The sequence below is a fragment of the Dactylosporangium sp. NPDC050688 genome, assembly GCF_040654515.1.
In the GTDB taxonomy this organism is placed as follows: Bacteria; Actinomycetota; Actinomycetes; order Mycobacteriales; family Micromonosporaceae; genus Dactylosporangium.
In genome coordinates this window covers 204,587-261,430 of record NZ_JBFAIC010000005.1, presented here as the reverse complement: position 1 = coordinate 261,430, position 56,844 = coordinate 204,587, and the positions used below count along the sequence as shown (strand labels likewise).

At 74.3% G+C, this 56,844-nt stretch carries 49 protein-coding genes and 2 tRNA genes (1 of these 51 running past the window's edge); 21 read left to right on the top strand and 30 right to left on the bottom strand.

Translation table 11 applies throughout. From position 1 onward, the window contains the following. Positions 1-214: 214 nt before the first annotated feature. Together AB0H83_RS08090 and AB0H83_RS08085 are read right to left on the bottom strand one after the other, a co-directional pair. Positions 215-940, bottom strand: coding sequence for a (Fe-S)-binding protein (locus tag AB0H83_RS08090; protein WP_360088746.1), 726 nt, complete (start codon positions 938-940; stop codon positions 215-217). Positions 941-943: 3 nt separating this feature from the next. After that, positions 944-1,963, bottom strand: a complete 1,020-nt coding sequence (locus AB0H83_RS08085; RefSeq protein ID WP_360088743.1) for a LacI family DNA-binding transcriptional regulator — start codon at positions 1,961-1,963, stop codon at positions 944-946. A gap of 143 nt (positions 1,964-2,106) precedes the next feature. Here AB0H83_RS08085 and AB0H83_RS08080 point away from each other — a divergent pair, with 143 nt between their 5' ends. The 8 genes from AB0H83_RS08080 to AB0H83_RS08045 are packed head-to-tail and all read left to right on the top strand — an operon-like array spanning position 2,107 to position 11,706. Then, positions 2,107-3,597, top strand: a complete 1,491-nt coding sequence (locus AB0H83_RS08080; RefSeq protein WP_360088740.1) for a sugar ABC transporter ATP-binding protein — start codon at positions 2,107-2,109, stop codon at positions 3,595-3,597. Further along, a complete protein-coding gene (locus tag AB0H83_RS08075) occupies positions 3,594-4,622 on the top strand; it encodes an ABC transporter permease (protein ID WP_360088735.1) in 1,029 nt (342 codons plus the stop codon). The genes AB0H83_RS08080 and AB0H83_RS08075 overlap by 4 nt, the downstream gene beginning before the upstream one ends. After that, positions 4,622-5,641 carry an ABC transporter permease gene (locus AB0H83_RS08070; protein ID WP_360088732.1) on the top strand — a complete coding sequence of 340 codons (1,020 nt, stop codon included), beginning with the start codon at positions 4,622-4,624 and terminating at the stop codon, positions 5,639-5,641. Before AB0H83_RS08075 ends, AB0H83_RS08070 begins: the two co-directional genes overlap by 1 nt. A 55-nt stretch (positions 5,642-5,696) precedes the next feature. Continuing rightward, positions 5,697-6,743, top strand: a complete 1,047-nt coding sequence (gene rhaS, locus AB0H83_RS08065; protein WP_360088729.1) for a rhamnose ABC transporter substrate-binding protein — start codon at positions 5,697-5,699, stop codon at positions 6,741-6,743. 10 nt (positions 6,744-6,753) lie between these two features. Further along, the gene (locus AB0H83_RS08060) at positions 6,754-7,077 is read left to right on the top strand and encodes an L-rhamnose mutarotase (protein ID WP_360088726.1); all 324 of its coding nucleotides are present in this window, start codon (positions 6,754-6,756) and stop codon (positions 7,075-7,077) included. Beyond that, a complete protein-coding gene (rhaI, locus tag AB0H83_RS08055) occupies positions 7,074-8,264 on the top strand; it encodes an L-rhamnose isomerase (protein ID WP_360088723.1) in 1,191 nt (396 codons plus the stop codon). The genes AB0H83_RS08060 and rhaI overlap by 4 nt, the downstream gene beginning before the upstream one ends. Next, on the top strand, positions 8,264-10,285 hold the full coding sequence (locus tag AB0H83_RS08050; protein ID WP_360088720.1) for a bifunctional aldolase/short-chain dehydrogenase: 2,022 nt from the start codon (positions 8,264-8,266) through the stop codon (positions 10,283-10,285). The genes rhaI and AB0H83_RS08050 overlap by 1 nt, the downstream gene beginning before the upstream one ends. Then, positions 10,282-11,706, top strand: coding sequence for a rhamnulokinase family protein (locus AB0H83_RS08045; RefSeq protein WP_360088717.1), 1,425 nt, complete (start codon positions 10,282-10,284; stop codon positions 11,704-11,706). Before AB0H83_RS08050 ends, AB0H83_RS08045 begins: the two co-directional genes overlap by 4 nt. Before the next feature lie 56 nt (positions 11,707-11,762). Here the strand turns inward: AB0H83_RS08045 and AB0H83_RS08040 are convergent, their stop codons facing one another. The 5 genes from AB0H83_RS08040 to AB0H83_RS08020 form a co-directional block, all read right to left on the bottom strand. Continuing rightward, positions 11,763-12,329 carry an HD domain-containing protein gene (locus tag AB0H83_RS08040; protein WP_360088714.1) on the bottom strand — a complete coding sequence of 189 codons (567 nt, stop codon included), beginning with the start codon at positions 12,327-12,329 and terminating at the stop codon, positions 11,763-11,765. 100 nt (positions 12,330-12,429) lie between these two features. Further along, on the bottom strand, positions 12,430-13,077 hold the full coding sequence (locus AB0H83_RS08035; protein ID WP_360088711.1) for a 4'-phosphopantetheinyl transferase superfamily protein: 648 nt from the start codon (positions 13,075-13,077) through the stop codon (positions 12,430-12,432). An 866-nt stretch (positions 13,078-13,943) separates the two neighbouring features. Beyond that, positions 13,944-14,993, bottom strand: coding sequence for a hypothetical protein (locus AB0H83_RS08030; protein ID WP_360088708.1), 1,050 nt, complete (start codon positions 14,991-14,993; stop codon positions 13,944-13,946). 73 nt (positions 14,994-15,066) lie between these two features. Continuing rightward, positions 15,067-16,482, bottom strand: coding sequence for an FAD-dependent oxidoreductase (locus tag AB0H83_RS08025; RefSeq protein ID WP_360088705.1), 1,416 nt, complete (start codon positions 16,480-16,482; stop codon positions 15,067-15,069). Beyond that, entirely contained in the window at positions 16,479-17,591 is a 1,113-nt protein-coding gene (locus AB0H83_RS08020) for a polysaccharide pyruvyl transferase family protein (RefSeq protein WP_360088702.1), read from the bottom strand. The genes AB0H83_RS08025 and AB0H83_RS08020 overlap by 4 nt, the downstream gene beginning before the upstream one ends. 84 nt (positions 17,592-17,675) lie before the next feature. Here AB0H83_RS08020 and AB0H83_RS08015 point away from each other — a divergent pair, with 84 nt between their 5' ends. From AB0H83_RS08015 to AB0H83_RS07995, 5 genes are all read left to right on the top strand, one after another. Continuing rightward, positions 17,676-18,692 (top strand): potassium channel family protein, encoded by a 1,017-nt coding sequence (locus AB0H83_RS08015; RefSeq protein WP_360088699.1) that lies wholly within the window; start codon positions 17,676-17,678, stop codon positions 18,690-18,692. Positions 18,693-18,767: 75 nt separating this feature from the next. Continuing rightward, positions 18,768-19,340 (top strand): hypothetical protein, encoded by a 573-nt coding sequence (locus AB0H83_RS08010; RefSeq protein WP_360088696.1) that lies wholly within the window; start codon positions 18,768-18,770, stop codon positions 19,338-19,340. A gap of 502 nt (positions 19,341-19,842) precedes the next feature. After that, positions 19,843-20,346, top strand: coding sequence for a sigma-70 family RNA polymerase sigma factor (locus AB0H83_RS08005; protein WP_360088783.1), 504 nt, complete (start codon positions 19,843-19,845; stop codon positions 20,344-20,346). A 125-nt stretch (positions 20,347-20,471) separates the two neighbouring features. Next, positions 20,472-21,632, top strand: a complete 1,161-nt coding sequence (locus AB0H83_RS08000; RefSeq protein ID WP_360088693.1) for a hypothetical protein — start codon at positions 20,472-20,474, stop codon at positions 21,630-21,632. Between the two features lie 89 nt (positions 21,633-21,721). Then, on the top strand, positions 21,722-24,628 hold the full coding sequence (locus AB0H83_RS07995; protein ID WP_360088690.1) for an RICIN domain-containing protein: 2,907 nt from the start codon (positions 21,722-21,724) through the stop codon (positions 24,626-24,628). A 1-nt stretch (position 24,629) separates the two neighbouring features. Here the strand turns inward: AB0H83_RS07995 and AB0H83_RS07990 are convergent, their stop codons facing one another. After that, complete coding sequence (locus AB0H83_RS07990) at positions 24,630-25,598, bottom strand: pirin family protein (RefSeq protein WP_360088780.1); 969 nt, start codon at positions 25,596-25,598, stop codon at positions 24,630-24,632. Between the two features lie 71 nt (positions 25,599-25,669). Here AB0H83_RS07990 and AB0H83_RS07985 point away from each other — a divergent pair, with 71 nt between their 5' ends. Then, positions 25,670-26,236, top strand: a complete 567-nt coding sequence (locus tag AB0H83_RS07985; RefSeq protein WP_360088687.1) for a hypothetical protein — start codon at positions 25,670-25,672, stop codon at positions 26,234-26,236. Positions 26,237-26,282: 46 nt separating this feature from the next. Here AB0H83_RS07985 and AB0H83_RS07980 read toward each other — a convergent pair whose 3' ends face one another. Beyond that, a complete protein-coding gene (locus AB0H83_RS07980) occupies positions 26,283-27,302 on the bottom strand; it encodes an ROK family protein (protein WP_360088684.1) in 1,020 nt (339 codons plus the stop codon). Positions 27,303-27,392: 90 nt separating this feature from the next. Here AB0H83_RS07980 and AB0H83_RS07975 point away from each other — a divergent pair, with 90 nt between their 5' ends. From AB0H83_RS07975 to AB0H83_RS07965, 3 genes are all read left to right on the top strand, one after another. Further along, a complete protein-coding gene (locus AB0H83_RS07975; protein WP_360088681.1) occupies positions 27,393-28,877 on the top strand; it encodes a hypothetical protein in 1,485 nt (494 codons plus the stop codon). 342 nt (positions 28,878-29,219) lie between these two features. Further along, positions 29,220-29,462, top strand: coding sequence for a DegT/DnrJ/EryC1/StrS family aminotransferase (locus AB0H83_RS07970; protein ID WP_360088678.1), 243 nt, complete (start codon positions 29,220-29,222; stop codon positions 29,460-29,462). A gap of 4 nt (positions 29,463-29,466) precedes the next feature. Then, complete coding sequence (locus AB0H83_RS07965) at positions 29,467-31,113, top strand: WxcM-like domain-containing protein (protein ID WP_360088675.1); 1,647 nt, start codon at positions 29,467-29,469, stop codon at positions 31,111-31,113. On the opposite strand, the gene AB0H83_RS07960 is transcribed toward AB0H83_RS07965, so the two are convergent. Both AB0H83_RS07960 and AB0H83_RS07955 read right to left on the bottom strand, forming a co-directional pair. Further along, complete coding sequence (locus AB0H83_RS07960; RefSeq protein WP_360088672.1) at positions 31,081-31,722, bottom strand: response regulator transcription factor; 642 nt, start codon at positions 31,720-31,722, stop codon at positions 31,081-31,083. The genes AB0H83_RS07965 and AB0H83_RS07960 overlap by 33 nt on opposite strands. Next, entirely contained in the window at positions 31,686-33,509 is a 1,824-nt protein-coding gene (locus AB0H83_RS07955; protein ID WP_360088669.1) for a histidine kinase, read from the bottom strand. The genes AB0H83_RS07960 and AB0H83_RS07955 overlap by 37 nt, the downstream gene beginning before the upstream one ends. Before the next feature lie 153 nt (positions 33,510-33,662). On the opposite strand from AB0H83_RS07955, the gene alr reads away from it, so the two are divergent. After that, positions 33,663-34,850, top strand: a complete 1,188-nt coding sequence (alr, locus tag AB0H83_RS07950; protein ID WP_360088666.1) for an alanine racemase — start codon at positions 33,663-33,665, stop codon at positions 34,848-34,850. Further along, positions 34,843-35,913 (top strand): D-alanine--D-alanine ligase family protein, encoded by a 1,071-nt coding sequence (locus AB0H83_RS07945; RefSeq protein WP_360088663.1) that lies wholly within the window; start codon positions 34,843-34,845, stop codon positions 35,911-35,913. Before alr ends, AB0H83_RS07945 begins: the two co-directional genes overlap by 8 nt. Positions 35,914-35,993: 80 nt before the next feature. On the opposite strand, the gene AB0H83_RS07940 is transcribed toward AB0H83_RS07945, so the two are convergent. The 3 genes from AB0H83_RS07940 to AB0H83_RS07930 all read right to left on the bottom strand — a co-directional run bounded on the left by AB0H83_RS07940 (position 35,994) and on the right by AB0H83_RS07930 (position 38,880). Further along, positions 35,994-36,824, bottom strand: coding sequence for a phosphoribosylaminoimidazolesuccinocarboxamide synthase (locus tag AB0H83_RS07940; protein WP_360088660.1), 831 nt, complete (start codon positions 36,822-36,824; stop codon positions 35,994-35,996). Between the two features lie 473 nt (positions 36,825-37,297). Next, complete coding sequence (locus AB0H83_RS07935) at positions 37,298-38,212, bottom strand: PAC2 family protein (protein WP_360088657.1); 915 nt, start codon at positions 38,210-38,212, stop codon at positions 37,298-37,300. A 53-nt stretch (positions 38,213-38,265) separates the two neighbouring features. After that, entirely contained in the window at positions 38,266-38,880 is a 615-nt protein-coding gene (locus AB0H83_RS07930; protein WP_360088654.1) for a TetR/AcrR family transcriptional regulator, read from the bottom strand. Positions 38,881-38,964: 84 nt separating this feature from the next. Between AB0H83_RS07930 and AB0H83_RS07925 the strand changes: the two genes are divergently transcribed. Next, a complete protein-coding gene (locus tag AB0H83_RS07925) occupies positions 38,965-39,891 on the top strand; it encodes an SDR family oxidoreductase (protein WP_360088650.1) in 927 nt (308 codons plus the stop codon). 269 nt (positions 39,892-40,160) lie between these two features. Here the strand turns inward: AB0H83_RS07925 and AB0H83_RS07920 are convergent, their stop codons facing one another. From AB0H83_RS07920 to AB0H83_RS07845, 16 genes are all read right to left on the bottom strand, one after another. After that, positions 40,161-40,820 (bottom strand): response regulator transcription factor, encoded by a 660-nt coding sequence (locus tag AB0H83_RS07920; RefSeq protein ID WP_360088647.1) that lies wholly within the window; start codon positions 40,818-40,820, stop codon positions 40,161-40,163. Next, positions 40,808-42,607 carry a histidine kinase gene (locus AB0H83_RS07915; RefSeq protein WP_360088644.1) on the bottom strand — a complete coding sequence of 600 codons (1,800 nt, stop codon included), beginning with the start codon at positions 42,605-42,607 and terminating at the stop codon, positions 40,808-40,810. Before AB0H83_RS07915 ends, AB0H83_RS07920 begins: the two co-directional genes overlap by 13 nt. After that, positions 42,604-43,284: a hypothetical protein gene (locus tag AB0H83_RS07910; protein ID WP_360088641.1), complete on the bottom strand. Its 681-nt coding sequence runs from the start codon at positions 43,282-43,284 to the stop codon at positions 42,604-42,606. The genes AB0H83_RS07915 and AB0H83_RS07910 overlap by 4 nt, the downstream gene beginning before the upstream one ends. 77 nt (positions 43,285-43,361) lie before the next feature. After that, positions 43,362-44,615 carry a VWA-like domain-containing protein gene (locus AB0H83_RS07905; protein ID WP_360088638.1) on the bottom strand — a complete coding sequence of 418 codons (1,254 nt, stop codon included), beginning with the start codon at positions 44,613-44,615 and terminating at the stop codon, positions 43,362-43,364. A gap of 5 nt (positions 44,616-44,620) precedes the next feature. Continuing rightward, positions 44,621-45,808 carry an AAA family ATPase gene (locus AB0H83_RS07900; protein WP_360088635.1) on the bottom strand — a complete coding sequence of 396 codons (1,188 nt, stop codon included), beginning with the start codon at positions 45,806-45,808 and terminating at the stop codon, positions 44,621-44,623. Between the two features lie 62 nt (positions 45,809-45,870). Then, entirely contained in the window at positions 45,871-47,163 is a 1,293-nt protein-coding gene (locus tag AB0H83_RS07895; RefSeq protein WP_360088632.1) for an ankyrin repeat domain-containing protein, read from the bottom strand. 320 nt (positions 47,164-47,483) lie between these two features. After that, on the bottom strand, positions 47,484-48,953 hold the full coding sequence (locus tag AB0H83_RS07890; RefSeq protein ID WP_360088629.1) for a hypothetical protein: 1,470 nt from the start codon (positions 48,951-48,953) through the stop codon (positions 47,484-47,486). Then, positions 48,950-50,515 (bottom strand): ankyrin repeat domain-containing protein, encoded by a 1,566-nt coding sequence (locus AB0H83_RS07885; RefSeq protein WP_360088777.1) that lies wholly within the window; start codon positions 50,513-50,515, stop codon positions 48,950-48,952. Before AB0H83_RS07885 ends, AB0H83_RS07890 begins: the two co-directional genes overlap by 4 nt. Before the next feature lie 65 nt (positions 50,516-50,580). Further along, positions 50,581-51,714 carry a gala protein gene (locus tag AB0H83_RS07880; RefSeq protein ID WP_360088626.1) on the bottom strand — a complete coding sequence of 378 codons (1,134 nt, stop codon included), beginning with the start codon at positions 51,712-51,714 and terminating at the stop codon, positions 50,581-50,583. Further along, entirely contained in the window at positions 51,708-53,006 is a 1,299-nt protein-coding gene (locus AB0H83_RS07875; RefSeq protein WP_360088623.1) for an SDR family NAD(P)-dependent oxidoreductase, read from the bottom strand. The genes AB0H83_RS07880 and AB0H83_RS07875 overlap by 7 nt, the downstream gene beginning before the upstream one ends. Positions 53,007-53,067: 61 nt before the next feature. Beyond that, positions 53,068-53,140: transfer RNA gene (locus AB0H83_RS07870), tRNA-Gly, on the bottom strand. Between the two features lie 34 nt (positions 53,141-53,174). Next, positions 53,175-53,247: transfer RNA gene (locus AB0H83_RS07865), tRNA-Ala, on the bottom strand. After that, complete coding sequence (locus AB0H83_RS07860; protein ID WP_360088621.1) at positions 53,238-53,645, bottom strand: VOC family protein; 408 nt, start codon at positions 53,643-53,645, stop codon at positions 53,238-53,240. The genes AB0H83_RS07865 and AB0H83_RS07860 overlap by 10 nt, the downstream gene beginning before the upstream one ends. A gap of 50 nt (positions 53,646-53,695) precedes the next feature. Continuing rightward, positions 53,696-54,124 (bottom strand): hypothetical protein, encoded by a 429-nt coding sequence (locus AB0H83_RS07855; protein ID WP_360088618.1) that lies wholly within the window; start codon positions 54,122-54,124, stop codon positions 53,696-53,698. Between the two features lie 40 nt (positions 54,125-54,164). Then, the gene (locus tag AB0H83_RS07850; protein ID WP_360088615.1) at positions 54,165-54,728 is read right to left on the bottom strand and encodes a sigma-70 family RNA polymerase sigma factor; all 564 of its coding nucleotides are present in this window, start codon (positions 54,726-54,728) and stop codon (positions 54,165-54,167) included. A 128-nt stretch (positions 54,729-54,856) separates the two neighbouring features. Continuing rightward, positions 54,857-56,038 (bottom strand): S8/S53 family peptidase, encoded by a 1,182-nt coding sequence (locus tag AB0H83_RS07845; RefSeq protein ID WP_360088612.1) that lies wholly within the window; start codon positions 56,036-56,038, stop codon positions 54,857-54,859. A 117-nt stretch (positions 56,039-56,155) separates the two neighbouring features. On the opposite strand from AB0H83_RS07845, the gene AB0H83_RS07840 reads away from it, so the two are divergent. Further along, positions 56,156-56,844, top strand: the beginning of a protein-coding gene (locus AB0H83_RS07840; RefSeq protein ID WP_360088609.1) for an FHA domain-containing protein. The gene runs 1,924 nt beyond the window's last position; 689 of the gene's 2,613 nt are visible here — the first part of the coding sequence; its start codon is at positions 56,156-56,158; its stop codon lies off the right edge, out of view.

Here is a 56,844-nt window from a genome sequence, read left to right as displayed (position 1 = left end):
CCGGCGTCGGCCTGAGCTCCACCCTGAGCTGCTGATTCGCAGCCCTCCGCTGCGCTGCGGGCCGCTCATGCCGTCACCTCCGCTGCGCTCCGGCGTCGGCCTGAGCTCCACCCTGAGCTGCTGATTCGCAGCCCTCCGCTGCGCTGCGGGCCGCTCATTGCCGTCACCTCCGCGGCGATCCACATGACCGGCCCGGGGCGCAGCGGAGGGCCGGTCATGTGGATGCCAGGATCTCGGCGAGGTGCACGGGCCGGGTGTCGACGGCCAGGCGGGACAGGCCGCCGCCCATGTGCATCAGGCAGGACGAGTCGCCGGCGGACACGACGTCGGCCCCGGTGGACAGCACGTTGCGCAGCTTGTCGCTGAGCATCGCGGCGGACGTGCCGGCGTTCTTCAGCGCGAACGTGCCGCCGAACCCGCAGCACTGCTCGGCCTCGGGCAGCTCGACCAGGTCGATGCCGCGCACCGCGCGCAGCAGGCGCAGCGGCCGGTCGGCGACCCGCAGCATGCGCAGCGAGTGGCAGGTCGGGTGGTACGTGACCCGGTGCGGATAGCGGGCGCCGACGTCGGTGACGCCGAGGACGTCGACGAGGAACTCCGACAGCTCGTAGGTGCGCTCGCCGAGCTCCTCGGCGCGGTGCGACAGCGCGACCCGGCCGGCCCGGCGGGCGATGGCGGCGTGCTGGTGGCGCACCGAGCCGACGCACGAGCCGGACGGCGCGACGATCGCGTCGAACCCGGCGAACGTGTCGACCTGGTGCTCGACGAGCCGCACGGCCTCCCGCTGGTAGCCGGTGTTGATGTGCATCTGGCCGCAGCAGGTCTGCGCCTCGGGGAAGACCACCTCGTGCCCGAGCCGCTCCAGCAGCTCGACCGTGGCCCGGCCGACCTGCGGGAACATCGCGTCGGCGAGGCACGTCACGAACAAGGCGACACGCATCGATCACCGCCCTTTCCGAGCGGGCCGGCGGGTGCGGGGCCGGCCACTGGACTCCCGGACGATCAGCTCGGGCTGGAACACCACGTGCCGGTGCTCGTGTCGCCCGTCGTCCTCGATCTCCTCGAGCAGCAGGGCCGTGGCGGTGCGACCGAGCTGTTCCCGAGGCTGACGCACGGAGGATAGCGGCACCGCGGCCGCCGCGGCGAACTCGATGTCGTCGTATCCCACGATCGCCACGTCCTGGGGGACCCGGATGCCCCGTTGGGTGAGGCCCTGCAGTACGCCGAGGGCGACGAGGTCGTTGGCGCAGAAGACGGCCGTCGCGTCGATCTCGGCCGCCGCGGCTCGCCCGGCCGCCACCGTCAGGTTCGGGGTGGGGACCACCGACAGCTCCGCCCTGCCGGCCACGGCCTCGGCGATGCCGGCGTGCCGGTCGCGGACCTGGGTGATGCTCGCCGGCCCGCCCACGAACGTGATCCGCTGGTGGCCCTGATCGAGGAGGTGCTCGCCGGCGAGGCGCCCGCCGAGCAGGTCGTCGACGGCGACCGAGCAGCGGCTGTGCCGGCCCGAGCCGCGGTCGACGAGCACGACCGGGGTGCCGCGCTGGATGAGCAGCTCCAGGCGCGAGTTCGGCGACTCGTCGACGGGCGTGATGAGCACGCCCCGGATCCGCTGCTCCTCGAGCAGGTCGAGGTGGCGGTGCTCGCGGCCGGCGTCCTCGCCGCTGTTGCAGACCACGACCATGACGCCGTGCTCCTCGGCGGCGGCCTCCGCGCCGCGGACCACGTCGGTGAAGAACGGGTTGGTCACGTCCAGCACGACGAGCGCGATCTGCCGGCTGTGCCCGGCGCGCAGCTGCCGGGCCGAGTCGTTGCGCACGTAGCCCAGCTCGGTGATCGCGTCGAGGACCCGCTGCCGGGTCGAGGAGGCGACCAGCTCCGGCCGGTTGAGCACGTTGCTGACGGTGCCGATGGAGACGCCCGCGCGGCGGGCGACCTCCTTGATGCCAGTCGTGTTGGACATCGATCTCCCGAGATCTCCTGAAACGTGTCAACCCGAAGAGCTTGTATCAGACCGGTAACGCGATTGAAACTCTTGACGCCGTCACGGGTCGCCTTCTACCGTCACTGTAGTCATTTCATGAAACGTTTCACAAGGGAGGGTCGGTGCTGGTTCTCGAGGGCGTGAGCAAGTCGTTCGGCGCCGTCGCCGCGCTGCGTGACGTGCGCCTGGAGCTGCGCGGCGGGGAGGCGCACGCCCTCGTCGGCGAGAACGGCGCCGGCAAGTCGACCCTGGTGAAGGTCCTGGCCGGTGCGCACGCGCCGGACGCCGGCACGATCACCCTCGACGGGGCGCCGCTGCGGCTGAGCGGCCCCGCCGACGCCCGCGACGCCGGCATCGCCGTCATCTACCAGGAGCCGACGCTGTTCCCCGACCTCACCGTCGCGGAGAACATCTTCATCGGCCGGCAGCCGCTGCGCTCGCTGCGCCGCGTCGACACCGCCGCGATGCGCTCCCGCGCCGCCGCGCTGTTCGAGCGGCTCGGCGTGCACATCGATCCGGACCGGCCGGCCCGCGGCCTGTCGATCGCCGACCAGCAACTGGTCGAGATCGCCAAGGCGCTGTCGTTCGACGCCCGGATCCTGGTCATGGACGAGCCGACCGCCGCGCTGTCCGGCGTCGAGGTCGAGCGGCTCTTCGCCGTCGCCCGGGGGCTGCGCGACGGCGGCGCCGCGGTGCTGTTCATCTCGCACCGCTTCGACGAGGTCTTCTCCCTGTGCCAGCGGATCACCGTCATGCGCGACGGGCGGTGGGTCTCCACCGACGCCGCCGCCGACCTCACCGTCGAGGAGGTCGTGCGGCGGATGGTGGGCCGCGAGGTGTCCTCGATGTACCCGGCCCGCACGGCCACCGCCACGACCGGTGCGGCCCGGCTCGAGGTCCGCGGGCTCGGCCGGGCCGGCGCGTTCACCGACGTCAGCTTCACCGTGCACGCCGGCGAGGTCGTCGCCCTCGCCGGGCTCGTCGGCGCCGGGCGCTCCGAGGTCATCCGGGCCGTGTTCGGCGTCGACCGGCACGACACGGGCGAGGTCCTCGTCGACGGCCGGCCGCTGCCGAAGGGCAACGTGGCCGCGGCCATCGCCGCCGGGCTCGCCCTGGTGCCCGAGGACCGCCGCCAGCAGGGCCTGGTCATGGAGCTGTCGGTGGAGCGCAACGCCACCCTGCCCCGGCGCTGGTCGCTGAGCCGGCTCGGGCTGCTGTTCGGCCCGTCAGAGCGCGGCGAGGCCCGCACCTGGACCGAGCGGCTGCAGGTGAAGGCGGCCCGGCTCAGCGACCCGGTCGCCACCCTGTCCGGCGGCAACCAGCAGAAGGTCGTGCTGGCCAAGTGGCTGTCGACGGCGCCGCGGGTGCTCATCGTCGACGAGCCGACCCGCGGCATCGACGTCGGCACCAAGGCCGAGGTGCACCGCCTGCTGCGCGGCCTCGCCGACGACGGTGTCGCCGTGCTCATGGTCTCCAGCGAGCTGCCCGAGGTCCTCGGCATGGCCGACCGGGTCCTCGTCATGCACGAAGGGCGGCTCGCCGCCGACATCCCCCGCACCCGAGCCGACGAGGAGTCCGTGATGCTGGCCGCGACAGGGCAGGGGGCGGCATGACGGCCGTCGACACCGCCGCGCCACCCCGCGCCGGCACCGGGGCGAAGCTGACCCACCGGGTGTTCCTGGTCCGGGAGCTCGGCATCCTCGTCGCCCTCGGGCTGCTCGTCGCCGGCACCGCCATCAGCAACCCGCGGTTCCTGTCCGCGCAGAGCGTCAAGGACCTGCTGCTCGGCTCGACCATCCTGGCGATCCTCGCCACCGGCCAGGCGGTCGTGGTCATCACCCGCAACGTCGACCTGTCCGTCGGCTCGGTGCTCGGCCTGTCGGCGTTCGCGACCGGCACCCTCTTCCTGGACCACCCGGGCATCCCGATCCCGGTGGTGCTGGTGGCCGGCACGGCACTCGGTGCGGTGTGCGGCGCGGTCAACGGTGCCCTCATCGCCGCCGCGCGGGTGCCGGCGCTGGTCGTCACCCTCGGCACCCTGTACGTCTTCCGCGGCATCGACTACCGCTGGGCCACCGGCAAGCAGATCAACGCCGCCGACATCCCGCACGGGTTCCTGCGCATGGGCACCGCCACCGTCCTGGGCGTGCCGGTGCTGACCCTGTTCGCGCTGGCCGTCGTGGTCTGCGCCGGCTACTACCTGCGCTCCTACCGCAGCGGCCGGGAGCTGTACGCGATCGGCTCCGACCCGGCCGCGGCGCGGCTCACGGGCATCCAGGTCGGCCGGCGGGTCTTCGCCGCGTTCGTCGCCAGCGGTGCCCTCGCCGGCCTGGCCGGGGTGCTGTACGTGGCCCGCTTCGGCACCCTGGACGCCAACGCCGGACTCGGCCAGGAGCTCAACGTCGTCGCCGCGGTCGTCGTCGGCGGGGTCGCCATCTTCGGCGGCAGCGGCTCGGTCTACGGCGCCGCCCTCGGCGCGGTGCTGCTCACCACGATCGCCAGCGCGCTGCCGGTGCTCGGCATCAACCCCTTCTGGCAGCGGGCCGCGATCGGCGCGCTCATCCTCGCCGCGATCGGCCTGGACCGCATCCTGTCCCTGCGGGTCGCCCGCAGCCTCCAGAAAGGCGGCCGCCAGTGATGGAGGCCAGCACCGCCGGGAAGACCGCCCCGGCCGCGCCGGGACGGCGGATCCTGCCGGCCGTCGGGTCCTGGGACGTCGTCGTGCTCCTCGCGCTCGTCCTGGTGTCGGTGATCGGCGCGGCCACCATCGAGGGCGTCGCCAGCCCGCGGTTCTGGCGGTTCGTGACCCTGGAGGTGGTGCCGATCGCGATCATCGCCCTGCCGATGACCCTGGTCGTCATCACCGGCGAGATCGACCTGTCCGTCGCCAGCACGCTCGGCCTCACCTGCGCCGTCATGGGCGACCTCTGGGCGCACGGGGTCACCTCGCTGCCGCTGCTGATCGCGCTGTGCCTGCTGCTCGGCGCCGTCCTCGGGGCGGTCAACGGGCTGTTCGTCACGGTGTTCGGGCTGCCGTCGCTCGCCGTCACCATCGGTACCCTGGCGCTGTACCGGGGCCTCGCGTACGTCGTGCTCGGCGACAAGGCCGTCGCCGACTACCCGGTCGCCTGGACCGACGCCGCGATCAGCCCGATCCCCGGCCTCACCATCCCGTGGGTCATCATCGTCGTGGCCGTCCTCGCGGTCCTCTTCGGCGTCGTGCTGCACGCCACGCCGGTCGGCCGCGGCCTGTACGCCATGGGCAACAACGCGGAGGCCGCCCGGTTCGCCGGGATCGCGGTCGCCCGCACGAAGTTCTGGCTCTTCGTCGCGACCGGCACGATGGCGTCGCTCGCCGGGGTCTTCTGGACGTTCCGCTTCGCCAGCGCCCGCGCCGACAACGGCAACGGCCTGGAACTCGCGGTCGTCGCGGCGGTCCTGCTCGGCGGGGTCTCCATCTTCGGCGGCCGCGGCGGGATGGTCGGCGTCATCGGCGCCGTCCTGCTGCTCAGCACCCTGCGCAACGCACTGCAGCTGGCGTACGTGCCGGCGAACACGCTCACCATCATCACCGGTTCACTGCTCATCGCCTCGGTCGTCGGGCCGAACGTCGTCGGCATGGTGCGCGAGCGCCTGCGCCGGCGGCGCACCGCCTGAAACACCCCCATCCACACCCCCATCCGCGCGTCCCCCGCTGAAAGGATTCAATCCCATGAGAGCTGCCAGGCTCGTCGCGGTCGCGGTCGCCGCCGCGCTCGCGTTCAGCACCACCGCCTGCGCCGAGGACTCCGGCACCGGCGACAGCGGCACCGCCGCGTCCGACGGCACCGTCAAGAGCGGCCTGAAGGTGGCGTTCCTGCCCAAGCAGGTGAACAACCCGTACTTCGACACCTCCGACAACAAGGGCGGCAAGGTCGCCGTCGAGGAGTTCAAGGGCGTCTACAGCGAGACCGGCCCGTCCGAGGCGAGCCCGTCGGCGCAGGTCAGCTACATCAACACGCTGTCGCAGCAGGGCGCCAACGTGATCGCGGTCTCCGCCAACGACAAGGACGCCATCTGCGGCGCCCTCAACGAGGCCCGCAAGGCCGGCGCGAAGGTCGTCACGTACGACTCCGACACCAAGCCCGAGTGCCGCGACCTGTTCATCAACCAGGCGACCTCCGAGGGCATCGCGAAGATCCAGATCAAGCTCATCTCCGACGCGATCGGCCCCGACGGCGGCGAGATCGCGATCCTGTCGGCGACGGCCAACGCCACGAACCAGAACGCCTGGATCGAGATGATGAAGACCGAGCTGGCGAAGCCGGAGTACAGCAAGCTCAAGCTCGTCGACACCGTGTACGGCGACGATGACGACCAGAAGTCGTTCCAGGAGGCGCAGGGCCTGCTCGCCAAGCACCCCAACCTCAAGGGCATCATCTCGCCGACCACCGTCGGGGTCGCCGCCGCCGGCCGCTACCTGTCCGGCTCCACGTACAAGGGCAAGGTCCAGCTCACCGGCCTCGGCACGCCCAACCAGATGAAGGCGTACGTGAAGGACGGCACCGTCAAGGCGTTCGCCCTGTGGAACCCGGCCGACCTCGGCTACCTCGCCGCCTGGGCCGGTGCCTCGCTCGCCTCCGGCGTCATCACGGGCAAGGAGGGCGAGAAGTTCAAGGCCGGCAAGCTCGGCGAGTTCACCGTCGGCAAGGACGGCACCGTGCTGCTCGGTGACCCGTTCACCTTCAACGCCGGCAACGTCGACCAGTTCAACTTCTAAGGGGTACGGCGTGCGCCGGGTCTGTTTCACCCTCCAGGTCAAGCCCGACCGGCTCGACGAGTACCGGCGCCGCCACGCCCACGTCTGGCCCGACATGCTCGCCGCGCTGCGGGACGCGGGTTGGCACGACTACTCGCTCTTCCTCCGCGATGACGGCCTGCTCGTCGGCTACCTCCTCACCGAGGACTTCGCCGCCGCGCAGGCCGCCATGGCCGCCACCGACGTCGACCGGCGCTGGCAGGCGGAGATGGCGGAGTTCTTCATCAACGGTCGGCACTTCGTCGTCCTCGACGAGGTGTTCAACCTCGAACACCAGCTTGGAGCGTTGCGATGACAGAGCTCGCCCCGGAGACGCGCACGCGCGTCGCGGCACAGCTGCGCGGCCAGCGGATCGAGACGGCGTCCTGGGCATACGGCAACTCGGGCACCCGGTTCAAGGTGTTCCCGCAGGAGGGCGTGCCCCGGGACCCGTATGAGAAGCTCGCCGACGCGGCGACCGTGCACCGGTTCACCGGCGTCGCGCCGACCGTGGCGCTGCACATCCCGTGGGACCTCGTCGAGGACTACGCCGACCTGGCGCGGCACGCCGGGGACCTCGGCGTCGCGCTCGGCACCATCAACGCCAACGTGTTCCAGGACAACGACTACAAGCTCGGCAGCGTCACCAACCCCGACCCGGGCATCCGGCGCAAGGCGATCGGGCACCTCCTCGAGTGCGTCGACGTCATGGACCGCACCGGGTCGCGGGACCTGAAGCTGTGGTTCTCCGACGGCACCAACTACCCCGGCCAGGACGACGTGCGCACCCGGCAGGACCGCCTCGCTCTTGCGTTGGCCGAGACCTACGACCGGCTCGGCCCCGACCAGCGGATGCTCCTTGAGTACAAGCTGTTCGAGCCCGCGTTCTACATGACCGACGTGCCGGACTGGGGCACCGCGTACGCGCACTGCACGACCCTCGGCGAGCGGGCCCAGGTCGTCATCGACACCGGTCACCACGCGCCCGGCACCAACATCGAGTTCATCGTCGCCTTCCTGCTGCGCGCCGGGAAGCTCGGCGGCTTCGACTTCAACTCCCGCTTCTACGCCGACGACGACCTCATGGTCGGCGCCGCCGACCCGTTCCAGCTGTTCCGCATCCTGCACGAGATCGTGCTCGCCGACGCGCTGTCCGACGCCGGCGCGTACAAGGGCATCGCCTTCATGCTCGACCAGTGCCACAACCTCGAACCGAAGATCCAGGCGGTCATCCGGTCCGTGCTCAACGTGCAGGAGGCGACCGCCAAGGCGCTGCTCGTCGATCACGCCGCGCTCAAGGCCGCGCAGGACGCCGGCGACGTGCTCGGCGCCAACGAGGTCCTCATGGACGCCTACCACACCGACGTCCGCCCGCTGCTGCGGTCGGTACGGGAGGACATGGGCCTGGACCCCGACCCGATCGGGGCCTACAAACGCTCCGGGTACCTGGAGAAGATCCGCGCCGAGCGCGTCGGCGGCACGCAGGCCGGGTGGGGTGCCTGATGCGGCCCGTCGACGCACCCGTTGAGGCGCTCGTCGCGCGGTCCCGCCGGCTCGGCGCGGACCCCCGCAACACCAACTACGCCGGCGGCAACACCTCGGCCGCCGGCGTCGCGGAGGACCCCGTCACCGGCGGGCCGGTGGAGCTGCTGTGGGTCAAGGGATCCGGCGGCGACCTCGGTACCCTCACCGAGGCCGGCCTCGCCGTGCTGCGGCTGGACCGGCTGCGCGCCCTCGTGGACGTGTACCCGGGGGTCGACCGCGAGGACGAGATGGTCGCCGCGTTCGACTACTGCCTGCACGGCCGCGGCGGCGCCGCACCGTCGATCGACACCGCGATGCACGGCCTCGTCGCCGCCCCGCACGTCGACCACCTGCACCCCGACGCCGGCATCGCCCTCGCCACCGCCGCCGACGGGCCCGCGCTGACCAAGGAGTGCTTCGGCGACCGGGTGCTGTGGGTACCGTGGCGCCGCCCCGGCTTCCAGCTCGGCCTCGACATCGCCGCCGTGCAGCGGGACAACCCGCAGGCGATCGGCGTCATCCTCGGCGGGCACGGCATCACCGCCTGGGGCGCGACCTCCGAGGAGTGCGAGGCCAACTCGCTGGAGATCATCCGCACCGCGACGGCGTTCCTCGCCGCGCGCGGCCGGCCCGAACCGTTCGGCGCCGTCGTACACGAGCCGCTGCCGCAACCCGAGCGCGAGGCCGCGGCGGCCGCCCTGGCCCCGCTGCTGCGCGGGCTCGCGTCCACCGACCGCGCGCAGGTCGGCCACTACACCGGCACCCCGGAGGTCCTCGACTTCGTGGCCCGGGCCGCCCTCGACCGGCTCGCCGCGCTGGGCACCTCCTGCCCGGACCACTTCCTGCGCACCAAGGTCCGGCCCCTGGTCCTGCCCGCCGGCGGCGGCGCCCCCGAGCAGATCCGGCAGCTGCACGCCGCGTACCGCGAGCAGTACGCCGCCTACTACCGGCGCCACGCCACCCCGGACTCGCCGGCGATGCGCGGCGCCGACCCCGCGATCGTGCTCGTCCCCGGCGTCGGCATGTTCAGCTTCGGCGCCGACAAGCAGACCGCCCGGGTGGCGGGGGAGTTCTACGTCAACGCGATCAACGTGATGCGCGGTGCCGAGGCCGTGTCCGCGTACGCGCCGATCCCCGAGTCGGAGAAGTTCCGCATCGAGTACTGGGCCCTGGAGGAGGCGAAGCTCGCCCGCCGCCCGGCGCCGCGCCCGCTGGCGACGCGCGTCGCGTTCGTCACGGGCGGCGGCTCCGGGATCGGGCGGGCGATCGCGCTGCGGCTGGCCGCCGAGGGCGCCTGCGTCGTGGTCGCCGACCGGTCCTATGAGTCGGCCGTCGCGGTGGCGTCGGAGATCGGTACCTCCGACGTTGCGGTCGCCGTCGACGTCGACGTGACGTCCGAAGCGGCGATCACGGCGGCGCTGGACGCGGCCGTGCTCGCCTTCGGCGGGGTCGACCTCGTCGTCAACAACGCCGGGCTGTCCATCTCCAAGCCGCTGCTGGAGACCACCGCCGCCGACTGGGACCTGCAGCACGACGTGATGGCCCGCGGCTCGTTCCTGGTCGCCCGCGAGGCCGCCCGGGTCATGATCGAGCAGGGCATGGGCGGCGACATCGTGTACATCGCGTCGAAGAACGCCGTCTTCGCCGGGCCCAACAACGTCGCGTACGGCGCCACCAAGGCCGACCAGGCGCACCAGGTCCGGCTCCTGGCCGCCGAGCTCGGCGAGCACGGCATCCGGGTCAACGGCGTCAACCCCGACGGGGTCGTGCGCGGCTCCGGCATCTTCGCCTCCGGCTGGGGCGCGCAACGCGCCGCCGTCTACGGCGTGCCGGAGTCCGAGCTCGGCGCCTTCTACGCGCAGCGCACCATCCTGAAACGGGAGGTCCTGCCGTCGCACGTGGCGAACGCCGTGTTCGCGCTCGTCGGCGGCGACCTGTCGCACACCACGGGCCTGCACGTGCCGGTCGACGCGGGCGTGGCCGCCGCGTTCCTGCGATGAGCACTCGCGTCGCCGCGGTCGACCTGGGCGCGTCCTCGGGCCGGGTGATCGTCGGCTCGATCGACCCGGGCACCGTCCGGCTCGCTGAGGTCGCCCGGTTCCCCAACACCCCGGTCCGCGTCCAGGGCACCCTGCACTGGGACATCCTCGGCCTGTACCAGGGGATTCTCGACGGCCTGTGCGCCGCCGCGCGCGACGGGGCGCTCGCCTCCGTCGGCGTCGACTCGTGGGCCGTCGACTACGGCCTGCTCGACGGCGACGGGCGGCTGCTGGGCAACCCCGTGCACTACCGCGACGCCCGTACCGCGGACGTGGCCTCCCCGGTCCCGGCCGCCGCCCTGTACGCGGCGACCGGGATCGCGCACCAGCCCTTCAACACCGTCTACCAGCTGCTGGCCGCAGCCGGCAGCGCGCAGCTGGACGCGGCCCGGACCCTGCTGCTCATCCCGGACCTCGTCACGTACTGGCTCACCGGCACCGCCGGCGCCGAACGGACCAACGCCTCCACCACCGGGCTGCTCGCCGCCGGCGGAGCGGGCTGGGACCTGCCGCTCGTGGCGCGGCTGGGCATCCGTGCGTCGCTGCTGCCGCCGCTGCGCGACCCCGGCACCGTGGTCGGGCCGCTGCTGCCCGGCACGGTCGCCGTCCTCACTCCGGACACCCTCGTCACCACGGTCGCCTCGCACGACACGGCCTCGGCGGTGGTGGGGGTGCCGGCGCGCAGCCCGGCGTTCGCGTACATCTCCTGCGGGACGTGGTCGCTGGTCGGGGTCGAGCTGTCCTCGCCGGTGCTCACGCCGCAGAGCCGCTCGGCGGGGTTCACCAACGAGGCCGGGGTCGACGGCACGGTGCGCTACCTGCGCAACGTGATGGGACTGTGGCTGCTGCAGGAGTGCATGCGTACGTGGCCCGGCGGTCTTGCATTGGACGCGCTGCTGGCCGGGGCGGCCGCGGCGCCGGCGCTGCGCAGCGTCGTTGACGCCACCGACCCGCGGTTCCTGGCGCCGGGGGACATGCCGGCCCGCATCGCCGCCGCGCTGCGCGAGACGGGCCAGCCGGTGCCCGCCGACCCGCCCGCGATGACCCGGTGCATCCTGGACAGCCTGGCGCTGGCGTACCGGCGGGCCGTCCGCGACGCCCAGCGGCTCACCGGCCGGCACGTCGACGTCGTGCACCTGGTCGGCGGCGGCGCCCAGAACGCCCTGCTGTGCCAGCTCACCGCCGACGCCTGCGAGCTGCCGGTCGAGGCGGGCCCGGTCGAGGCGGGCGCCCTGGGCAACGTCCTGGTCCAGGCCCGTGCTTTGGGGCTGGTCGCTCCCGACCTGGCGTCGATGCGGGCGCTGGTGCACGCGTCGCGGACGTACCGGCCGCGGCCCGGCTCCGCCGCCACCTGGGCCGCCGCCGACTCTTCCTGCCCCTGACGGGTTTGCGCGGCGCTCGGCCCGTTCCCCCGTTCGTCGGGGCGGGGTTCGCCGGGTCAGATCGGGTGGCGGGCCTGGAACGCCAGCCGGGCCTCGGCGCCGTCGGCGATGCGGGTCAGCTCGTCGTCGAGGATCATGTACGCCTCCCACGGCGCCCCGCCCAGCAGCGCCGCCACCGGCTCCTCCAGGCCGGTCTCCCGCCTCCCCTTCCACACCTTGTCGGCGAGCGTCACCAGCAGCTCCTCCGGCGTCGCGTCCGGCCGGTCCCACTGCGCGTGGGTGGCGGCGAAGCGGGCGAGGTGGCCGTACCGCTGCAGCATGCGCGCGCCGGCCTGCTCGTGCTCGTGCCCGGGCCCCGACAGCTCGTGCGGGTGCAGGGCCTTGCCGATGTCGTGCGTGGCCGCCCCGAACAGCACCGCCGCCCGGTCCACGGCCACGCCCGGCGCCGCCACCGCCAGCCAGTCGAGCAGCTGCGCCGCGACGTCGTGCACGGCCCGCAGGTGCGCGGCGAGCCGTGGGGGAGCGCCGACCTCCCGCAGGATCGCGGCGGCTTCCGGCGGCAGCGGCCGCAGCCCGGGCTCGGTCAGCGCCCGCTCCAGCGCGCTCGTTGGCTGCGGGCTCACCGGTCGCTCGGGCTTCCTGCTTGCCGTCGCGCCGCCCGTTCGGGGGCGCTCACGGGGTGCGGGCTCAGCGCCCGCTCGGGCGTGCTCACGGGGTGCCGGCTCACCGGTCGATGTGGCCCGCGGTGCGGATCAGGTCCGGCTCGACCGCGAACCGCCCCCGGAACACCGCCGGCGCACCCGGCGACTCGGCGAGCTTCTCCGGCAGGATGGCCGCCTCGAACGTCCCCGCCGCCACGTCGATCGTCAGCCGCGCGTCGTGGAAGTCCAGCCAGGTCCCCATGATCGGCGACCACATCTTGTACACCGTCTCCTTGGCGCTGAAGTGCACCGCCGGCCACCACGGCTCATCCGGCCGCCGCGCGCACCAGGCGATCTCCTCCGGCAGGCAGATCGAGGGCACGATGTTCTCCGGCAGCACCGTGCGCCGCTCCGCGTCGATCCCGACCGCCCGCAGGTCCGGCACCAGCCCGACGGCGACCGCGCAGTACCCCTTCGTGTGGGTGATGCTCCCGATCGCCCCCGCCGGCCAGACCGGCGCCCGGCTCGGCGCCGCCAGCACCGGCTGCCCGTGGATGCCGACCTTCTCCAGGGCCCGGCGCGCACACACCCGCCCCGCCGTGTACTCCCGCCGCCGCCCCTCGACCGCCCGCGGCGACAGGTGTGCCGCCTCGTCAGGCAGTAACGCCCCGGTCCAGTCGTCATCGCCGGCGACCTCGACCACCACGAACTCGGGCAACAGGTCACGCACGAGCCGGAACTCTACCGCCCGACCGCCACCCCCGCGCACCACAAGAACCCCGACCGCCGGCGGGGGTGCCCCTCGCCTGCCGCACGACCAGCCCGGCGCCGGGGCAGCCGCAGGACCGTTCACGGTGATCGCCGGGTGCTGAGCCCCGAGTGACAACCGCAGCGCCGCGTCCGGCCCGCACTTCAGCCCATGCAGCGGACCGCCCCGCCGCGGGCCGGCGTGGGGCTCCCCGCCCCGGTGCCTCGATACTCGTTGTCGCTGGCACTGCCTGCGCCAGCGCGTGGCAGTCTCGGTGGTCGCGTTCGCGCTGGCCGGACCATCGTGGTGATCGAAGTCGCGTCTGGTCGTCTGGACGGCCACGGCGCGACTTCGATCAACCGAGCAAGACCAATCTGGCAAGATCGCGAGTGAGCCGTGGCGGCCGCGACGGGGTGGGTCGCGCCCCGGAGCCGACCTGCTCGTTGTTGCTGGCATTGCCTGTGCCGGTGTGCGGCAGCCTGACGCGTGCGGCGTTCGGTGGTCGCGGTCGCGCTGGCCGGACCCCGTCGTGGTGATCCAAGTCGTGTCCTGGCCGTCTGGGCGGCCACGGCGCGACTTCGATCAACCGGGCAAGATCAAGCGGGCGGGATCACCAGTGAGGGCAGGTCGGGACCGCGACGGGATCGGCCGCTTGATGCGACCCGCGTCGCGGCCCACCCGACGCCGGGCAATGACACGCTGGGCACGGCGGGACGGCGCATCGACCCACGCCGTCTGCTGGACAACCTGACCCGCGCACCGCACCGCCAAGGATCCACGTCAAAGATCCGCCAGTGGGTCGCCCGGAATCAGGGCGAGCCGGACTCCGCCCCGGCGGACCCGTCGCCTCACACGATCGAGGGCGGCCCCGCGGTGGGTGGCTGCTCCGGCGGCCGGCGGGACAGGTTGCCGAGCACCATGCCCGCCAGTGTGGTCAGGACGACCACGCCCGACCAGAGCTCCTCCGGCCAGGCCACCCCCAGTGACGCCTGCACGCCGATCAGGTGGGTGGTCCAGACCAGCAGCGGGATCGAGGCGCCGGCCGCGACCGGGGTCAGGTCGGGGCGGCGGGCGGCGGTCCACTGCACGGCGGCGTCGGCCAGGGCGGCGCCGGCCAGGGGCCACAGCTGGGCGGCGAGGTGCTCGAAGTCGTCGAAGACGCCGTTGGGGATCGAGGCGGCGGCCACGACCACCGTGATCAGGCCGGCGGGGATGCGGCCGAGGCGGGTCCAGGTGAAGAGGGTGGCGGCGACGGCGAGGGTGGTGAAGGTCAGGTACTGCGCGAGGCCGAAGGTCGGGCCGCCGTCGCCGTAGCTGTCGAAGGCGGCCGGCGCGTCGGTGAACGGCGACAGGTAGCTGAGGAAGAAAGCGGCGATGCCGGTCGCGCTCAGCATGCACAGCAGGATCGGCAGGTCGGCGGCGGGGGACGGGGCGGCGCGGCGGGCGGCGGCGGCGCGGAGCGGGGTGGTGACCATCAGCGTGCCGGCGGTGAGCAGGAGCAGGTGCGGCGGGCTGAGCAGGGCCTCCAGGCCGACCTCGATGCCGAGCACGGTGTGCCAGGTCATGTCGATGGCGCCGCCCGCGGCGAAGAGGACCGCGCCGAGCAGGCCCAGGCCGTAGCCGGCGGGGACCCAGTCGGGCGCCGGGCCGGCGGGGCGGCCGCGCCACAGGGCGGCCGGGACGAGGGCGACGGCGAGCGCCGCGTAGCCGCTGTAGAGCACGCCGTGCCATGGGGTGAAGAACGTCTCCAGCTCGGGCACGTGCGAGTGCGCCCAGCCGTCGAGGTAGAGCCCGCCGGCGAGCCACAGCGCGGCGAGCGCGACGGCCAGGTCCCGGCGCGGCGTGGACGCGGGTCGGCCCGGAGCGGTCGTCGCCTGCGGAGCGGTGCTGGTCGCCATGGATCGATCCTGGCGTATCGCCGGGGTGGAGGCGACCCTGTTCGCCGGAATCACACACGGCGTCACATACGCGTCACACAGCGGAGGGCAGGCTCGCGCCCTGGGCCCGCAGGACCCGCTGCACCTGCGCGGCGGAGATCTCGCGCGGGGGCTTGCCGACCCGGGCCGACAGCGCCGCGCACACGCCGGCGGCCTGGCCGGTCGCCATCGAGATCGGCATGATGCGGTACGAGCTGTGCGCCACGTGGTCCCCGGAGATGCAGCGCCCCGCGACCAGCAGCCGGTCCACGTCGCGGGGCAGCAGCGTGCGCAGCGGGATGTCGTAGGAGGTGCCCTGCGGCAGGCGGCGCAGGATCGTACCGGGGCCGTTCGGGTTGTGGATGTCGACCGGGTACGCCCCCCGCGCCACCACGTCGTCGAACGACCGCGCGTCGAGCACGTCCTGGCCGGTGAGCTGGTAGTCGCCGAGGATGCGGCGGGTCTCCCGTACCCCCACCTGCACGCCGCTCTGGATGACGTACGACGACTCGAAGCCCGGCACCCGCCCCCGCAGGAAGCGGGCGATGCTGGCCAGCTGCCGGTGCGTGGCGAGCTCCGCCCGGGTCAGGTCCCACACGCTGATGCCGAGGCCGCCGAAGCGGGTCGAGTTGACCGCCACCTCGCCGTCGTGCGGGGTGGCGAAGAACAGCACGTCCTCCCGCGGCAGGTCCAGCTCGCCGGCGTCGCGCGCGGCCCGGATCAGGTCCCACAGGCCGTGCACGCCCTTCCACTGGTCGGGGTGCTCCCGGACGTACCCGGCGAAGACCTCCCGCTGCATGGTGCCGATGCGGAACATCAGGGTCATCGGCTGGGTCAGACCGTCCTCGGGGCGGCCGATCTCGTACGGCGCGCCCGCCGACGCGGCCAGGTCGCCGTCGCCGGTGCAGTCCACGACCACGTCGGCGTCGATGACGACCGGGCCGGACTTCGTCTCGAACACCACGCGGGAGGCGTCCGGCAGCGTGATGAGGTCGGAGGCGAACGCGTGCAGCAGCAGCCTCACCCCGGAGCCGCCGAGCATCTCGTACGTGACGAGCTTGAACACCTCCGGGTCGAACGGCACGGTGTACCCGGTCTCCTTGGACGGGGTGATCGCGCCGCCGGCGCGGACCAGGCGGTCCAGCAGCATCCACAGCACCCCCGCCACGACGGGCTCGCCCTCGCCGTGGTCGGTCGGCAGCAGCCGGCTGTCGTCGCCGCCGACCGCCTGCTTCATCTCGTTGTGGAAGCTCATCAGCGGCATGACCAGGGCCGCGGTGGCGTTGCCGCCGAGGAAGCCGTACCGCTCGACGAGCACGACCTCGGCACCGGCGGCGGCCGCGCCCATCGCCGCGCCGAACCCGGCCGGGCCGCCGCCGACGACGAGGACCTCGGTGTGCCCGCCGTACTCGGCCGTCCTCGGCGGCAGGTGTACCCGCTGTGCGCCGTCAGGCCTGTCGAAAACGTTCATGCCGCCACCTTTGCCCGGTCGAGCTGCGCGCCGAGGCGGCGGCCGGTCTCCGTGGCCCGCTGCTTGAGCGCGGCGACCCGCGACGCGGTGACCTCCAGGCGCTGCGGCCGTTCGTCCCACAAGCGGTCGACCTGGGCGAGCAGCGGCCCGGCCGCCTCCCGGACCACGCCGCGCGGCACCGGCGCCCCGATGCGCTGGGCGAAGTCGAAGACCTTCCCCGCGTACGGCAGGGCCAGCAGCGGTACCCCGGCCAGCGCGGCGAAGATGAGGAAGTGCAGCCGCATCCCGACGGCCAGGTCGAGGTGCTTCATCAGGTCGAGGATCTGGCCGGGCCGGTACTCGCCGTGCAGGACCCGGCAGTGCTCGGCCGCCGTCATCCGGGCCAGCACCGCGTGGGCGTGCCGGATGTCGGAGCGCTCCATCGGCACGAACAGCAGCGACGCGTCGAGCCGGTGCACGATGAAGTCGCCGACGTGGGCGAGGAGCTGGTGGTAGCCGTCGGCGTCGAGGTGCTGCGCGGCACGGCCCGGCTCGCGCACGCTCATGCCGACGACCCGCCGCCCGGCCGGCAGCGAGTCGCCCAGCGGGCCGGCGTCGAACTCCTCCGGGGCCAGCAGCAGCGCCGGGTCGGCGGTCACCGTGACCCGGCAGGTCACCCCGGCCTCCTCCAGCGCGACCTTCGACTCCTCGTCGCGGACGGTCACCTCGACCGCCTTCGCCAGGGCGTCGCGGGCCATCGCGCAGTCGATCTCCTCCGTCAGCGGCCCGGCACCCAGCGCGTACGCGAACACCGGCACCCGCTGCTCCTGTGCCGTGCGCACCACCCGGAGGTACCGGCGGGCCTCCGTGTCGTACAGGATGCCGCCGCCACCGAGGACCAGCATGTCGAGACGGCGCAGCTCGGCCGCCATCCGGTCCCGGCTGACCCCCTCCCACGGCGCGACCTGTACGTCGGGGTGCGCCGCCGCCGTGTGCCGCGGCTCGCGGGAGAACACGAACACGTCGACGTCCGGCCGGCGGGCCCGCAGGTCGGCGAGGATGCTGGTCAGGATCGCCTCGTCGCCGAGGTTGCAGCCGCCGTACGAGCCGAGCACGCCCACTCTCGTCATCGTCGCCCGCTACCCAGCGGGCGTTGTGTCATACCCGGCCCGTATGGTGTGTTTCGACCATTCAGCAATCCGTGGGCAGGGCACGTGATCCAGTTTCCGGCGGTCCGGCGGGGCCCGCTGCGGGCGATCAGCGCGCGGCTGGGGTTCGCGGTCCTGCTCGTCGTCGCGATCGTCGTCATCATCTTCGTCGACCGCGACGGCTACCGGGACGTCAACGACGACGGGCTCACCCTCCTCGACTGCTTCTACTACGCGGTCGTCACCCTCTCGACCACCGGTTACGGCGACATCACCCCGGTGTCGGAGTCGGCCCGCCTCGCCAACATCCTGATCATCACCCCGGCCCGCGTGCTGTTCCTGATCATCCTGGTCGGCACCACCCTCGAAGTCCTGACCGAGCAGTACCGCACCAACCTCAGGTTGCAGCGGTGGAGGAAGCGCGTGAAGAACCACGTCATCGTCTGCGGCTACGGCACCAAGGGCCGGGCGGCCGTCGGCACCCTGCTGGAGAACGGCCTGGACAAGTCGCAGGTGGTCGTGGTCGAGAGCGCGTCGGGGGCGGTGCGCCAGGCGCAGGCCGACGGGCTCGTCGTCGTCGAGGGCTCCGCGACCCGCTCCACGGTGCTGAAGGAGGCACGGGTCGAGCAGGCCAAGGCGATCATCATCGCCACCGACAGCGACGACGCGTCGGTGCTGGTCACGCTCACCGTCCGGCAGCTGACCGCGGGCAAGGTGTCGATCATCGCCGCGGCCCGCGAGGCGGAGAACGCGCCGCTGCTGCGCCAGTCCGGCGCCCACCACGTCATCGTGTCCTCCGCCACCGCCGGCCGGCTGCTCGGGCTGTCCACGACCGCGCCGCCGCTCATCGAGGTCGTCGAGGACCTGCTCACCCCCGGCCAGGGCATGGCGCTCGCGATGCGCTCGGCCCGCCGCGACGAGGTCGGCTCGTCGCCGCGGGAGCTCACGGAGCTGGTCATCGCCCTGTTCCGGCGGGGCAAGGTCCTGCCGCTCACCGACCCCGAGGGCACCACGATCCAGACCGGTGACATGGTGGTGTACGTCCGCGACGACCGGCCACAGGCCGTGCCGGCCATGCCGTGAGCCCAGCGGAGGAGCCGCGGACCATGGGCTCGGTGTTGGCCCGCGGCGGCGCTGGGGCGTAGCGGAGGTGGCACCGTGAGACGGTTCGTCGTTGTCGCGGCGGTACTGCTGGCGGCACTGTCCCTGGCTTCGCCCGCCGCCGCGCACGGTGGCGCGTCGGTCACCATCCACTCCGACGGCCGCGGCTCCGTCTGGATCACCGCTCAGTGGCAGGACGGCCACCCGATCAACGAGCCGACCCCCGTCACGCTGACCGCCACGCCCGCGGCCGGCGGCACCGCCGCGCCGGTGCCGGCGTCGACGCTGACGCAGACCGGCGACCAGCGCGGCACCCAGACGTGGAGCGGCGTCCTGCCACCCGGCTCGTGGCGTGTCGCCATCGACCTGGGCGCCCCCGTCGAGGGCCGCTGCCAGGCCCTCGTGCCGTCGGCCGCGCAGGGCGCGGCGTCGGCGCAGCCGGTCGAGGTCGCGTGCCTGATCCCGGCGACCGGCGCCACGGCGGAGGGGGATGCGGCAGAGTCCTCGACGGGCAGCTTGGCGCCGCTGTGGGTGACGCTCGGGATCCTGGTGATCGCCGGCCTGATCGTGGCGGAGGTGGTCCGCCGCCACCGGACCGGCCGGCCGCAGCCCCCGGCGGACAGTCAGTAACCCTCGGCGGCCGGCCGCGTGCGTCGGCGGCCGGGCCCGGTCGGGCACGGTCGGGCCGGTCGGGCTGCGCGCCTCGGCGGTCGGGCCGGTCGGTGGTCGGGCTCCTCAGCGGTCGGGCGTGGCGGTCAGTGTTCGGGTTGACGGCGTCGACGGGCGGAAGCAGGCTCCGGCCGGCGGGGGCAAGGGCGGGCCGGACGGGCGGGTGCAGGCCCCGCTGGCGGGGTGTAGAGCGGGATATGGGCGGCGGGGTGCAGGGCGGGACGTGGGCGCGGTCACCAGGGACGTCTGGCGAGGCGGTCGGCATGTTCGCAGGAACGAGCGCTACGCTTCCCGCGTGACTGGTGAGGCCGGCGAGGGAGCAGCGGACCTGGGCCGCGTGCCCGGCCGTGACCGCGCTCACGACGTTGCCCGAATCCCTGCCCAGGACGCTGCCCAGGACATTGGCCAGGACGCTGCTGGTGACGCCGCCGCGGATCCCGCGCGGGACCCGGCGACGGCCGCGCTGCTGGCTGCCCGGGGCGGTGACCGGGGCGCGGCGGCGGTGTTCGTCCGCGCGACGCAGCCTGAGGTGTGGCGGTTCGTCGCCGCGCTCGTCGGGCCGCACCACGCCGATGACGTGACCCAGGACACGTACCTGCGGGCGTTCCGGGCGCTGCCCGAGTTCGCGGGGCGGTCCACCGCGCGGACCTGGGTCCTGGCGATCGCCCGGCGCGCGTGCGCCGACCATGTCCGCGCCGCCGTGCGTGGCCGGCGCCTCGAGGCCCGGGTCGCCGCGGAGCCAGAGGACCTCGCCGGCGCCGACCACGCGGGCCTGCACGCCGCCGCCGACCTGGTCGCGGCGCTGCCGGCGGAGCGGCGGGTCGCGTTCGTGCTCACCCAGGTGCTCGGCCTGGCGTACGCGGAAGCCGCCGAGATCGAGGACGTTCCCGTCGGCACGATCCGTTCCCGGGTGGCCCGGGCCCGCGCCGACCTCGTCGCCGCCATCGCTGCCGCACGAGCCGGATGACCCGCACGCCGCCACCCGCCCCACCGGCACGCCAGGCACCCGCAGCAACGACGCGGCGGCCGGTCGCGGTGACGGCGCGGCGGCCGGCGGCGACGCGGTGGCGGGTCGCAGCAACGACGCGGCGGGTGGTTGTGGCGGTGCTGCTCGGGGTCCTCGCCGCGCTCGGCTACACGGCTCCGGTGGCCGCGCACGGGGCCGACGCGCCCGCCGCCGTCGACTACGAGGTGAGCGTCGAGTCGGTGTCGGTGCCCGGGGTGACGGTCCGCGTGGTCGAGGGCGGGGCCCGGCTCGAGCTGCGCAGCGTCACCGACCGGACGGTGGTCGTGCTCGGGTTGCAGGGGGAGCCGTTCCTGCGGATCGGCCCGGACGGCGTCGCCGAGAACCGGCGCTCGCCGACCTGGGCGGCCAGCCGCTCGCTGACCGGCCGGGCCGCGGACGAGGCGGACCAGCCCGGCGGCGCGGCGGCGGCCGAGCCGGACTGGCGGCGGGTGTCCACCCAGCGCACCGTCCGCTGGCACGACGAACGCGCCCGCGAGCTGCCCGCCCGGTCCTGGAGCGTGCCCCTGGAGGTCGACGGCACCACGCCGGGGATCGTCCGCGGCACCGTGCGCCGGGCCGATCCGCCACCGACCGGCTGGTGGTGGTCAGGGTCGCTCCTGGCCGCGGTCGCGCTCGCGGCCGCCCTCGCCCATCCGGCCCTAGCCCGGCCCGCACCCCGGCGCGCCACGCAAGGAGCCGACCAGGACGGCGACCACGACAACAGCCACGAAGCCGGCCAGAACAGTGATCACGACGACGGCCACAAAGCCGGCCAGGACAGCAATCACGACGACGGCCACGAAGGCGGGCGGTGGAGCGCCGCGGGGGTCGTCGCCATGGCGGGAGTCGCGGCCGTGGCGGGTGCGGTCACCGTCGCCTGGATCGTGGTGAGTGCCGGCCTCGCCACGTCGCCGGCGGAGAGTCTCGGCACGCAGCTGCTCGCGCGGCTGTGGCCGCTGCTCACCGGGCTGGGCGTGCTCGCCGCCGCGGGGCTGCAGGCGCTGCGCAGGCCCGCGGCCGACATCGTGACCGCCATCGCCGGGGCGTGCCTGGCGGTGATGACGGGGTTCGCCGACGCGGCCGTGTTCAGCAACGGCAGCCTCGCCGGGCCCGGCTGGTCCCGGTGGGCGGTCGCCACCGCCCTCGCCGGCGGTCTCGCCCTCCTCGCCGCGGGCGGCATCCGCTGGTACCGCACCCCCGCCGGCACAACGGCAGCGCCGGACCACACAATCCTCCGGAATAAGTAAACAGAATCCAACGAGTTCTTTCAGAAAGGCGCGTGACTGCGCATAATCGGGCATCGATGTTCCCCGCCAGGAGCAAAGGAGTCCGACCCATGGACCGCAGAACGTTCGTCGCGAGCGGTGTCGCCCTCACCGGCGGCGCGATCGCCCTGTCCACCGCCGTCGCCGGCCCGGCGGGCGCCGCCGTGCGCACGACGAAGACCGTCACGCCCGGCGCCAGGGGTGGCCACTACTGGCCGAACCTCGCCCCGTTGCGGGCGACCGCGTTCCTCAAGCTGCCCCCGGGCGCGGTCCAGCCCCGCGGCTGGCTGCGCACCCAGCTCAACATCGAGGCCGACGGGCTCTGCGGGCGGATGCCCGAGGTGTCGGACTACCTGCAGCTGAACAACTGCGGCTGGGTCGACCGGACCAAGGGCGCCTGGGAGGAACTGCCGTACTGGCTGCGCGGCTTCGGCGACCTCGGCTACGTGACCGGCAACACCCGCGTCCTGACCCTGGCCCGGCAGTGGATCGACGGCATCATCGCCAACCAGGCCGCCGACGGCTTCTTCGGGCCGGACGCGCTGCGCACGAGCCTGGAGGGCGGCCCCGACTTCTGGCCGCACATGCCGCTGCTGGACGCGATCCGCTCGCACGCGGAGTACCAGGAGCGCAACGGTACCCCCGACAACCGGGTCAACACGTTCATGCGCAAGTACTTCCAGTTCCAGAACGCGCAGCCCGCCGCCGTGTTCAACCGCAGCTGGGCCGCCCTGCGCTGGGGCGACAACATCGACAGCGTGTACTGGCTGTTCAACCGTACCGGCGAGAGCTGGCTCCTCGACCTGGTCCGCAAGATCCACGCGGGGTCCGCCGACTACACCAACGGCATCCCCAACTGGCACAACGTGAACCTGGCGCAGGGCTTCCGGGAGCCGGCCCAGTTCGGGCTGCTCGACCCGGACCCGAAGTTCCCCGCCGCCACCTACCGCGACTACGACACGGTCATGGGCCTGTACGGCAACTTCCCCGGCGGCGGCTTCGCCGGCGACGAGAACTGCCGCCCCGGCTACACCGACCCGCGGCAGGGCTTCGAGACCTGCGGGATCGTCGAGTTCATGCACAGCCACCAGCTGCTGGCGCGGATGACCGGCGACTCGATCTGGCTGGACCGCTGCGAGGACCTCGCGTTCAACCTGCTGCCCGCCTCGCTCGACCCGGCGCAGCAGGGCATCCACTACATCACCTGCGCCAACAGCATCGGGCTGACCAACGCGACGCTGACCCAGGGCCAGTTCCAGAACGGCTTCCCGATGCTCGCGTACATGCTGGGCATCCACAACTACCGCTGCTGCCCGCACAACTACGGCATGGGCTGGCCGTACTACGCGCAGGAGCTGTGGTTCGCCACCTGGGACAAGGGGCTGTGCGCGGCCATGTACGGCGCCTCGCAGGTCACCGCGAAGGTCGGCGCGAACGCCACCACGGTCACCGTCACCGAGGACACGGACTACCCGTTCAGCGACACCGTCACGCTGACCATGGGAACCCCCGGCGCGGTGGCGTTCCCCCTGTACCTGCGGATCCCGAAGTGGAGCACCGGGGCGGTCGTGCGGGTCAACGGCACCGTCGTCACCGGCACCGTCGAGGCCGGCTCGTTCGTCGTGGTCGACCAGACCTGGAACAACGGCGACAAGGTCACCGTCACGCTGCCGATGCGCACGACGGTGCGGACCTGGGCGAAGAACGGCAACGCGGTCAGCGTCGACAACGGGCCGCTGACGTTCTCGCTGTCGATCGCGGAGCGCTGGCAGCGCATCGGCGGCACCGACGCGTGGCCTGCGAACGAGGTGTACGCGAACTCGCCGTGGAACTACGGGCTGCTCATCGACCCCGCGAACCCGCAGGTCACGGTGACCCGGAAACCGGGGCCCCTGGCGGCGAACCCGTTCACCCGCGACGGCGCGCCCGTCTCGCTGAGCGTCACCGCCCGGCGGATCCCCAACTGGCAGGCCGACGCCGAGGGCGTGGTGCGCACGCTGCAGCAGAGCCCGGCGCGCTCCACCCAGCCGAACGAGACCGTGCAGCTGCTGCCGATGGGCGCGCAGCGGGTCAGGATCACCACGTTCCCGCGGATCAGCGACGGCGCCGACGCCGTGGACTGGGTGCTGCCGGCGACCGCGTCGGCGTCGCACTGCTGGAGCGGCGACTCGGTCGCGGCGGTCAACGACGGCAAGATCCCCAGCAGCTCCGCCGACCAGAGCATCCCGCGGATGACGTTCTGGGACCACCTCGGCACCAGCGAGTGGGTGCAGCTGACCTACGCGAGCGCGATTACGACCGGCGCGGTGTCGGTGTACTGGTTCGACGACACGGGCACCGGCCAGTGCCGCACGCCGCAGTCCTGGCAGGTCCAGTACCGCGATGCGAGCGGCGCCTGGGTGCCGGTGAGCGGGGCGTCGGCGTACGGCACCGCCACGAACACCTTCAACCGGGTCACGTTCACCACTGTGACGACCACCGCGCTGCGCCTCGCCGTGCAGCTCAAGGCGGGCGTGTCCGCCGGCGTCCTGGAGTGGCGGGTCGAGGGCACCACCGCACCGGTGGCCTGGAAGCGGATCCAGAACAAGCACAGCCTCAAGGTGCTCGGCGTGGCCGGCATGTCGACCGCCAACTCGGCCAACGTCGTGCAGTACGACGACAACGGCACCGCCGACCACAACTGGCGGCTCGTCGACGCCGGCGGTGGCTGGTACAAGATCCAGAATCAGAACAGCGGGAAGGTCCTCGCGGTGCAGAACATGTCGACCGCGAACTCCGCGCCCGTCCAGCAGTACGACGACAACGGCTCCGCCGACCACCTGTGGCGCCTGATCGACAACGGCGACGGCTGGTCCCGCCTCCAGGTGCAGCACAGCATGAAGGTGCTGGGCGTGTCGGGCATGTCGACGGCGAACTCGGCCCAGGTCGTGCAGTACGACGACAACGGCACCGCCGACCACCTGTGGCGGCTGCTGTGACCTAACCGCGGGACCTCGGGCGGGGCAGGAGCCGGGTGGTCGGCAGCGCGGGCGCCGGCAGCGGCTCCTGCCCGCCCGGCACCGTGCCGAAGCGCGCGGGCGTGCTGCCCAGCCCGGACCGGGCCGCCTCCCACTCGTCGCGCGCCGCCACGATCTCCTCGTGCGTGCGCGCGACGAAGTTCCACCACATGACCAGGTCCTCCTCGAACGGCACCCCGCCGAGCAGGAACAGCCGCCCGTCGCCCTCGACGCGCAGCGACGCGCGCCCGGCGCCCAGGTAGAGCAGCGAGCCGGCGGTCACGTCGACGCCCTCGACCCGGGCGCTGCCGTGGGTCAGCACCACCGCGTGCTCGAAGGCCGGATCCATCTCGATTTCCGCCGGGGTACGGGTGGCGACCGCCAGCTCGGCGCCGACGAGCTCGCTGTGCACCCCTGCCGGTGACGTGGCGCCGCCCAGCGAGCCGACCGCCACGGTCATGCGGACCCCGGGGATCTCGGCGACCGGCAGGTCCGCCAGGTGCTCGAACCGCGGCGGCTGGTGGCGCGCCTCCTCGGGCAGCGCCACCCACAGCTGCAGCCCGTGCAGCAGCGGCGGCTTGCCGGCGGGGGAGTCCTCGGAGTGCGCGATGCCGTGCCCCGACGTCATGATGTTGAGCTGGCCGGGGCGGATCAGCACGTCGGAGCCGAGGCTGTCGCGGTGCTGGATCTCTCCGTCGAAGAGCCAGCTCACCGTCTGCAGCCCGATGTGCGGGTGCGGCGGGACGCGCATCCCCGGCCCGGCGGTGACGTCCTCGGGGCCGAAGTGGTCCAGGAAACACCACGCGCCGACGGTCCGGCGGGTCTTGTTCGGCAGGGTCCGGCGCACCACGGTGTGGCGGCCCAGCGGCACGTCGCGCCCCTCGAGCAGCTCCGCGCACGGGGCCGTGCGGGTGTCGGCGGGCAGGTCCTGCTCGGCGGGCAGGGGCTCCAGGTTGCTCACCGGGCCATTGTCTCCCGCCGTCCGGGCTCCCAGCCAGGCGCGATGCGAGTAATTTGTCCGTTGTGATGGGGTTTGTGGTGGCGGTGCTCGCGGTCCTGGCCGCCGGCGCCGCGGTGTACGTCGCCTTCCAGGCGCTGCGCTCCGTACGGTCCGCCGCGGCCACCGCCGGTGAGCTGCTCGCCGCGTACCGGCTCGCCGAGGCGCGTGCCGACGCCGAGCGGGTCTGCGCATGGGCGGTCAGCGAGCGCGAGACGTTCGAGAAGATCATCACCCGGGGCGTGGTCGGCGCCGCGGTCCGCAACGCCGGGCAGACCCCGGTCTACGACCTGGAGATCGTGTTCCGGGACCCGCCGGCCGCCTGGACCGCGATCCGCCGGGTCCGCATCGTGCCGCCGGCGGAGCAGCCCGAGGTGTACGCCGGGTTCGACGAGGAGCAGACCGAGGGGCCGGTCGAGCGCGACCGGATCAACGACGACGGCACGATCCGGCTCGCCCCGTCCGCCGACATGCACGTCGAGCTGTGCTTCACCGACAGCCGCGGCCGGCGCTGGCAGCGCGACGACAAGGGCGTCCTCACACAGGTCGGCGAGGACGTGGCCCGCGCCCCGGCCCCCGTCGAGCAGCCCTGAGCGGGCGATCCGGCTGTGGCGGTCCGGCTGTGGCGGGTGGCGCGGCTCAGAGGCTGGCGGCGGCGGCGATGGCCGCGCCCCGGGCGCCGGCCATGTCGCGGTCCGGGACCAGGGCGAACGTGGCGACCGCCGCCTGCTCGTCGCGCAGCAGCGTGTACTCGCGCACCTTCGCCAGGAACCACTCGCGGAAGTGCGCGGCGGCCTCGACGACACCGCCGCCGACGAAGTAGCAGTCGGGGTCGGTGAAGTTCGCGGAGATGGTGAAGAGCCGGCCCAGGCCCATCGCCTGCTGCTCGAAGATGCGCAGCGCCAGCTCGTCGCCCTGCTCCGCGTAGGAGCGGACCTGCTTCGCGGCGGTGCGGACCGACTCGGCTCCGTGCAGCGGGTGGTCCGGGAACCGGGTCAGCCAGTACGGCAGCAGGTTGCGCACGATGCCGGTCAGCGAGCTGACGCTCTCCACGTCGCCGAGGAACCCGCACCCGCACGACGGCAGCGGCTGCCCCTCCTCCAGCAGGCCGTGCATCGGGATGTGGACGTGGCCGAGCTCGCCCGCCATGCCGGCGGCGCCCTTGACGACCTTGCCCTGCTCGATGACGCCGCCGCCGAGGCCGGTGCCGACGATCGCCGACACCGAGGAGCGGCTGCCGGCCTCCGCGCCGAAGTGGACGTGGTGGGCGTACAGGGCGGCGGCGTTGCCGTCGTTGTTGTAGACGACGGGCAGCCCGAGGCGCTGCTCGAGGGCGCCGCGGAAGTCGAAGCCCCACCACGCCTGCTGGGAGAAGTTCGTCGAGCCCTTCGAGGAGATGATCCCGTCGGCGGTGGCCGGGCCGGGGGTGTCCAGGCCGACGGCGGCGACCCGATCCCGGCCGACCTTGGTCACGGCGAGGATGTTGTCGAACGCCCCGGCGAGGGCCTCGACCGCGACCGCCGGACCCTCCAGGACGCGGCTGGGCACCTCGACCAGGCCATCGACGAGGAACGTCCCGTCGTGGGCGAGCACCGTGGCGTTGTTGGCGGTGCCACCGTTGTCGAGGCCGACCACGACCTGGTCCTGCGCGATGCCCATCGGTCCTGCTCCTCGGGAGTGACGAAGGTAAGCGGCGAACACGGTACCGCACGGCGTACCCGGGCGGGCCCCTCGATCGTTTGGAACCTCATGGCAGTGCGGGAGCGGCAATGGCGGGCGGCCGCCCGGTGGGCGGGGCACCGGCGCACGGCCGCGGTCGCGGCGGCGGCGGTGGTCGCGGCGACCGTCGCGCAGGGGCCCGCGGCCGGGTTCGTCTACGACGCCGCCCGCTACTTCAACGGCTCCCTCGCCCTGTTCACCGCCGCCGGCACCGCCCGCGAGGGCGACCTGGACCTCCGCGGCGTGCTCACCGCGGCGGTGTACGCGCCGGCCGCCCTCGCCGAGCACCTCGCGCCCGGCGCCGGCCGGTCCGCGGTGCTCACGCAGAACGCCCTGCTCGTCGCGGTCATCGGGGCGCTGCTGCTGCCGGCGGTCGCCAGGCGGCGACGGCCCGCCGCCGTCTGGGTGTGCGCGCCGCTGACCTGGCTGGTCGCCGCCCGGTTCGCCCCGTACCCGCTGATGGACCTGCCCGCCGCCGCGGCCTTCCTCACCGCCGTCTGGCTGGCGCTGCGGCCGCCCGCCCGGTGGTCGCCGGCGGGCTGCGGGCTCGCCGCCGGGGTCGCCGCGGCCGTCACGGTCAACCTGCGCCCCGCGTACCTGCTGCCGCTGCTCGCCCTCGGCGGGCTCGTCGTGGCGACCCGGCGGGTCCGGCCGGCGCTGTGGTCCGCGGCCGGCGCGGTGGCCGGTTCGCTGCCGCAGATGGCGTACAACCTGCTGCGCGGCGACCCGCCGGCCCCGACCCCGCCCGGCACCGCCGGCCTCGCCGGGTTCCAGGCCGGCTACGCCTCGTACGTCGTGCGGTACGACACGATCGAACCGGCGACCGGGGCGCCGCAGCAGTTCTACTGCGACCCGTCGATGGCCGCGGCGGTCGCCGGCGACCCGGTCGGCTCGACCGGCGACCTGGTCCGGGCGCTGCTGGGCAACCTGCCCGGCTCGGCGCTGTTCCTGGTCGAGAAGGTCGCCGCGGCCCTGGCGTGGCCGGCCTCGGCGCCGTACAGCGCGGCGGCGGGCGTGGAGCGGTACGCCCTGGCCGTCCCGGTCGTGCTGATCGTCGCCGTGGGCATCGGCGCCGCCTGCCGCACCCCGGGCGCGCGGGCGGTCGCGGTCCTGGCCGCCGGGGTGTGCGCGTCGCTGATGACGTCGGCGACCGAGACCCGCTTCGCGCTGCCCCTGGTGCTGCTCGGCGTCGCCGGCTGCGCGCTGCTCACCCCGCCCGCCCGCGGGCAGACGGCGCCGGGCGAGCAGGCCGTGCCGGGCGGCAGACGGCGCCGGGCGGGCAGGCCGTGCCGGGCGGGCAGACGGCGCCGGGCGAGCGCGCCGCGCCGGGCCGGTGGCGGGGGCCGTTGCTGTTCACCGCGGCGGTCCTGCTCGCCGCCGCCGCGCTGTTCGCCGCCGCGGCCGCCGGGGTCGCGTACCCGCTGCCGCCGGGGCCGGCGACCCCGGCCGCCTGTGCCGCGAACGGGTGATCCGGCGCGACCCACCCGGCGCCCGTGCCGTTGGGCGGTGCAGTGAGCACGACACTGGACGCGACACGTGACCCCGCCGCAGGTCCGGGCGGGCCACCGGCGACCGCCGGCCGTGCCCGGCCCGGCCGGTGGCACAGTCCGCGCGACGGTGCCCGGCAGCGGGTGGCGTCGCTGCTGCCGCTCGCCGCCGGCCTCGCCGGGACCGCGACCACACTGCGGTGCTACGGGGTACCGCTGACGACGACCCTCGCGTTCGCCGCCTGGGTCACCGCCGGGATCGTGCTGCCGGGGCTGCTGCTGTGGCGGTGCCTGCGCGGCCGCTCCGGCCGGCTCGCCGCCGACGTCGTCGCCGGTGCCGCCGCCGGCTACGTCGTGGAGGTCCTATCCGGTGCCCGACCACCGCCAGCCGGTGCACCGCGGGCGGTTCGACGACTTGACGCTGCCGGTCACGGAGCGGCTGTGCGCCGAGGTCCTCAGCGTCCCGTGCCACCCGGCGCTCGACGACGACGACGTGGACCAGGTCGCCGCCGCGCTCGACGCGTTCCGTGGAGCGGGCCGGAGCGCAGCGGAGGAGCCGCGAACCATGGGCGCAGTTTTGGCTCACGGCGGCGCCGGAGCGGAGCGGAGGTGACGGCGTGAGTCGCCGCGTGTACAGCCTGATCGTCCCCGTGTACCGCAACGAAGGGTCCATCCCGGACCTGCTCGCCGCCGTCGCCGGCCTGTACGACGCCCTCGACGGCCGGCTGGAGGCGGTGTTCGTCGTCGACGGCAGCCCCGACCGGTCCGCGGAGCTGCTGCAGGCGATGCTGCCGCGGCAGCGGTTCCCGGCGCGGCTGGTGCTGCTGTCACGCAACTTCGGCTCGTTCGCCGCGATCCGCGTCGGGCTGCAGCACGCCACCGGCGACTACTTCGCGGTCATGGCCGCGGACCTGCAGGAGCCGCCGGAGCTGGCGCTGGAGTTCTTCCGCACCCTCGCCGCCGACGAGTACGACGTCGTCGTCGGCACCCGCGAGGGCCGCGCCGACCCGCTCGGCAGCCGGCTCACCGCGGGCCTGTTCTGGGGCCTGTACCGGCGGCTCGTCGTGCGGGACATGCCGGCCGGCGGCGTGGACATCTTCGGCTGCAACCGCGCGTTCCGCGACTGCCTGCTGCAGTGCGAGGAGGCGAACACGTCGCTGGTGGCGCTGCTGTTCTGGCTCGGGTTCCGCCGCCGGCAGATCGCCTACACCCGCCGGGCCAGGGTGCACGGCGGCTCCGGCTGGACGCTGCGCAAGAAGGTCACGTACCTCATGGACAGCGTGTTCGCGTTCACGGACCTGCCGGTGCGGGTGCTGATGACGTTCGGCCTCACCGGGCTGCTGGTGTCGCTGACCCTCGGCGCGGTCGTGCTGTCGGCCCGCCTCGCCGGCCTGTTCGACGTGCCCGGCTACGCCGCGACGATCCTCGTCGTGCTGTTCTTCACCAATGACCGGATGCCGCGCAGCCGCCGGTACCCGGCGACGTTCGCCCGGACCACGGTCGCGGCCGGCGCGTCGATCGGCGCGAACGCCACGATCCTGCCGGGCGTCACCATCGGCCGGCACGCGATGGTCGGCGCCGGTGCCGTGGTGACCCGGTCGGTGCCGCCGTACGCGATCGTCGTGGGCAACCCGGCCCGGCTCACCGGCTATGTTGACGCGCACGTCGACGCGCAGCCGGTGCCGGCGCAGGCGGCGCCGCACGAGACCCCGCTCGGCGAGCGCGCCGACGGCATACTCGGCGAGCGGGCCAACGGCGTGCTCGACGAGCGCGTGAACGGCCCTCTCGGCGAGCGGGTCAACGGCACGAAGGTCCGCGGGGTCACGGTGCACCGCCTCGACTACGTGCGGGACCTGCGCGGCGACCTGTCGGTGGGGGAGTTCGAGCGGGACATCCCGTTCCCGGTGCGCCGCTACTTCATCGTCTTCGACGTGCCCAACGAGAAGGTCCGCGGCCAGCACGCGCACCGCGAGTGCCACCAGTTCCTCATCTGCGTGAAGGGCCGCTGCAGCGTCGTCGCCGACGACGGGGTGTCCCGGCAGGAGTTCCTGCTGGACAGCCCGGCGACCGGGCTGTACCTGCCGCCCATGACGTGGGCGACGCAGTACCGGTACTCGCCGGACGCGGCGCTGCTGGTGTTCGCGTCGCACTACTACGACGCCGCCGACTACATCCGCGACCACGCCGAGTTCGTGGCCGAAGCCACCGCGGGCGCCGGCTCCCGGCTTTCCTCAGGCGCCCTGCAGGTGGGCGAGCACCGCTAGCACGCGCCGGTTGTCGTCGTCGGACACCGGCAGGTCCAGCTTGGCGAAGATGCTCGCGATGTGCTTGCCGACGGCGCTGTCGCTGAGGAACAGCTGCTTGCCGATCGCGGCGTTGGAGCGGCCCTCCGCCATCAGCGTCAGCACCTCCCGCTCCCGCGGGGTGAGCGTGCCCCTGGCCGCCGACGGTTTCGCGACGAGTTTCGCGATGACGGTCGGGTCCATCACGGTGCCGCCGGCGGCGACCCGCCGGACCGCGTCGACGAACTGGTCGGCGTTGAACACCCGGTCCTTCAGCAGGTACCCGACCGCGCCGGTACCGTCGGCGAGCAACTCCCGCGCGTACAACTGCTCGACGTGCTGGGAGAGCACCAGCACCGGCAGGCCCGGCACCTCCCGCCGGGCGGCGAGGGCGGCCTGCAGGCCCTCGTCGGTGAAGCTCGGCGGCAGCCGCACGTCGACGACCGCGACGTCCGGACGGTGCTCCAGCAGCGCCGCGAGCAGCGCCGGGCCGGTGTCGACGGCGGCGACCACGTCGAAGCCGTGGCTGCGCAGCAGCAGCACCATGCCGTCCCTCAACAGGTAGAGGTCTTCGGCGAGGACAACACGCACGGCAGCTCCAGCGTCGCGACGGTCGGCCCGCCGGGCGGGCTGCTCAGGGTCAGGGTCCCGTCGAAGGTACCCAACCGTCGTTCGATGCCGCGCAGACCGGTGCCGCGCGACGGGTCGGCGCCGCCGGTGCCGTCGTCGGTGACGGTGACCCGCAGCAGCCCCGCGTCGTGGTGCAGGTCCACCCGCACCCGGGCCGCGCCGCCGTGCCGGGTCGCGTTCGCGATGAGCTCGCTGACGGCGAAGTACGCGGCCGACTCGACCGGCGCCGGCGGCCGGCCCGCGAGGCCGCCGCCGGCATCGACGGTCACGTCGGCGGCCGTGTCCAGGGCGAGGGCGCGCACCGCGTCGGCGAGGCCACGCTCGGACAGCACCGGCGGGTGGATGCCGCGGACCAGGTCCCGCAGCTCCCGCAGGGCCGCCTCGGCGGTCTCCTTCGTCTGCGCGACGAGCTTGCGCGCCGCCGCCGGGTCGGTGTCCATGAGCCGCTCGATCGCGCCGAGGGTCAGCCCGACCGCGATCAGCCGCGCCTGCGCGCCGTCGTGCAGGTCCCGCTCGATCCGGCGGACCTCGGCGGCCTGCGCGTCGAGCGCGTCGGCGCGGCTGCGGGTCAGCTGCTCCACCCGCAGCCGCAGCGCCGCCTCCCGGGTCGGGCGCAGCAGCAGCGCCGTCCACCGGGCGTGCACCGGCAGCAGCCGCCCCACCGTGGCGAACGCCGCCGCGACCAGCGCCACCCCGGCGACCAGACCCGCGGTGCGGTGACCGTCCACCGCGCCGTACCAGGCGGACCATTCGGCGCCGAACAGCGTCGTCCACAGCCACGGCAGCGCCAGCCCGAACGCGCCGTACACCGCGGCGGCGACCGGCACGCCCAGCAGCGCGACCGTGACGACCGGGTCGGCGGCCAGCCACACCAGGTCCCGCCATGTCGCGACGTCGCCCCACGTCCACAGCCAGCGGGCGTTGAACGCCGCCATCGCCTCCGTCTTGTACAGGTTGTTGCGCACCTGCAGCAGCCCGTCCGGGCGGCGCTGCGGCAGCAGCTGCGGCGCGTACGGCCGCTCCACCCGCACCCCGCCCCACCCGGCGAACTCCCGGCGCAGGTTCGCCAGCCAGCGGAAATGCGCGACGCCGACCGGGATGAGGAAGATGAGACCGAGCCCGTACCCGAGCGTGAAGCAGGCCAGGCTGAACAGCAGCAGCGGCACCTCCAGCGCCGCGCAGCACACCAGCAGCGCCGCCCGCCCCCACGCCAGCAGCGCCCGCTGGATGCGCGCGCTGCGCCGCTCCCGGCGGGCCGCCCGCCCGGGGTCCATCGGCGACAGCATCCACGCCGACCAGGTCGCGACGAGCCGCACCGCCCACGGCGCCACCAGCAGCCCGACCGGCACGACCGCAAGCACCACGAACGGGAACCACAGCTGCCATACCAGGTCACGTTTCGTCGCCGGGTCCTTCATCAGCCAGTCGAGCCGGCGGAAGAACCGCGGGAACCGCGGCGTCTTGTACAGGGTCGTGTCGTGGCGGTACAGGCCGTCCCCGTCCGGCTCCGGCGGCGGTGGCGGCGGCCGGTACGGCTCCGGCACCAGCCGCCCCGTCCACGCGGCGAACATCACCCGCCACCGGTTCGTCAGCCGCCGCCCCAGCTGCACCGGCGGCGGGATCAGGAAGACGAGGCCGAGCAGGAACCCGGGCGCCATCACCACCACCGACAGCAGGAACTGCGCCAGCACCACCACCGCGACGCCCAGCAGGACGCCGCCGCGGTACACACCCCTCACCCAGGTCATGCGTCCCAGTCTCGGGCCACGGCCCGGCCCCGCGCATCGGCCCTGACCGCCGTCCCGGGGGTGCACCTAGCCCCACCCCGCGGGTAACCGACACTGCTGTGACGCACGGTGACCACTATGATCGGCGGGACAGGGGGGTGGGGCGTGCAACCAGTGGCCGAAGCGATCGTCGATCTCGACGCCGTGGCGCGCAACACGCGGCTCCTGTCCGGTCTCGCCGCCCCCCGCGCCGCCACCATGGCGGTCGTCAAGGCAAACGGGTTCGGTCACGGATTGCTACCGGTCGCCCGCACCGTGCTCGCCAGCGGCGCCAGCTGGCTCGGCGTCACATCGCTCGCCGAGGCCCGGCAGCTGCGCGACGCCGGCATCGACGCGCCGGTGCTCGCCTGGCTCTACGGCACCGGCGACGACTTCGCCTGGGCGGCCCGGCACGGCGTGGACCTGTCGGTGTCCACCCCGGCACACCTCGACGCGATGCCGCCCGGCGTCACCGTCCACCTCAAGGTCGACACCGGCCTGACCCGCAACGGCGTCGCCTGGTCCGACTGGCCCGACCTGGTGCGGCGGGCCGCCGAGCTGGAGCGGCAGGGCACGCTGCGGGTCCGCGGTGTCTGGTCGCACCTCGCGTCCGCGGACGACCCCGGCAACCCGTCGGTGCCCCGGCAGCTCGAGCGCTTCGAGGAGGCCCTCGCCGTCGCCGCGAAGGCGGGCCTGACCCCGACGCTGCGGCACCTGGCGAACTCGGCCGGGATCGTCGACGTGCCCGCCGCCCACTACGACCTGGTCCGCGCCGGCCTCGCCCTCTACGGGGTCGAGCCGATCGACGGCGTCGTCGCCGGGCTGCGCCGCGCCATGACGCTGCGGGCCAGCGCCGTCAACGTCAAACGCGTCCCGCCCGGCACCGGGGTGTCCTACCTGCACCAGTACGTGACGGACCGGGACACGACCGTGGTCCTCGTGCCCGCCGGGTACGCCGACGGGGTGCCCCGGCTGCTGAGCAACCGCGGCGCCGTCGCGATCGGCGGGGTCCGCTGCCCGATCGCCGGGCGGGTCGCCATGGACCAGTTCGTCGTCGACGCCGGCGACCTCGACGTCGCCCTCGGTGACGAGATCGTGCTGTTCGGCCCGGGCGACGGCGCCGAGCCGACCGTGGAAGAGTGGGCGGCGTGGGCGCAGACCAACCCGCATGAGATCTTGACGGGCATCGGCGCCCGCGTCCCGCGAACGTACATCGGCAACGACGCGGCGCCGTCCGGCGTCGCGCGAACGTACATCGGCAACGACGCGGCGCCGTCCGGCGGTGTCGCGGAGCAGTCCCGTGAGGAGCAACCGCATGGCTGAACGTCGCACCCGCGTCGCCGTCGTCTTCGGAGGGCGCAGCGGCGAGCACGAGGTCTCGTGCAAGTCGGCGCTGAGCATCGTGCGGTTCCTCGACCGCGGCCGCTACGAGGTGGTGCCGGTGCGCATCACGCCCAGCGGCACCTGGGTCTTCGGCCGCGACGCCGACTCACCCGAGGCCCTCGACCTGGAAGGCCTGCTCGCCCTGACCAAGGAGACCGACGCGCCCGCGCTCGCGAGCCTCGCCGGCGCCATCGTCGCGATGCGCGAGTGCGACGTGGTGTTCCCCGCCATCCACGGCCCCTACGGCGAGGACGGCACCATCCAGTCGGTGCTGGAGATGGTCCGCCTGCCGTATGTCGGCAGCGGCGTGTTCGCCAGCGCCGCCGGCATGGACAAGGAGTTCACCAAGCGGCTCCTCGTCGCCGACGGGCTGCCCGTCGCCGACGGGGTCGTGCTGCGCGGCGGCGCCGGCACCGTGTCGGTGCAGGAGCGGGAGCGGCTCGGGCTGCCCGTGTTCGTGAAGCCGTCCCGGGCCGGCTCCAGCCTCGGCGTGTCCAAGGTCGACGACTGGGCCGAGCTGGACGCCGCCCTCGCCGAGGCCCGCGCCAGCGACGCGAAGGTCCTCGTCGAGGAGATGGTGCACGGCCGCGAGGTCGACCTCGGCGTCCTGGAGCACCCCGACGGATCCCTGCAGGTCGGCCCGCCCCTGGAGATCAGCTTCCCGGACAAGCACGAGTTCTTCGACTACGAGGCCAAGTACCTCGACCCGACGACGATCTTCGACATCCCGGCGAAGCTGGAGCCGCAGATCATCGAGCGGCTGCAGGACCTGGCGGTGCGCACGTTCCGCGCCCTGGAGTGCCGGGGGCTGCTGCGGGTCGACTTCTTCCTGCGCTTCGGCACGGAGCCGGTCATCAACGAGGTCAACACGTTTCCCGGGTTCACCGCGGTGTCGCAGTACCCGCAGATGTTCCGGGTCGCCGGCCTGGACTACCCGGCGCTGCTCGACGTGCTCATCGCCACCGCCCTGGCCCGCCGCCCGAGGCCCGCGCTGGACGCGTGACGCCCGGCGCTTGCGCCTGGGCCTGGGGCCTGGGGCCTGGGGCCTGGCGCTGGGGCCTGGCGCTTGGTTCTGGCGCCGCTTCAGAACGTCAGGCCGGTCAGCCGCTCGTACACCTCGACATAGCGTGACCTGGTGCGCTCCACCACATCGGCGGGGATCTGCGGCCCCGGCGCCGTCTGGTCCCAGCCGGTGCCGCGCGACCAGTCACGCACAGACTGCTTGTCGAAGGAGTGCTGCGTGCGGCCCGGGACCCACTCGTCCAGCGGCCAGAAGCGCGACGAGTCGGGGGTGAGGACCTCGTCGGCGAGGACCAGGGTGCCGTCGGGCGCCCGGCCGAACTCGAGTTTGGTGTCCGCGACGATGATGCCCCGCTCGGCGGCGATGTCCCGGCCACGGGCGTAGATGCGCAGCGTCAGGTCCCGCAGCTCGTCGGCGAGTTCCTTGCCGACCTGCGCGACGACGTCGTCGAACGTGACGAACTCGTCGTGCTCGCCGACGGCCGCCTTCGTCGTCGGGGTGAAGATCGGCTCCTCCAGCCGGTCGGCCTCGACGAGACCCGGGGGCAGGGTGATGCCGCTGACCGCGCCGTCGCGCCGGTACTCGGTCAGGCCCAGGCCGGTCAGGTACCCACGGGCGATGCACTCGACCTGCACCATGTCCAGGCGGCGGCAGCGGATCGCCCGGCCGGCGAACTCGGCGGGCACGTCCGTGGCGGACACCACGTGGTTGGGCACGATGTCGGCGAGCTGCTCGAACCACCACAGCGACAGCCGGGTCAGCACCGCGCCCTTGTCCGGGATCGGAGTGGGCAGCACCACGTCGTAGACGGAGATGCGGTCCGAGGCGACGAGGATCAGGTCGTCGCCGTCGAGGTAGACGTCGCGGACCTTGCCCGAGTGCAGCAGCTTCACGCCCGCCAGCCTAACGGTTGGACTGCCTTCGATCTCACGGGTGCGCTTCGATCTCAGGGGTGCGGCGGCCCTGGACGGCCCTCACCGCAGGGGCAGCGGCGTGCCGCACACCCGCCGCCGGCTGATCCACCCCGAGCTCCAGGCGGACTCTCCTCGGCACCGGCACCGGCACCGGCCTCCTCCACCCTGTCACCCGCGTCCGGGCCGCCGTCGTCGTCGCCGTCACCGCCGTCGTCACCGCCGACCTCGCCGCCGACCTCGCCGTCCGGGCCTAACACCGTCCGGGCCTGAACCCATCCAGGCCTGAACCATCCGGCGCCGTCCGGGCCTGACACCGTCCAAGCCTGGATCGTCCGGCGCCGGCCGGATCCCGATGCGTGCCGACCGCCTAACAGCACGGTACTCCACGACTGCAAGTTGATCTCCGAGGCCGTCACACCCCGTAGCGGCACCGGCTGTCACCAGGGAACGGGCTACGGGTTGTCGTCGTTGCGGGTCTGTTCCGCCAGGAAGCGCTCCAGCTCGGCGCCGATCTCGTCCGCTGTCGGCAGTGGCGCGGGGGAGTCGGCGAGCAGGTTGTTGCCCTGCCGGCCGCGGGTGTACGCATCGTACTGCTCCTCCAAGGCCCGCACGAGCGACGCCGCCTCGTCGGCCTGGGCGATCTGCACGTCGATCTCGGCGCGGACCGTCTCCGCGGCCGCGTGCAGCTCCTCGGTCGGCAGCTGCAGGCCGGTCGCCTCCGACACGCAGCTGAGCAGCTTCTCCGCCGCCGATGGGAACTCGGCCTGCGCCACGTAGTGCGGCACGTGTACGGCGAAGCCGAACGCGTCGCGGTCCTGCTGGCCGATCCTGAACTCGAGGAGGTTGCCGACGCTGCCCGGGACCTGGACGCGCTGCAGCCACGGCTCGAAGCCGGCGATCAGGTCGCGGCTCGTGCCGTGCGCGGTCACGCCGGTCGGGCGGGTGTGCGGCACGGCCATCGGGATCGCGGTCAGGCCGACCGTCGCGCGGACGTCGAACCGCTCGATCAGCTCGATGACCGCCGCGGTGAACCGCTCCCACTGCAGGTCGGGTTCGGGGCCGTCGAGGAGCAGGAACTCGGTGCCGGTCGCGTCGCGCAGGACGCGCAGCAGCAGCCGGGGCTGCTCGTAGTGCTCCCAGTGGTCCTCGACGAAGAGCATCGCGGGGCGCCGGCTGCGGTAGTCGTAGAGCTGGTCGAGGTCGAACGTCGCCACGGTCCGCGGGGAGCCGACCGTCAGCAGGTGCTCACGGGCGAGACGGCTCGCGTTGCCGGCGTCGACGAAGCCCGTGAGCGCGTGCACGAGCACCGGCCGGTCGACGGCCGGCAGGTCCTCGGTGAGCGTGTAGAGCTCGCTGGGGTTGAGCACCGGTACGCAGCCTCCTCGGTTTGGTGACGCTTGCAACCTGCTGGCGCGCTCGATCATTCCATCCCGGCGGACCAGGGATTCGTGAGGATCGCGTACACCAGCTCGTCGACCGCCGGAGCGAGAGACGTGAACGAGGGCCCTGCGCCGGTGTACGGGTCCGAGACCTGCAACATCATCTCGTGCACCCCTCCTACCAGCGCGATCGCCAGCAGCTGCGACAGCTTCGGGATGGCCGGGTCCGCGGCGCGGGCCGCATCGACCACCTCCACCAGCGTATCGGCGAACCGGCGCTGCATCTGCTGGCGCAGCCGGTACGCCTTCGGGCCGGCCGCCTGGATCTCCACCAGCAGCGTGCGGGTGACCGCCGGCATGCTCTCCAGCGCGTTCAGATATGCGGTCACCCCGTCGTTGACCATGCTCTTCCAGCTGCCGCTGCGGGTGGCGGCGCTCCTGACGACGGCGAGCAGGTGCACGCAACCCTGCTCGTACAGCGCCATGAGGCACGCCTCCTTGTCGGTGAAGTGCTCGTAGAACGTGCGCTTCGACACGCGCGCATGCATGACCACGTCGGCGATCGTGGTCGCCGCGTAGCCCTTGTCGGCGATCGCCGCCGCCAGCCCGCCGGTCAGGGCCTCCCGGACCTCGTCGGCGGTCCTCGTACTCGTCATGCGCGTGCCTCGGCCTTTCGCCAGAATGTCCGTGGGTGTTAGTTTGCCTGGTACTGAACGGTACCGCCGACGGGAGGCCCCACGGTGCAGCAGAGCTTGACCGGTCAGGTGGTGCTGATCACCGGCGCCGCGCGGGGTATCGGCGAGCACACCGCCCGCCTCGCCGCCGCCCGAGGGGCCAAGGTCGTCCTGGTGGGGCTGGAGCCGGACCGGCTCGCCGCTCTCGCCGCCGAACTGGACGGGGCCGCGTGGTTCCCGTGCGACGTCACCGACCAGGCGAGCCTCACCGCCGCCGTCGACGGTGCCGTCGCCGCGCACGGCCGCATCGACGCCGTCGTCGCCAACGCGGGTGTCGCCAGCCGCGGCACCGTGGCGACCGGCGATGTCGAGGCCCTGGTCCGCACCGTCGAGGTCAACCTCATCGGCGTCCTGCGCACCGCCGCGGCCGTCATGCCCCACCTCATCGCGTCCCGTGGCTACCTGCTCATCGTCGCCTCCGCCGCGTCGTTCGCCGCGCTGCCCGGCATGGTGCCGTACTGCGCCTCGAAGGCCGGCGTGGAGCACCTCGGCAACGCCCTGCGCCTGGAGGTCGCCCACCACGGCGTCCGGGTCGGCACCGCCCACCCGTCCTGGATCGACACCGACCTCGTGCGCGACGCTCAGGATGACATGCCCACGTTCCGCGAGACGCTGCGCAGGCTGCCGCCCCCGCTCGGCTCCACGACCTCGGTGCAGCGCTGCGCCGAGGCGTTCGTCGACGCCCTGCAACGCCGCCACCGCAAGGTTTTCGTGCCGCGCAGCGTCGCCGTCGTGTACTGGCTGCGCACGTTCATCGGCAGCCGCCTCGCCGAGCGCGTCGTCGAACGGCAGGCCCGCACCAGTGTCCCCGCCATGGAGGAGCAGGTGCGCAGCCTGCGCCGCGGCTTCGGCACCAACACCGCGGCCCGCCTGCCGGTGCCCGGCGAGCCCTTGTCGCCCGGCTTCATCGCCGACCGCTACCACCGCCGCTAGCCGTTCCCGGGCGGGCGCGGCCGGCTCGCTGGTGATCTTGCGTGGTTGATCGAAGTCGTGTCGTGGTCGCCCGGATGGCCGGGACGCGACTTGGATCATGACGGTCGTCCGGCTGGCGGGACGGCTGGCGGGATGAGGACCGCCGGATGCCCGTGCGTGAGGGTGGTGCGCGCCGGCCGTGCCGAAGCTGATGCTGTGGCCGGTGACGTCGGCCGGGTTTTCTGTCGTACCCGTGTGCTTGAGTTCCCGTGCGGGGATGCCGGGTGCACTCAGCCCGTGCGGCTCTCATGGACGAGGATCGCGACCTGGACCCGGTTGGTGCAGCCGAGCTTCGCAAGGATCCGCGAGACGTACGTCTTCACCGTCGCCACACTCATCAACAGCGCCGCGCTGATCTCGGCGTTGGAACGCCCCTCGGCCACCGACTCGGCCACCTTCAGTTCCGCCGGCGTCAACGCCTCCAGTGCCCGGGCCGCGGCCGCCCGGCGTCCGGCGGTGTCGTCGCGGACGACGTGGTCGACGAGGCGGCGTACCACCGACGGCGACAGCATCTGCTCGCCCGCCGCGACCCGCCGCACCGCGTCGAGGATGGCCAGCGGCGGGGTGTCCTTCAGCAGGAACCCGTGCGCCCCGAGCCGCAACGCCCGCAGCACGTGGTCATCCGTGTCGAACGTCGTCAGCACCACCACCGCCCCCGGCACCCCCTCGGCCCGCAGCGCCTCGAGCGCGGCGAGCCCGTCCAACCGCGGCATCCGGATGTCCATCAGCACCACGTCGGGCCGGCTGGCGCGCACCACCCGGACCGCCGCCGCGCCGTCACCGGCCTCGCCGACGAGCTCCAGCCCGGGGTCGCCCCCGAGCACCATCGCGAGCCCCGCCCGCACCAGCGCGTCGTCGTCGACGACCACGACCCGGATCACGCCGGCCACGGCAGCCACGCCTCCAGGTGGAACCCGACCTCACCGCACTGCACCCCGTGCGAGCCGGGATGCGCCACCGCGTCCGGACGTGCCACGGTGCCCGCCGGCGCGGGCAGGCGGGGATGCGCCGTCGGCGCGGGAGGGCCGGGATGTGCCGACGGGCCCGCCGGCGCGGGCGGGCGGGGATGCGCTGGCGGCGCGGGAGGGCCGGGATGTGCCGGCGGGCTCGGCGGCGCGGGCGCCCCGGCCAGGTCGCCGGGCCCGGCGGGGGCGTCCGGCTGCGGGCAGGGCCCGGAGCGTCGCGGGCCGTGTTCCAGGCGGCCGCCGGCCAAGGCGACCCGCTCGGCGAGCCCGACCAGCCCCGACCGCGCGCCCGGCAGCGCCGGGCGCGCCGGGTGGGCCGGGTGGGCCGGCAGCGGGTTGCGCAGCCACACGTGCAGCTCACCGGCGCTGGTCCGGTCCAGGCGTACGGCAACCGCCGCCCCCGGCGCATGCTTGCGGGCGTTCGTCAGGCCCTCCTGCACCAGCCGGAACGCGGTCCGGTTGACCGTCGCGGGCAGCGTCCGCGCGGACTCGGCGCCGTCGGCGGCGAGCCGGTTGTCGAGGTGTACGGGGGTGCCGGCGCGGCGTACCTCGTCGATCAGCTCGTCGAGGTCGGCCAGGTCCTGGCGCGGCCGCAGCTCGTCGTGGTCGCTGGTGCGCAGCACGCCGAGGATCTCGCGCAGCTCCTCCATCGCCTGGTGCGCGCTGGCCCTGATCGTGCCGCCGGTCTCCGCGACCTGCTCCCGGGTCAGGTCCCGCCGGATCTCCAGCGCACCGGCGTGCAGGCTGATGAGCGAGATCCGGTGCGCGAGCACGTCGTGCATCTCCCGGGCGATCCGCTCCCGCTCCAGGCCGCGCAGCAGGTCGGCGCGCTGCTGGGCCTCGGCCTCGGCGCGTACCGCCCGCACCCGCAACGACGCGACCAGCTCCCGCCGCGCGCGGACCGTCACGCCCCACGCCACGACGATCGCCAGGATCGCGAGGGCCGCCGTGTTGGTGCCGACGATCTGCAGATCAGGGTCCGGGTACCGCAGCGTCAGCGGCACCGGCACGACGAAGTGCGCCGCCGCGACGGCAACCGCCACCCGGAACGGCCGGTGCACCGCCACCGTGAACACCGCGATCGTCGTGGCCCCGCCCGCGAAGTCGGTCAACGCAGCCGGGACGAGCAGCAGCAGCGCCACGTGTACCGGCCACCGCCGCCGCCACCAGATGAGCACCAGCGCCGGCAGCGACACCGCCGTCGACAGCAGCAGCCGCTCATCGCTGAGGCTGCCGTTGTCCAGCCCGGACGCCGCCGCCACGACCATCGTCAACGCTGAGATGACGAACACGCTGACGTCGACCGCGAAGTTGCGCGCCCTGCTCCCGGCCACCACGCCGCCGGCGGTGTCGACGGCGACCGCAGCGCCGCCGGCGACCGCAGCGCCGCCGGTGGCCGCAGCGCCGCCGGTGGCCGCAGCCGTGGACACGGTGATGTCGCCGGTAACGGGCGTGGTGGTGCCGCCGCCGATGGTGGAGATGGTGCCGCCGGTGGCAGAGGTGCTGGATGTGGTGGCGGTGCCGTCGGTCGTGGCCGCGCTGCCGGACGCCGCGCTGCCGGACGCCGCGCTGCCGGACGCCGCGCTGCCGGACGCCGCGCTGCCGGACGCCGCGCTGCCGGACGCCGCGCTGCCGGACGCCGCGGTGCTGGACGGCGCGGTGTCGGCGGTGTCTGCGCTCGGCTGGGCGTTGCGGCGGTCGGGCGGGCTCATGAGCGCACCAGCGGACGCCAGTGCTGGGTGGTGCCGTCGTCGCGGACCGTGTAGCCGAGCTTCTGGACCTCGTCGCGCAGCTCGGCGGCGTCGGTGAGGCTCTTGTTGGTCAGGGCGACCGCCCGCGCGGCGAGGACCGCGTTGACCGAGCCCGGCAGGTCCGGCAGGTCCGGCACCCAGCGGCGGAACAGGTCCGCGTAGGGGTCGCGCTCCAGCCACGGGTAGCCGTGTGCGCGGAACGTCCTGCCCACGCGGGCGTTGCCGGCGCCCTCCAGGCGCTCCCGGACCACCTGCCGCGACTCCCGGTCGAGCACGACCAGGTGCCGCCCGTCGACGAACACGGCGGTGACCGCGCCCCGCGGCACGGTGCGGGTGGTGTCGCCGAGGCGCAGCCGCAGCTCAGCGTCGGCGACCGTGACCCGCAGCGTCTCGTGCACGGCGAGGAACGCGAACACCAGGCCGAGCAGCAGCCCCGCACCGATCAGGGCGACCCGCCCGAACCCCCCGTCGAGCGCCGCGACGAGCCGCACCGGCCCGCTGAACGGCACCCACGGCAGCCGCAGCAGCCACCGCGCCAGCACCGGCAGCCCCCACCCGGCGGCGAGACCGACCAGGGGGAACCCCACCCAGATCAGCCACCGGTCGGCGCGCGTGAGCCCAAGGTCGTGTTCTGCCATGTGACCCACGGTAGGCAGGCCGGTGGCCCCCGCACAGTCTCCGAAAGTCGTCGCGTCCCCCATGCCGCTGCAACCTTCTACGTCGCTGCCGGGGTGATGTGCACGGACTCGACCCAGGCGGGTGGCTGTGGCGGGTTCGGCCCGATCAGGCCCGCGATGAGCCGGCACGCGGTCGGCTCGTCCGGCCACGGGGTGCCGCCGTCGGTGAGGACGACCACGATCTGCGGCCGGTCGGGGGAGCGCAGCGCCGCGGCGATGCCGACGCGCATGTCGGTGCCGCCGCCACCGCCGAGCTCCACCTGCTCAGTCTTCACCACGCGGGTGACGGCGTGCACGTCGGCGTCGCAGGCCACGACCGTGACCCGGTTGCCGCGGATGCCGACGGTGCGCAGCACGCCGGTCACCTCGCTCAACGCGGCGGCCAGGTCGTCGGTGCCCATCGAGCCGGACGTGTCGACGACGACCGCGACCCGCGGCAGCGGCCGGCGCAGGCTCGGCAGGACGACGCCGCGCATCGCCCCGGTGCGGCGGCCGGGCCGCGCGTAGGTGTAGTCGACCGCGCCGCTGGCCCACGCGACCGCCTGGCGCAGCGCGCCGGTGAGCAGGCGGCGCCAGTCGACGACGGGCTCGGCGATCTCGTCGGCCCAGCGCTGCCAGCCGGCCGGCACCGTGCCCCGGGACCGGACGTGGGCGCGGATCGCGTCGGCGGTCTGCCGGCGGATCGTGACCGCCTCCACGTCGCGGACGCCGGGTCCGGCGTCGTCGCCGATCTCGCCGTGGACGGGCAGGCCGTGCGCGCCGGACCCGCACTGCACGTGGTGCGTGTGCGTGTGCGGCACCCCGGCCAGGTACTCCTCGAACAGCCGCCCCTCCGGCAGCCCGAACGTCGACGGCTCCACCCGCGACGCCGGCAGCGCGAGCCGGTCGGCGACGAGGTCGTCGTTGATCTCGCAGTCCTGGGCGAGGTTGACCCGCAGGTGGTCGGCGCGGTCGGCGACCGGCAGCCGGTCGGCCCGCCCGTGGTGGTCGCGCAGCAGGTGCGCCACCTCGTGCACCCACACCCCGGCGAGCTCCTCGACGCCGTGCGTGTCGACGAACTCGGGCGAGACATACAGCCGCCACCGCCGGTCGACGCCCATCGTCGACAGGTGCCGGCTCGGCACCACCGACAGCGCATACAGGGCCGTGGCCAGATACGGCCGCAGCATCGCCGCCCGATACCGCGCCGCGAGCAGCTTCGTGCGGTCCAGCGCCCGCGCCGCCGGCACGACATCCTCCTCAGCCGTGACCGGCGCGTCCCCGGTCACGGCGCCGGGTGGTGATGCGGGCACACCTGTCACCGCAGGGCACCGGACAGGCTGAGGATGTCGATGAATGCGTCGATCGTCGCCGGCACCGGCCACGCCGGCTGGCGCATCGCGGCCAGGTCGGCGGCGGCGCGGGCCGCCACGTCGGGGACCCCGGCCTCGACAGCCTTGCCGAGCACGGTCCAGCCGGCCTCCCACCGCTCGCGGGTGGTGTTGCTCTGCACGGCCGACACGACCGCGGTCAGGAACGCCAGCTGCCGGTCGCCGCGCGTCGGCAGGTGGAACGCGTCGGGGTTGGCCAGGACCCGGTTGGGGTCGGGCAGGTCGAGCTCGTCGAGGTAGTTGACCAGCTCCAGGCCGGCGCCGTCGCCGATCGCGCCGATGAGCGCCGTGGACAGCGCGGGGCGGGTCGCGTCGCTGGCCATGCCGAACGTCAGCAGTCGCAGCGCCATCTCCCACGTGCGCGGCGACGGCCACGCCCCGCCGCGGGCCTCGGCGTCGGCGGGCAGGTGGTGCGCCAGGCCCGGCCGGGCGGTGAGGAACCCCGACAGCGTGCCCCGGGCCCGCGCCAGCGCCGACGCCGCCTTCCTCGGGTCGACGCGGGGGATGTCGGCGGTCGGCCAGGTGCCGGCGAGGCCGCGGGCGACGACCGCCGGGTCGTGCGTCCAGTGCAGGTGGACGAACCGGTTGGCCAGCGGGGGGCTCAGGTGCCAGCCGTCGGCGGCGCTGGCCGGCGGGTTGGCCGCGGCGACGACCCGCACCGCGGGCGGCAGCTCGAGGCTGCCGACGCGCCGCTCCAGGACCACCCGCAGCAGCGCCGCCTGCACCGCCGGCGGCGCCGAGGACAGCTCGTCGAAGAACACCAGCCCGTAGCCGCGTTTCGCCAGCCGGACCGCCCAGTCCGGCGGCGCCATCGGCACGCCCTGCGTCGCCGGGTCGTCGCCGACGACGGGCAGGCCGGCGAAGTCGGACGGCTCGTGGATGCTGGCGATGACCGTCTCCATCGGCACCTCGAGCCGGTCCGCCAGCTGCTGCAGCGCCGAGGACTTGCCGATGCCGGGCTCGCCCCACAGCAGCACCGGCAGGTTGGCGGACACGGCGAGGGCGAGCGCCTCCAGCTGCGTGTTGTCGCGGCGCTCCACGCGCGTGGAGCGGGTCGCGGCGAGCAGCTCGTCGGCCGCGGCGAGCAGGGTCAGCGCCGTGGGTTCTGCGGTCATGCGCGACACGGTAGCCGCCGGGTACGACATTTCCCGACCGGATTCCCGAGGGAGGCGCGGCGTCAGCGAAGGGCCGACAGGAGCGCCGGCTCGGGCGGTCTCCCGGCCGCCTGCGCCAGCTCGAGGCAGCCGGCACCGGCGAACGTGACGGCCCGCACGTCCGCGCCCATCGTCACGAGCGTCCGCACGGCGGTGACCGTGCCGCCGTTGGCGACCGCGTACAGCAGCGGGGTGTGTCCGGCGCCGTCGCGGGCCTCCAGGTCCAGCCCCGCGGCGAGCAGGTCCAGCAGCAGCTCCTCGACGTCGCGGTCCGGCCCGCCGGGCAGCGCCGCGGCCAGGTGCAGCAGCGTGCGCCGTGCGGGGTCACGCAGCCACGGGTCGCCGCCGGCCGCGAGCCACGCCGAGAGGGCGGGCGCGTCACCGTGCTGCGCCAGGCGTACCAGTACCGCCCGCCGCAACCGCAACGCCTTCGGCAACGCGGCCAGCGGGTCGTGCCAGCCGAGGTCCGCCGGGTCGGCGAGCTGCCAGGCCCCGTCGCGGCGCACCCGGACCGGCCCGGTGCCCGGCACCGGCGACGGCGGCATCGACCGCAGCCCCGGGAAGAGTGCCGCGCCGACGAGCGGGTGCAGCGCCGACGCCGGCAGCATCCCGAGCCGCACCAGGTCGACGTCGGCGGGCCGCTCGACCAGCGGCGCGGGCAGCGCGCGACCGGCGGTGCCGGGACCCACCATGCCGCCGGTCAGATCCAGCCGCCACACGCCACGGGCCGGGACCGCGCCGGCACCGTCGAGTCCGGCCAGCCGCCACGCGCCGGCCCAGTCCCCGGCGTCCTGCAGCGCGATGACGTGCTCGGTCAGGCCCCAGCGCGCCTCCGGCAGCCGGGCCCCGCCCGCGTCCAGGAACGGCACCCGCGACCCGGCGCCCGCGCCGCGCTCGCCGAGGGACCCGGTGTGCCGGCTGTCCCACTGTTCCCGGCTGTACCGCAGCGACCAGCGCGACAAGTCCGGCGGCGGGCCGTACCGCAGCGCCAGCCGACCGGGCCCGCGCCGCTGCACCCACAGCGCCCGGCCGGCCGCGGGTTCGCTGAGCACGGTGCCGGGCGCGGCCGGGTCCAGGTGCCAGCGCAGCAGGTCCGGCACGAGGTGCCGCAGGTCGTCCTCGACCCGCGCGGCGGTCCCGGCCCCGTCGGCGCGGGTGATCGCCGGCAGGTCGACCTCGACGTCCACGAGGGCCGCCGCGCACGCGCCACGCCAGTCACCGGCGAGCCGCCTCCGCGCCGCCGCCGTGATCATCCACGCGGGCACCGAGACCCGCCGCACCCACCGCGCCGCCGCCAGTTCACGCCGCCAGCTCACGCCGTCACCTCCGCTACGCTCCGGCGCCGCCGCGAGCCAGCACTGCGCCCATGGTTCGCGGCCCTCCGCTCCGCTCCCGGACCGCTCACGCCGCCCTCCGCTCCGCTCCCGGACCGCTCACGCCGCCCCCTCCGCTACGCTCCGGCGCCGCCGCGAGCCAGCACTGCGCCCATGGTTCGCGGCCCTCCGCTCCGCTCCCGGACCGCTCACGCCGCCCTCCGCTCCGCTCCCGGACCGCTCACGCCGTCACCTCCGCTACGCTCCAGCGCCGCCGCGAGCTCACGACGCCACAGCGGGCAGCCGCGCCTCGGTGGCCGTGGTCATGGCAGGTCGGCCGGGTCGGCGCCGAGGTCCAGCAGCGCCCGGACCGCCTCGGGCGTGCCGCCGGCCGTGACGGCGTGCCGCAGCGGCGTCAGTCCGGCCCGGTCGCGGGCCTGCGGGTTGAGCCCGGCGTGCCGCAGCCGCGCCACCACCGGCTCCGGCTCCGGCAGCCACGCGAGCAGGTGCAGCAGCGTGCGGCCGAGGTGGTCGCGCAGGTGCGGGTCCAGGCCGGCGTCCAGCCACGCGGCGAGCGCCGGGCCGTCTCCGTTGACGGCGTGCTCCACGACGTCGCGGCGGCGCAGCCGCAACGCCTTCGGGGTCCACCCCTCGGGGCCGCGCCACCCGGCCAGGGCCGCGAAGCACCCGCGCAGCGGTGCCCCGCCGAGCGCGCGCAGGGCCAGCTCCCGGCGGACCTCCTCGACCGTGTGGTGGCCGTCGCCGAGGATGTGCCACTCGCCCTGGCAGCGCACCCGTACCGGCGGCAGGTCAGGGACCGGGTCCGGCGGGCCGTCGAAGAGCCCGGCGAGGCCTGGGAAAAGGGCGTCGCCGACCAGCGGGTGCAGGTGCTCCAGCGGCAGCAGCCCGTGGCGGACGAGGTCGAAGTCCACCGGCCGTTCGGCGAGGACCACCGGCAGCTCGGGCGCCGGCGGCTGGCCGCTGCCGTGGAAGACCCGCAGGTCCGCGTCGACGGTCAGCCAGGTGCCGATGGTGGCGCCGAGCCGGACCCGGATCCGGTCGCGGCGGGCGGTGACGGCGGTCCGCACCCGGGCGAGGTCGAGGCGGGCGGCGCGCAGGTACGGCCCGATCCACGACCCCCGCCCGATCAGCTCCCGCAGCGGCCCGACGTCGAAGCCGGCCAGGCTCCACGCCGCCGCCCAGTCACCGGCGTCCTGGGCGGCGAGCACCCGTTCCAGGCCGGCCCACGCCGGCTCGGGCAGGGGGTCGCCGGTCGCGGTGAGGCCCGGCAGGTGCCCGTCGTACCCGCCGCAGCGGTCCAGCAGCGCACCGGCGTGCCGGCTGTCCCACCGCTCCCGGGCCCGCTCCAGGCCGTGCACCGCACCCAGCGGCCCGGCGGCGTCGAGCTCGGCGAACACCAGCTCCAGGCGCCGGCTGGGCGTACCGGGGTGCCGGGCCCGCACCTGCAGCGCCAGCCGCCCGTGTACGGCCAGCGGCACCGCACCCGGCACCAGCACCGGGTCGGGCTCGGGCCGCAGCAGGTGCCAGCGCAGCAGGTCCGGGGCGAGGTGGCGCAGGTCGTCCTCGACGGCCGCGGCGACCTCGGCGCCGTGCTGCCGCCGGATCAGGGCCGGGTCGAGGGCGACGTCGACGCCGGCCGCGTCGCAGGCGCCGCGCCAGTCCCCGGCGAGCCGGCGATCGGTGGCCCGCCCGATCATCCAGCGGGGCACCGAGCAGCGCCGCAGCCGCCGCCACGCGCGCAGCTGCCTGGTCGTCCGGGTGCCCGCGTTCACTCGCCGGGCGGCCGCAGGAACGCCAGCTCCGGCCGGCCGAAGCGCTCCAGGGTGTCGGCGAAGGACACGCCGTTGTCGTCGACGGTGTCCGGGTCGGCGCCGGCGTCCAGCAGCGCGCGGATGACGAGGACGGAGCCGGAGTCGTACACGGCGGTCTGCAGCGGGGTCATGCCGCGCCGGTCCCGGGCCTCCAGGTCCAGGCCGGCGGCGAGGAGCCGGTGCAGCAGCGCCAGGTCGTCCGGTCCGCCGGTCAGGCCGTTGAGGTGGTGCAGCAGGGTGCGGCCGTGCGGGTCGCGGGCGTGCGGGTCGACGCCGGCGTCGAGCAGCTCCAGCACGCCGGGCAGGTCGCCGTGCTGGGCCCGGAGCATGAGGTCGCGGCGCAGCTCGTGCAGGGCGCGGGGGAGCGTCGCGCCGGGTTCGCGCCAGGCGCGTTCGGCGGCGAGGCACCCGTACACCTGACCGCCGAGTGCGACGAGAGCCTCTTCGCGGCGACGTTCGTCGTCGTCGTGCGGGACCTCGAACCGCCCGCCGGTCATCCGCACGTGGTGCCACGCGCCGCCGCGGCAGCGCAGCCGGGCCTCGGGCGCCGGCGGTGGCGTGACCCGCGGCAGGAGCGGCTCGGCCTCGGGGAAGAACGCGGCGTGGACGAGCGGGTGCAGCGCGCCGACGGGCAGCACGCCGGCGCGGACGAGCTCGCCGTCGATCGGCCGCTGGTAGGGCGCCGGGTCGAGGTGCCAGTCGGCGTTGCGGTCGCGGTAGCCGGTCGCCACCCACTCACCGGTCAGCTGCGGGCCGTCGAAGCCGGTGAGCCGCACGATGTGGCTCCAGCCGAACGGCACCCCGACCTGCGCGTCGCCCGGGCCGGCGCCGGCGGCCTGCTTGCGGGCGGCGTCCACGACGGCGGCGTGCTCGCCGAGGAACCCGCGCCAGTGCTGCTGCAGGATCCGCTCGCCCCAGTGGTTGGGCGGCTGCGGCGGGTCGGCGACGTCGGCGCCGGCCGCCTGCCACGCCTCGCGGTGCCGCCCGGCGTCGTGCAGGGTCAGGATCCGCTCGGTGCGCCCCCACGCCCGCTCCGGCAGCGGGTTGCCGGCCGGGTCGAAGAACGGCAGGTGGGTCCAGCCGCAGCCGGCCAGCAGCGTGCCGGACGCGCGGGCATCCCACAGGTGCCGCCGGTCGCGGTAGTCGTGCAGGGCGTGGAACGGGCGGGGCCCCTCGTCCCACTCCCAGTCCTCCCACGCGTCCGGGTCGATCGGCTCGGCGGTGACGAACAGGCGCAGCCGCTGCGAGCCGAACCCGAGGCGGGTCCCGCCGACGTACAGCGCCGGCCCGCCGGGTGTACCGGCGAGGTGGAAGACCTGCCGCGGGTCGAGGTGGGTGTCGCCGCGGCCCGGTTTGCGGGGCAGGTGCCAGCGCAGCAGGTCGGGGGCGAAGTGCGCAAGGTCGTCCTCGAACGGCGCGAAGTCGCCGCGGGCCACGGCGGCGGCGTCCACGTCGACGTTCGCGGCGGCGCAGGCGGCCTGCCAGTCGCCGGCGAGGCGGGCCAGCGTCGCGGCCCGGATCATCGACGGCGGCGTCGCCCAGCGCCGGATCCGGCCCCAGTTGCCGGCGCCGGCGCGGGTCAGTGTCGTCACCGGTACACGCTCACGATCTCGCTGCCGGGTCCGGCGTCGGCCGGCGGGAGCAGCGCGCTGATGGCCCGTTTCACCCGGCGCGGCACGTCCGGGCCGAGCGCGAGACGGGTCAGGTCGGTGGAGGGCAGCGCCGCGAGCAGCGCCTTCGCGCCGCGGCCGCCGACGCCGGTGTGGCGCAGGTCGAGCCGGCGCAGGCGGGTGCCTGGCAGGGCCGCGGCGAGCAGCGCGGCGCCGTCGTCGCCGACCACGTTGTCGGCGGCGCCGAGCACCCGCAGCGACTGCGGCCGGCTCAGGTCGAGGCTGTCCAGCAGGTGCAGCTGGCCGGCGACGGCGGCGACGGTCGCGGGCGACAGGCCGTTGCCGCCGAGCCCGAGGGTGCTGCCGGGCGCGTGCAGCGCGTCGACGACGGGGGCGACGCCATCGTCGCCGAGCCGGTTCGCGGCGAGGAACAGCCCGCGCACCCCGGCCTCGCGCACCAGCCGGGCCAGCAGCGGGCCCGCGGACGGGCCGAGGCCGTTGCCGCCGAGGAACACCCGGGTCACCGGGGCGGGCCGGGCGGCGAGCGCGTCGACGAGCGTCTCCAGCCCGGCGGCCGTCAGCCCGGTGTTGACCAGGTCGACGGTGTCGATGGTGGTGTTGCGCCGCAGCGTCGCGGCGAGCGCGGCCACGCCCTCGTCGCCGAGCGGGTTGCGTTTCAGCCACAGCGCCCGCACCCGGTCGTCGGCGGTGAGCCGCTCGAACAGCGGTGCCGCGCCGGCCGCGTCGATGGCGTTGCAGCCGAGGTACAGCGTCTCGACCCGGTGCCCGTGCGGCAGCCCGGACGCGAGCGCGGCGGTGCCGGTGGCGCCGAGGCCGTTGGTGCCCAGCAGCAGGTGCACCGCGTGCGGGGAGCCGACGACCCGGTCCAGGACCTGGGTGACGCCGGCCGGCCCGAGTCCCTGCTTGCACAGGTCGACCCGGCCGTCGGGCTGCAGCGTGCCGAGCGGGAACCGTTCGGTGCCGCGCACCGGCTCGGGGTCGGTGAGCCGCCGCAGCAGCGGCGCCAGGTCGGCGAGGTCGGCCTGCGCGACGGCCGGCACCGCCAGGACCGGGCACGCGATCCCGGGGCTGTCGAGGTTGTCGTCTACCACTGCACCACCTGGTAGTCCTTCAGGAAGACGCCGGAGATCCGGTCGCCGTGCACGCCGCGCACGATCGGGTCGTACACCCTGGCGGCGCCGTCGACCACGTCGAGGGGCACCCGGAAGCCGGCCTCGTGGAAGGCCTCCTTCGTGCCCTGCGGCCGCTCGTCGGTGACCCAGCCGGTGTCGACGCTGGTGACGTGGATGCCGTCGCGGGCGTAGTCCTCGGCGATGGTCCGGGTCAGCATGTTCAGGCCGGCCTTGGCCATGTTCGTGTGCGGGTGCCGGCTCGTCTTGTTGCGCCGGCTGAAGCTGCCTTCCATGGCCGACACGTTCACCACGTACCGGTCGGGGTGCGGCGAGGCGAGCATCAGCGGGCGCAGCCGGGCGGTGAGCAGGAACGGCACGAACGCGTTGACGACCTGCACCTCCATCCACTCCCGAGGGGTGACCTCGTGCAGGTGCAGCACCCAGCTGTTGACGGGGCGCAGGTCGAGCGGCTCGCCGGTCTCGTCGACCATGCCGAGCGGGAAGTAGTCCACTGTGGAGCGCAGGGCCGGCACCTGGGTGGCGGGGACCACCGGCACCGGCGCCGGCAGGGCGTGCTGCTCGGCGGCGCGCAGGGCGCGGTGGTACTCGTACGGCCGGGAGATCGTCTGCGCCGCGTTGTTGACGAGGATGTCGAGGTGGCCCCAGCGCTCGGTGACCGCGTCGACGAGGCCGACGACCGCGGGCAGGTCCAGGAAGTCCACGCCGTGCACCCGCAGCCGGTCCTGCCAGTCGGTGAAGTCGGCCTCGGCGGCGAAGCGGCGGGCGGCGTCGTGCGGGAAGCGGGTCGTGACGATGACGTCGGCGCCGTCGCGCAGCAGCTTCAGTGCGGTCTGGTAGCCGATCTTGATCCGGCCGCCGGTGACGAGCGCGCGCCGGCCGCGCAGGTCGCAGCGGGCGGTGCGGCGGGCCGTGTTGCCGGTCGAGCACGGCTGGCACATGAGCGGATACGCGCGGTTGACGGTGCGGTAGTGCTTCTTGCACACGTAGCAGCGCCGGGCCCGCAGCAGCCTGGCGTCCTGCGCCGGTTCGTCCTGCGGCGGTCCGTCCTTGCCGGCGCCGGTCAGCAGCCGCAGGTCGTGCGCGCCGGCCGCGGTGCGTCTGGCCGTCTTCTGCAGCTTCTTGCGGCTCTTGTACACGCTGACGACCGCCTCGCGCACCTGCTGCGCCGACGGGTCGTCGTCGTCCGCGCCGTTGAGCGCGGCGAGCACACGCAGGCAGGCCGCGACGTCGGAGGGGTCCAGACGATGCACCGGCAGAGCCTAGCCCCTGCGCGCAAGCCCGCGTCCGTGGACCGTGCGGCGGCGTTCGTCGGTGGACCGGCCGGAATCGAACCGGCGTCCTCCGCTCTGGCAAAGCGGTGCGTCGACCTCTGCGCTACGGCCCACCGCGGTGCAGCATAGCCGCACGGTGCATGAGGGCAGAGCCGGTCGGAATCGAACCGACGTCCTCCAGCGTGCTGTGCCGGCGCGACGACCTCTGCGCTACGACCCTGCCGGCGGGTAGCTTAGTACCCTCGTGCGAGGTTGGTAGAGCTGGTGCAGCACGAAGGTGTTGCCGTCGGGGTCGGAGAAGCTCGTGACCCGCGAGAACGGCCCTTCCTCGATCGGCCCGTCGAAGACGATGCCGCGCTCGGAGAGCTCCTCGTAGGTCTTCTCGATGTCGTCGGTGTCCAGCACGATGCCGCGCAGCGAGCCCGCCGGCATCGTCTCGAACCAGGTGACGAGCGTGAACGCGGTCTGGCCGTGCTTGGGCGCCACCTCGACCCACCGGCGGTCGCCGGTGTCGTTGTCGCTGACCAGCTCCCACTCCAGTGCGTTGACGTAGAAGTCGCGTGCCCGGTCCTGGTCGCTCACCGGGATGGACACGATCTGCACGTGATCGATCGGCATGCCTTGCAGGGTACCGCCGGGAGTGTCCGTCTCGTGGCGAATTGCACCTGCTACAGCAGGACCCATTCGGTGTGCACGGCGGTGCCGTCGACGGGCTCGCACCGCAGCCGGACCGACCCCGCCGCGACCCCCTGGAACCGGAACCGGCCCTCGTCGTCGACGTCGGTCTCGTGGCTGCCGCCGGGGGACTCCAGCACCACCCTGGCCGGCACCGGCGGGGACACCTCACCGACCACCTCGACCGCGCCCTCGCGCATGGTGGCCTGCACGTCGATCGTCAGCGAGCCGCCGAAGAACGACAACAGCCGGGGCGAGCCGCCGCCGCGGACCGCGACGAGCCGCTGTGCGGCGGAGTCGGCGGTGAGCTCGGCCAGGGCCGCGTCCGGATCGCGCCAGGCGATGCTGGCCCGCGCGGCGGACAGGACGGCCTCCGGCACCGGGTCGCGCCGGCCCGCGATGTCGCGCAATGCCCTCAGCACCTCTTCCTCCCCGATCATCGGGTCGGCCCAGCCCAGAACGTCATGTCGAACCCAATCTGCGTCGCAGCGTGCCGAGGCAGCGCTGCCGGGTCGGTCCGATGCTGCCGACCGGCACGTCGAGCGCCGCCGACACCTCGGCGTAGCTCGGCGGGGGATCGGCGATGAGCACCCGCAGCAGCTGCTGGCAGGGGCCCGACAGTGCGCGGAACTCGTGCCACAGCGCCGCGTCGCGCTCGTCGCGCAGGACACCGGCGTCGAGCTCCTCGTCGTCGTCGGCCAGGACCCCGCCGAGGATGCCGACGAAGTCGGTGGCCGCGCCCGCCGGCACGTCGCGCCCGCCACGGCGCAGCAGGGCCAGGGCCTCCCGCCGGGCGGTGGTGGCGAGCCACGAGCCGAGCTTGTCCGGGTCGCGGACGTCGGCGATGTGCTCGACCAGCCGCAGCCAGGTCGCCTGGCTCACGTCGGAGGCGTCGGACTGGCCGAGCTGGAAGCTGCGTGCGACCGACCAGACAAGGTTGGCGTATCTGTCCACGATGGACTCCCAAGCCTTCTGGTCGCCGGCGGCGGCCGCCCTCAGGACCGCGGCGTTTTCAGGCTCAGCCATGGTCTCGAAGGCTATCACCGCTGCCCCCGGGTGACGGGATGCGGCGACCTGCGTGCCGCACCCCGTCACCCTCCTCCCCCTGGTGTGGCTGCGCTGCTGGGTGCCGGGCCGGCGCGGGCGCATGATGATCACGCCAGCCCCGCGTAGCGGCCGTACCGCCGGGACGCCCCGGCGATGACCGCCTCCGCCGCCAGCCGGGCCGAACCGGCCCCGGGCAGCGCGTCGGCGATCGCCGCGGCGACGAACGGCGCCGCGAACGACGTGCCGCTCCACGTCGCCCAGCCGTCCTCGAACCCGTCGTGGTGCACGAACGTGCTGGTGACCTCGGCGCCCGGCGCCGCGAGTGTGATCCACGTGCCGGTGTTGCTCCAGTCGCTGATCCGCCAGCCGTCGTGTGCCGCGACGGCGATGATGCGCCGCCGCCACGGCACGTTGGTGCCGGCGTACGCGGCCGGCCAGAACGGCCGGTCGTGCTGACCGTCGTTGCCGGCCGCGGCGACCACCACCCGGTCGCCGCTGCCCAGCAGCCGGGCCAGTGCCGTGGTCAGCAGCGGTGGCGGCCGGTCGTCGAGCGTGTAACCGCCCAGCGACAGGTTGATGATCTGATGGTCGTACGCCTGCCCGAGACCGGCGACCAGGTCGCTCTCACGGCAGACCCCGAACGTGTCGACGATCCTCATCACCCTTGGCCGCACCCGCTCCGACCTGGCCAGCAGCACCCCGGCGACGAAGTTGGCGTGCCCGACGTCGCCGCCGCGGATCCCCTCCTCGTCGACGCCGGCGTCCAGGCCCGATCCGAAGTCGTCGGCGACATACCGGTCCTTGGGCAGCGGGCTGTCCAGCCATACCCCGGTGTCCAGCACGAGCACCTCGACCTCCGGCACCTCACGGTCACGGACCGTGAGCCGCCCCGGCGCCGCCGGCCGCGGCGGCCCGTAGGGCCCCGCGTGCTCGAACGGCGTCGACACGAACACGTGATTCGGCCCGGCGGCCACCCTGGTCTCACCGGCCGCCTCGGCCTGGACGCGCACCCGCCTCGCGGCGCGCGCGACGTCCAGGCCGGGCAGCCGCACCCGCCGGAACCCGTCCGGGACATCCCCCTCCTCCACGATGTCCCGGGCGGTGAAGCCCTGCTCCGCGAACGCCTGACAGGCGGTGGCGAAGTGGTCGTCGAGCACCAGCAGCTCGTCGGCGGCGAAGCGCACCGGCGTGCCGTCGGCGCGGTCCTCGCGACGCACCCACCTCAGCCCGGCGAGCCGGCGGGCGCGTCGCGACCGCCACTGCTCCGCACGGGCGTCCGCTGGTGCCATGGCTCCTCCTCACGTGGTCTGCAAAGAAGAGGCGGGCCGTCGGCTTCCTGATACAAAAACCTTGCCGAGGTCGTCCCCCGCTGTTTTCTGTCGTACGCGGGCGGCATGATGATGCCCGTGGCGAGCATCGACCAGCAGACCGTGACCCGTGAGATCACCGTGCTCGAAGTGACCGTCGCCGGCGCGGCCGGCGAGGTGCGGTCGCTGGTGCGGCCCGACGACACCGTGACCATCGGCCGCGACGCCGCCAACGACCTGGTGGTCGAGGGGACGTTGATCTCCCGGCGGCACGCCGAGGTGATCTGGAACGACGACGGGTGGTTCCTGCGCGACCTCGGCAGCCGCAACGGCACGTATGTCGACGGGGAGAAGGCCGCGTTCGTCGCCGCCGTCGACGGGGGAGCGGTGCACCTCGGCGCCGCCGACGGCCCCGCCGTCCGGTTCAAGGTCGTCACGATCACCGAGGAGGTGCCGCGGCAGCCGGCGCCCCCGGCCGCGCCGCCGCCGGCACCGAGGGAGGCCGCGCTGTACACCGCGGGCGCGCTGATCCGGATCGGCCGCGCCCCCGACAACGACATCGTGCTCACCGACCTGCGCATCTCCGGCCACCACGCCGAGCTGCGCCGCAGCCCGACCGGCTACGAGGTGGTCGACCTCGGCAGCCGCAACGGCACGTTCCACAACGGCCAGCAGGTCACCCGCCAGGCCCTGCAGCCCGGCGACATGATCTCGATCGGCCGGCACGAGTTCATCTTCGACGGGATGCGGCTGCACCAGTTCGAGGACGCCGGCCCGTCCTCCCTCAT

Excerpts from the sequence above, each read along its gene's own strand:
- AB0H83_RS08050 (WP_360088720.1), top strand. The coding sequence starts at position 8,264 with ATGCGGCCCGTCGACGCACCCGTTGAGGCGCTCGTCGCGCGGTCCCGC.
- AB0H83_RS08030 (WP_360088708.1), bottom strand. The coding sequence starts at position 14,993 with ATGGCGACCAGCACCGCTCCGCAGGCGACGACCGCTCCGGGCCGACCC.
- AB0H83_RS07975 (WP_360088681.1), top strand. The coding sequence starts at position 27,393 with ATGGCAGTGCGGGAGCGGCAATGGCGGGCGGCCGCCCGGTGGGCGGGG.
- AB0H83_RS07910 (WP_360088641.1), bottom strand. The coding sequence starts at position 43,284 with ATGGCAGAACACGACCTTGGGCTCACGCGCGCCGACCGGTGGCTGATC.
- AB0H83_RS08025 (WP_360088705.1), bottom strand. The coding sequence starts at position 16,482 with ATGAACGTTTTCGACAGGCCTGACGGCGCACAGCGGGTACACCTGCCG.
- AB0H83_RS08045 (WP_360088717.1), top strand. The coding sequence starts at position 10,282 with ATGAGCACTCGCGTCGCCGCGGTCGACCTGGGCGCGTCCTCGGGCCGG.
- AB0H83_RS07955 (WP_360088669.1), bottom strand. The coding sequence starts at position 33,509 with ATGACCTGGGTGAGGGGTGTGTACCGCGGCGGCGTCCTGCTGGGCGTC.
- AB0H83_RS07860 (WP_360088621.1), bottom strand. The coding sequence starts at position 53,645 with ATGCCGATCGATCACGTGCAGATCGTGTCCATCCCGGTGAGCGACCAG.
- AB0H83_RS07885 (WP_360088777.1), bottom strand. The coding sequence starts at position 50,515 with ATGATCCGGGCCGCGACGCTGGCCCGCCTCGCCGGCGACTGGCAGGCC.
- AB0H83_RS08020 (WP_360088702.1), bottom strand. The coding sequence starts at position 17,591 with ATGACGAGAGTGGGCGTGCTCGGCTCGTACGGCGGCTGCAACCTCGGC.
- AB0H83_RS07995 (WP_360088690.1), top strand. The coding sequence starts at position 21,722 with ATGGACCGCAGAACGTTCGTCGCGAGCGGTGTCGCCCTCACCGGCGGC.
- rhaI (WP_360088723.1), top strand. The coding sequence starts at position 7,074 with ATGACAGAGCTCGCCCCGGAGACGCGCACGCGCGTCGCGGCACAGCTG.
- AB0H83_RS07915 (WP_360088644.1), bottom strand. The coding sequence starts at position 42,607 with ATGAGCCCGCCCGACCGCCGCAACGCCCAGCCGAGCGCAGACACCGCC.
- AB0H83_RS07850 (WP_360088615.1), bottom strand. The coding sequence starts at position 54,728 with ATGGCTGAGCCTGAAAACGCCGCGGTCCTGAGGGCGGCCGCCGCCGGC.
- AB0H83_RS08090 (WP_360088746.1), bottom strand. The coding sequence starts at position 940 with ATGCGTGTCGCCTTGTTCGTGACGTGCCTCGCCGACGCGATGTTCCCG.
- AB0H83_RS07945 (WP_360088663.1), top strand. The coding sequence starts at position 34,843 with ATGGCTGAACGTCGCACCCGCGTCGCCGTCGTCTTCGGAGGGCGCAGC.
- AB0H83_RS07930 (WP_360088654.1), bottom strand. The coding sequence starts at position 38,880 with ATGACGAGTACGAGGACCGCCGACGAGGTCCGGGAGGCCCTGACCGGC.
- AB0H83_RS08070 (WP_360088732.1), top strand. The coding sequence starts at position 4,622 with ATGGAGGCCAGCACCGCCGGGAAGACCGCCCCGGCCGCGCCGGGACGG.
- AB0H83_RS08085 (WP_360088743.1), bottom strand. The coding sequence starts at position 1,963 with ATGTCCAACACGACTGGCATCAAGGAGGTCGCCCGCCGCGCGGGCGTC.
- AB0H83_RS07845 (WP_360088612.1), bottom strand. The coding sequence starts at position 56,038 with ATGGCACCAGCGGACGCCCGTGCGGAGCAGTGGCGGTCGCGACGCGCC.
- AB0H83_RS07900 (WP_360088635.1), bottom strand. The coding sequence starts at position 45,808 with ATGACCGCAGAACCCACGGCGCTGACCCTGCTCGCCGCGGCCGACGAG.
- AB0H83_RS08075 (WP_360088735.1), top strand. The coding sequence starts at position 3,594 with ATGACGGCCGTCGACACCGCCGCGCCACCCCGCGCCGGCACCGGGGCG.
- AB0H83_RS07980 (WP_360088684.1), bottom strand. The coding sequence starts at position 27,302 with ATGGGCATCGCGCAGGACCAGGTCGTGGTCGGCCTCGACAACGGTGGC.
- rhaS (WP_360088729.1), top strand. The coding sequence starts at position 5,697 with ATGAGAGCTGCCAGGCTCGTCGCGGTCGCGGTCGCCGCCGCGCTCGCG.